Here is a 57613-nt window from a genome sequence, read left to right as displayed (position 1 = left end):
ACTAAAGTTGATATGCCCTGCACTTTGTGAAACAAAACTTTGTTCAGTTTTCAAAGATCTACTTGTTCGAATCAACTCATTTAGTATACCCAAGATTCAAAATTGTGTCAACCATTATTTTGAATCTTTATTCAGCCAAATGTTTATCAACTCGCTGAAATGAATTAATTCGGTCATCCAACAACAACCACCTTGAATAATTATGCGTTCAATGAGTGACGTCGTCTTTAACAACAGGTAAAATAATACCAGCAAATCAAGAGTCGGTCAAGCACTTATTTCAAAAAAGTCAATTTATTTGCGAACAAACTCACGAAGCGCCTCTTGTTCCCAACCGTGACGCCGATCCGCAATGGGTGTAAATCCCTCATGAACATTGCGGCTTGTCCAATAATGTTTGTGATGATTTTCCGGCTGATCGATCGTAACAGCTTTAGGTTCCTCAAGACACCGAAGTGATAAAGAAATCTTCCCTGTAAATTCATCAATATCCAAAATAACGACCGTTAACGCCTGGCCAACTGATAAGTATTGATGAATATCCTTGACGAAACCGTAGTGGCACTCCGAAATATGAATCAAACCCTGCGTATTGTCACCAAGATCAACAAATGCGCCGTACGGTTGAATCCCAGTAACTGTACCAGTGACCTGTTCTCCAATATGATACATAATTGTTCCCTCCTTAAAATAAACATTATTTATCCGCTAAAAAGCAGTTCTCAAAGCTAGAAATGTCGGTCTTGAATCAATTAGTAGCATTATACCACCATACCCGCACAATACACGCCGCCACTATCAGACAAAAAATGACCTGTCCAGTCGATTGCACTGAACCGGTCATTTAACGTCTTAAGTTGCGCTTGTTAGTCGTCAATGATTTCAACAGAAGTCAGTTTAACATCCGTCAATGGCTTGTCACTGCCATCCGTCTTGACCGTCGCAATTTCATCCACCACGTCCATGCCTTCAGCAACTTGGCCAAAAACAGTGTGGCGAAAATCAAGCCATGGTGTGCCGCCCTTTTGATAAGCAGTCACGATTTCATCAGGGAAATGTGCATCCTTCATCTGCTCACTTAATTGCTCAGACAAATGTTGATTTTGAACAATAAAGAACTGGCTCGAATTCGTATTCGGTCCAGCATTGGCCATTGAAAGGGCACCACGCAGGTTATAAACCTCTTTTGAAAATTCATCTTCAAAAGGCGCGCCCCATTTAGAGTCGCCACCCATGCCAGTTCCGGTAGGGTCGCCGCCCTGAATCATAAAGTCGTTAATGACCCGGTGAAAAACGCCGTCATCATAATAGTTATCATTTGCAAGCGACACAAAGTTTTCAACCGCCTTGGGTGCTTGTTCTGGAAACAATTGAATCTTAATATCACCTAGCGATGTGTGCATGACCGCTTTAGGGCCATTGACCGTATCGAGATGTAGTTGTGGAAAACTCACCAGCAAAACCTCCATTATCTTTCTGATACCTATTCTATTATCCATGTTTGAAATTAAAAAGCAACTTTCCTGCCGATTCGACCATAAACTTCATGCGTTTTTCCTAAGATTCCACAAACCACTGGTATTCTGCTGGGTTTTTGATACAATGACGACATCTATGAAACTATATTGGATATCTATGATTTGAAAGGACTAATTGCCTACATGACCTTTTTAACGACCCTCATTGATTTCGTACTCCACATTGATCAGCATATGATCGCGATTGTCAACACATTCGGCGGTTGGACGTACGGCATCCTGTTTTTGATTGTTTTGGTTGAAACCGGGGCGGTGATCCTGCCGTTCCTGCCTGGTGATTCCCTGTTGTTTGCCGCAGCTGCGCTTGCTGCAAACCCTGAATATCACTTGAGTATTTTAGTATTTATTGTCATCTTCTTGGCAGCTGCCATCGGTGGTGACTCACTGAACTTCTTCATTGGCCGACACCTTGGCGTTGCCCTGACAAAGAACCGATTCTTTAGTCGCGTATTCAGTCAGCAAAAGCTTAATGAAGCGCACGGCTTTTTCGATAAACATGGTGCGATGGCGATATTCTTAGCCCGCTTCATGCCGATTATCCGGACGCTGGCACCATTTGTTGCTGCGACCTCGAATTACGAGTATAAATCGTTTATCAAATACAACGTTGCTGCTGCCATCTGTTGGGTCGGCCTCTGTTCCGCGGGCGGTTTTTTCTTCGGGAACATCGGTTTTGTCAAAGATCATTTCTCACTGGTCGTCATCGGAATTATCATCGTTTCCATGATTCCAGCCTTCGTGGGCTTTCTTAAGGGACGCCGGTCGCCAGCGGGAGAAGAATAGCGCGCAACAATCCGCTTTGCTGCTTGGCAGACTAAGTCCTTAGTTATCAAACTTACATGATGGCATCATTAAAACAAAAAGGCAGTGCCGTATTCCAATCGGAACGCGGCACTGTCTTTTATTGTGTACTCATTTTCAATTGGTGCTTCCCGAAAACAATGCCAAAAATCATCACGCATTCAAACAATCCAAATGCCATAATAAAACATTGCGCAAAGAAGCTCTCCGGCAAAACGTTAATCACGGGATCAAACTGAGGGTCAAATAACCAGTCTGAATTTCGAAATAGGATTTTATGAAAAGCAATGAAGAAACCGTTAAAGTTGACCAGCATGATCAAGCCAAACAGCACCGGAATCACCGCAGCAATTTGAAACGTCCGAATGAACATCCAACTTTGCTGATGACGCACTAATCGCACCACAAAAATGACCGCTGGTATAATCGTGACCAGCAAAATAACATTATTTAATAAAAACAAATGCTTCACATCAATAAAATGCTGCAGGCCGTTTGGTGACGTCGGAAAATTCATCATATCAAGATGGTGGACCCACGGCAGTTCAAGATAGGCAAGCAGCTGATGATAGTTTGTCATGATTTTACCAACCGATAAGCCAACCTGGTGGGGAATCGTACTAAAATTCAGGTTTAACCGGTACAGCCAAAAACTGTTGATCGTTAAAAAAATAATCAGTGAAACCAACGCCAGATAAAACACCGTCCAGGCAAAAAAACGCCGCAATCGTAACATCTATATCAGCTCCCAGTCATCCAGCGAGTCAATCTCAAACGTTGGCTGCCTGTCTTCTTGTTCGACCTCTGCTCGTTTTGATAAGCCGCTGTATACCAGCAGTGTATCGATACCAAAATCGAGGCCGGCAGTAATATCAGTGCGGTAATTATCCCCGACCATCACGACTTGGTCTTTGCGCAATCCGCTGCGCTTCAACGCATTTGCCATGATGATTGATCGCGGCTTACCGATATAAACTGGCCGCTGCTGAGTTGCGTAGGCCACCATTTCGACAAATGAACCCGCACCCGGCAGCATCCCCAGTTCATTGGGAATATTGGAATCTGGATTTGTCCCAATAAAAATGGCCCCAGCTCGAATCGCTAAGATGGCCAGCGATAGCTTGTGATAAGTCACATCTGAATCAAGCCCGACAATGACAAAATCAGGGTCATGTTCGGTCAAATGAAACCCACGATCCAAAAAAGCTTGGATCAAACCGATTCACCAACGATGTAGACACTATCCTGTCCAGGCTTAGCAACTTGAGCGACATAGTCTGCGCTAGCAAGCCCCGCGGTGTACACGTTCTTTTCCGCAACGTGAATGTCGTGGTTATCGGCTAAGTTTTGGACAACATCAATGGGCAATTTTGTGGTGTTGTTGGTCACAAACATAAAATCGGTATCTGTATCTTGGAGGCGTTCAATAAAGCGCTTAGCGGCCGGAATTCGGCGTTTACCTGCGTATATTGTGCCATCCAGGTCAATAAAGTAACCGTCGTAGTGTTTTTTCATGAAACGCGTCAGTCCTTTTTCTCTCTTATGGTAAAGCGCCGGTGCTTACTATGACCCACCGTTTTGACGGTACCGTCACGTTTACTCAGCGGTGTTTGCTTCACTTCTTTGATCTGTTCAGTCACATAAGCCGTCTGGCGTTTAGGCTGGTGGTTTGACCGGTTGTTGCCGCTATTGCGACTGTTGCGGTGTTGGCCGTTTCCATTATTGCTGCCGTTATGGCCGTTATTGCTGCGACCGTGATTATTATTTTTATTGGCGTTATTTTGATGCCGCGTGTCACTTGATTGATTACGGGCATTCGCTTGGTGTTGCTCACCGTCTTGAGGCGTCGCATTGTTGCGGTGAGACCCATTGCGATGGCGACGACTATTTGACGGCCGCGGTTTGCGCTTCTTTGGTTCCACGACACGGACGTCCTGGTTCTTTAACACAAAATAGGGGCAGCCGATGTTACAGTTTTCGTCCAGATAATCCTGTAAAGCAGTGATCTTAGCCTCGGCAGGCACATTTCGTTCTTCGCCGTAAAAGCCGCGCAGCCGCAACTGGCCAAAACCCCAGTCGCCGACTAAGTAATCATACTTCGAAAAATAGGCATTAAACCGGTCGCTAAGTTCCATTTTATCAAAGGCGTCCCGGTAGTTCGTCAATAGTTCGTATGGGTGATCATTGATTTGGTAGTGCGTCTCATCTTCGCTAACGACCACGCCACCAGCTGGTCGGCTGGCCCGCGATTCATCGATTAGTTCTTGTAATGATTTTTTATCCATGAACATCCTCCTTTCCTAGTTGAAGTGGGTAACGTTTTGCAAGATAGTCGCTTAAGACGTTCCGTAATAGTTTACCATACATAATTTCGTTTTGCCCAACGATGCTGATGGTCGGGAAAAACGGAATAAAGAGGTAGTGATCAGGCATAGCAATGGTATAGTGCCGGACGGGCGACAACACTTCGCCGCGGAATAAAACTTGTTGATCGTGCTCATCGTAACTGATACCTGAATAGTTGATCGACCCAAAGACCTTGCCGCGAAACCCCATTCCTTTAATGGGAAAACGGCTGAGAAAAACACGGTTCTTCTCCATTTCCCGAATCAGCCGCCAGAGGTCATACCCATTGAGTGTGACGCGCATGGCGTGCATGGCATGGGGCAGCAAGTTATGAAAATCGTTAGCGGTAACCTCACCGGCAGGCAAATCAGTCATGAACAAGCCGCCATTGATGATAGCCGCATCCGTTTGTGCATAATCTTCCAACGCGGCCAGCCCCTCGCTGGTCAACCGTGAATGGCCTTCCCAACTATGATCCATGGCAACGGGCAATGTCGCAATCTTGCGTTGGCTAAGCAGGTGTTCCCCCTCAGCAATGTAGCCGTTGATCTCATCACGGTCCGTGGTTGCCCGTTGCAGCGTGTCCGTTTTAACAACTGAGGCTTCCTTCGCAACAATATGGTGGTTTTCTAGTTGCAATTGAATGGTACCGATGTACTGACCCCACTTACCAGCAGCTGCCAGCAGTGACTGATTCACGAGTTCACCGTGAACTAATAGATGGTGCGTATGCGCCCCGATAATGACGTTTACTTCCGGGTACCGTTTAGCAATCATCCGGTCAACATCAATACCCAAATGCGATAACAGGACCACATCGTCGTACTGACCAGCGTATTGTGCCAACAAGCGCGGCAGCATCCGTTCAACTGAAATCGGCTGCCAGCCAACCAGCGGGTACGTCAGCGTATATGGCGCTGTCAATCCCAGAACCAAGATACGGGTGTGTGCGGCGGTTTCGATAAGTTTTGCTGGAACGGCCCATTTAGGCTGTGTTTTGTTTGGCGCCGTCAGAAGATTGCCTAAAATAACGTCAAAATTTGCTTCATCGTAAAGGTGATTGAGCTGGTCTTTGGTGTTGCCAAGCCCCTCGTTATTGCCAATCGTCACACCGTCGTAGTGAATCGTATTCATCAGCCGAATGTTAGCCGTCCCATCGGTTGCCTCGGTCAGTGCGTGCTCGCGGTCCATGGCATCCCCAATATCAAAAGTCAGCACCGTGTGGCCGGCTGCCTGGTACCGCTCTTTTTCCTCACTAAGATAACGGCGAATTTGCGGCCAGTTTTCCAGGTGTGAATGCAAGTCGTTTGTGTGGAGAATCGTGATTTTTTCAACGATTTTCCCATCGTCCTGCTTACCGTCTTTTTTGAAAGTCATCGTATTTCCCCTTCACCATTTCTTCAACCTCAGCCATGGAAAACGGTGTCCCAAACGGCGGCTTTTCAGCCAAATAATCCGATTCTGGGGTGTCCACGCCGACGTTAATATTTTCTTTGATACCCACGGCATAGTGGTGAATGTGGCCGTGAAGATTGATGATCTGCTTCACGATGCCCATCATCATTGGATAGTGGGTCATGTAGTACTGTCGGTGATTGACCTTGATCAGCACGCCCACATCATGGAACGTGAATTTTGGCTTGCCGCCGTATTCATAATTATGGGCCGCCAAGTATTTAAAAAACGACCGGCTATCATGATTTCCCTTAATCAAAACCAAGTGGCCGTTTAATTCGTTCAACACCTTTAAAACGGCCTCGTGAGAAACCTTTTCTGGTCGCGTAAAGTAGAGCGCAATATCACCAAGATGATACACCGTATCCTCCGGTGTCACCCGCTTGTTCCAATTATCAATGATTGTCTGATTCATTTCAGCCACACTTGCAAAGGGCCGCGGGGCGAATTTAGAGTCGCCGAGTAGATCCTTGTGAAAAAAATGTGTGTCCGCCGTAAAGTAATCCTTCACGTAAACCCCTTCTTTGCTAATTTCATTTGAAGCCCAGTAGGCGTTGTTTTCCTTACTAGTTTAACATGCTGTATGAAGAGTGCCTAGTTTGAGCTGTCAGCCTGTCGTGCATAATGACTACACGATTGCTTGTCCCAACCGCCTAATTTCGCGCCAGAACAATTTAAGGAAACCGATTCAGGTAACCATATTTCGGGTAAATACACAAAACTTGCGGGATTAGTGTTTCAGTTTACCTCGCATAAACGGTGATATCCAGCCATATAAGAGACCCCACCTAAAACCAAATGGGTTTCAGATGGGGCCTCTTATATTTCGGGAACAAAAACGCCTTTTGTCTCACGCTCTAAATGAGTTGTTAGTTATTAAATTACGGTAATGATGCCAGTACACTCACAGCAAACGCGACCAAAACAACGTAATCATACAATTGAGTTAATCATAATTCCGGTCTAAGTCTTCTCGACTACTACTCCGGTCCTTAATGGTCTTAAACGCCCACAAACCGACCAGCCAGATAACCGATCCAATCAGTGCAATCAGCGTCTCGGACTTGAACAGGAGCACAACGCCGACCATGGCCAAGAAAATCAGCACAAAGTAGTCAGAATATGGTGCTAACGGCATCTTGAACGTTAACTGGTCTTCCTGATGGTTAGCCTTAACTTCGCGCCGATATTTCAAATGGGCTAAGACGATCGACCCCCAGATAAAGAGGAAGCAGGTCGTCGCTACGCTTGAGATCAACGTAAAGACCTTGCCAGGAATAAACATGTTCATAATGACAACAAGGGCAATAATAACAGCTGAGAACAACAGTGCGTTAACGGGCACCTGCGATTTAGAAAGTTTTCCAAATCGTTTTGCCATCGGTGATTTACCGTTGTAGGTCAAGGAAAATAACATCCGGCCGGTCGTGAACAGCGAGCTGTTGCAGGCTGAAGCTGCTGCGGTCAACACCACAAAATTGATGATGGCAGCCGCTGCTTTGATGCCGACAGCTGAAAACACTTGCACAAAGGGACTCGTAGATGGTGAAATGTAGTGCCACGGGTAAATACACATTAGTGCTAACAAAGAACCCAGGTAAAACAGAATAACCCGCATCGGAATTTCATTGATGGCTTTAGGAATGATCTTGGCGGGATCAGTTGTCTCTGAAGCCGTCATTCCGACCATTTCAATCCCGATAAACCCAAACAACACCATTTGAAACGAAAGGAAGAATCCCTTCCAGCCGTTCGCGAAGAATTTCCCCGCAAACAGATTGCTGACCGACGCGTGACCAACTGGTGTCTTAAAGTTGATCACGACCAGAACAACACCAGCAACGATCAGCGCAATAATCGCCACAATTTTAATGATGGCAAACCAGAATTCCGTTTCGCCAAACGCTTTAACGGTGATTGAATTAATCCCCAGAAGAATCAACAGAATCACCAAGCCTGTTACCCATTGCGGTAAATTAGGAAACCAAAATTTCATATATAACCCAGCTGCCGTTAAATCAGCCATGGCAATCGTCAACCAGCAGACCCAATACGTCCACCCAGCCACGAAGCCCCACCGCTCGCCGAGATATTTCGTGATAAATTTAATATAGGAGTGGGCACTCAAATCAGAAAGCAGTAACTCTCCCAGTGCCCGCATCAGTAAGAAACAGGCAATACCAGCAAGTAAGTACGCCAGTAAAATTGATGGTCCAGCCGAATGAATCGACTCGCCAGCCCCCAGGAACAACCCCGTTCCAATCGTCCCGCCCAGTGCAATCAGTTGCACGTGGCGGTTTTTCAACCCTCGTGAAAATTCAGTTGTTGATGTCTCTTTGTCTGCCATGCATCTCACTCCTTATGTGTCAATATTATACACGGCAAAATGAGCATCCTTTAATGCGCCGGACCGGAAACGGTGGAATAATCATCATCAGACACCCGCAAACCCTATCATAACAGCGTCTTTGAAAATGATGAGAGTTATTCAAGGTTAGGTGAAGAGGATTCACGCAGTACACGATACCAGTGTTGGTCGGCGGTGCGTGTTGCCTCGCTGACACATATCGCCGACTAAGCAATGACTTGATAACAACCAGATTCAGCCTTCAGTATTGGCTGGTGATACAAATGATATTTTTTGTATTTGCTCAATCACCTGACTATGCACATTTTTACAAAACACTTGTCATGTGTACCCGTTCCACCAAATATCTTCCCAACTCATCAAAAAGTAAAACACCACGGCATAGCACGTATATATTCTCTTTTTTAGCAAAGCGTTTCAGAAAAAAGGTCAAAAAAAGAGCCCAAGAAATATATCTCGGACTCGTCATCGAGTGACTTAAGCCACCCTACTATTTAGTTAATCGTTCAACATCACGAACAATCATTAATTCTTCGTTTGTTGGAATCAATAAAGTTTTAACCGTTGCGTCTGCTGTTGACAGATCACGTTCAACACCGCGAATGTTGTTCTTTTCTGGGTCAACGCCAATGCCGAAGTAAGACAGTTTGTCAGTCACTTCTTGGCGAATCGGAATATCGTTTTCCCCAACACCGGCAGTGAAGACAATGGCGTCAACACCGCCTAATTCAGCGATGTATTGACCAATGTATCTGACGATGCGGTTAATGTACATATCACGGGCTAAGTGCGCCTTAGGATTTTTATCCTGAACTTTTTCAAGGTCACGCATGTCAGCAGAGTATTCGGATACCCCAACCAAACCTGACTTCTTGTTCAAAATATCGATCATGTCATTAGGATCCTTGATGTTTAATTTTTCCATCAGGAAAGTCACTAATGAGGCATCAATATCACCAGAACGGGTAGCCATCATGATCCCTGCCAATGGGGTAAAGCCCATTGAAGTATCATATGATTTGCCGTCCTTGATGGCCGTGATCGACGCACCGGCACCAATGTGCAAAGTGATCAGCTTCAGGTCTTCAAGCGGCTTGTTCAACATTGCTGCAGCCCGGCCAGCAACGTAACGGTGGCTGGTCCCATGGGCGCCGTACTTCCGAGCACCAAACTTTTCGTAATATTCGTAAGGAATCCCGTACATGTAGTTCACTTGTGGCATTGAGGTATGGAATGAAGTATCAAAGACCGCAACGTTTGGCACGTTAGGCAAAATCTTTTGGAAGGTCCGGATACCCATTGCTTCAGCTGGGTTATGCAGTGGTGCATATTCAGAAAGGTCTTCGATCTTCTTTAAGGCATCAGCATCAACTAAAACGGAGTCGGTAAAGAATTCACCACCGGCAACGACCCGGTGACCAACACCAGTAATTTCATCGTAACTCGCGATGATCTTTAAGGACAGAAGTTGGTCCAACATGATGTGGATGGCTTCTTCATGATCCTTAACATCCTGGGTGTTTTCGTACTTTTTCCCGTCACCATACTTGATGGAAACGAGTGAATCGCCTAAACCGATTCGTTCGATTGCACCACTAGTGAGCACCTTTTCTGATGGTACCTCAAATAATTTGAACTTTAATGTTGAACTTCCTGCATTGACCGCAAGTGTCTTTCCCATGTCTGACAAGTCTCCTTTTTATTTACTTAGCGAGTAAGTCATTTAATTCCCAATCAACGATCTCAGCGATAAATTTTGAAAAACCGTCCTGATCCTTGAACGACGGAAATTCACCCAGCATGACCTTATTAGCCTGCTTGGCAGCTCCGCCGTGTCGCTGGAGTAACAAAACTGCTTTCTCTGATTCCTTCGCCGCGAACAGATTCTTCGGCAGGTTGAGAAAAGCTTGCAAGTAGGCGCTGTCTTGCAGCCACCCAAGCAGGTTCTTCGCCTCTGCCGATTGAAAGAGCTGACTTGGAACTAAAAAGATTCCAAATCCGCCGGGCTTCACCGATTGCATGGCTTGTTCCAGCAATAGATGATGTACGTATGAGTGACCTTCCTTTGCACGAGTCATAAAGTTGGTCACTTTTTGATCCAATGGATAATAACCAATTGGCAGGTCTGAGACAACCAGGTCAGCTGAGTTCACTAATAGGTCACCCAGTGCATCCTGATGCCGCAGTTCTACCGGTGCGTGTTGGAGCGTTACGTTAATGTCAGCCACCGCCAGCATTGAGTCGTCATTATCAATTCCAATCCCGGAAACCTCGTGTTTCGTGGCCTCGCTTAATTGGTTCATAAGGGTCGTCAATAGATTAGCAGTGCCGACAGCCGGATCCAGGACCACAAGTTTTTCTTGATGTTCGACTAACCGGATCACAATGTACCCCATGACCATGCCAATCGTATCAGGCGTTAATTGATGATTTGCCTGGATCTCGTCTTCCTTGATTGCCTTGAGCATCACCAGCTGAACTGCCTGGCGAATACTCTCAGTTGCCAGTTGGTCCAAATGTACGTCGTCATAAAGCGCTTGCAATTGCTCAACAGTCTGCCGAGCTGGTTTGCCGTCTTCCACTTGTACATTGCCCGCGATCAGGTTATCACCTGATTCGATAAAGGCGTCAACGTACGAAGTATCCAATGCCGAACGTAACAACTGAGCCGACTGATCAAGCACATTAAACAGCGCTTCGGTTTCTTTCAGAGCCAGTGTTGTCAACCTCCTCTGTTTTAAGGATTATCCACAGAATCTATCTTACAAATAATTGCTCACTAATTCAAGCAAACAATGTAAAATTAAGCCCAGCTTTACTAATGCGAGACGTCATTTATCGCTTGTGAATAATTGTGTATAAGGTCGTTGTAAGCGTGCTGCTGTTGGGCATGCCCCTGCACCTCGAGTAATAAGAGCACCATTAACAGGCTCAGGAAAACCACCGCAAATAAAGTCACAAAACCGTTTCGTTTCATTTTTTCTCTCCTACAATGGTCATGCCTTCGAATCGTTGCTTGATCGATGTGGTCAATTGAATGTTGAGGTAGTCTGATTTCTCAGTAAATTTACAGGAGGCGATGTTTTGCATGAGGGGAACGTAGCCACCTTGGAGTCCCGTCAACATGATTTCGTGCTTGTTCGGACGAAAGCGAATGATATAATCCTTGTCCTCCGTTTTACTGTGAACAAAAACTTCATCACCGTCAACGTGATCTAAATCAAATCTATACCGGCCACCCTCAATGATACCAAGGAACCCATACCAGTCCAACTGTTCACTATTACGTTGCTGTTGATTGTTATTGAGCCACTGATACCCCATCTGAACTGTTAAGAGCGCCAATGCAGTGACAAACAATGCAATCATTGTTTCTAATAAAGTAAACCCCCGTCGCGTCATGCGTGCTCACTTTTCTGACGACTCGGCTCGTCCGGAAGTCTAGCGATAATCGATTCACTGGTTTTACTGTCATTTTCCGGTTGCGACTGACTTTGACGAGATGCCTCTGGTTGGTTCGGACGCGCTTGTGATGCGCTGTTTTTGGGGTCGTTCAGCGATGAAGATGACTCAGATGTCTTAGTTTTCTTTGCTTTTTTCTCCTGATTCGTCGACTTTTTCTGTTTGGTATTAGGATCACTTGCTGGAATCAGTGTTTCATATTTTTGGCGCAGGTGATACACCTGAAGCTGTTTTTTATGAGACTGCTGCGACATCAGCTGATGCATGCCAACAAATGTTAAGACGCCTAACCCGATCAGCACAAGACCAATTAAGGCGTCACTTAAAACAAAACCCCGCCGTCTAGTATTTTTCAAGTCTGTATAACCCCCATCCCATTTGTACTGTCAGTTTTCTGTTACCATTCTTTAATTGGGAACGAAACAAAAGTGTCTGTGGATCGGCGTGACTGTCGGCGTAAATATGCACAATCAGCAGCGGATCTTTAGAATTTGGTTTCTGTGGTACATCCTGCGGCTTATTTTCTCCCTTTTTTGCTAAGCCAAGGAACGTTATTGTCTTGGGATACTTGATAACCTGGAATTTTTCACCCTCGCCCTTAAAAGTTCGAAAGACGACTTTGCGCGCATAAAAATCAATAAACGTGTGCCGGACACGGTATTTTGAAGCATACTCAGCCTCCTGCCAATTACTGTTAAACGTGTGCCAAAAAGTCTGTTCAACACGTGGAGACCTGCGGCTGACACCTTGACTTACAATCATCGTCAAAAGTAACATACTCGCCACGATGCCAATAACCACTACGGATTCAATTAAAGTAAAGGCGTTACGATGCTTTATCTGGAACGACATGATTTTTTTCAATGGTCATTGTTTCCTTAGCTTTGTTGTACTGTTTTTGTGTCAGATAATTTTTTTCAAACAATTCTTTTAGGGAAACATCGGTGTCGGGTTCCTTTTCATTTTGCTGATCTTCTAAATATAATTCAGCTTGGGTCTGGACCATCGTCTGCAAGGCTTCCGTGTGCACAGACGTTGCATGATCCTTTTGCTTCGTGATATTCGGGACAATAATCATAATCAGCAGGGCAATAATAAAAATAACGATCGACATTTCCAGTAAAGTAAACCCCTTACGATTGCCATGCGTTACCCTGCGTTTTTTCGGCCATTTATTCATCAATTAAATCCTCCAATCATTTGATACATCGGTAAAAACAAACTCACATAGGTACCCACGATCAGTGAACCAACCACCAAGAAGGCCAGCGGCTGTATGAGACTCATGAGTGATTCTAACCGGTGTTTTAAACGTTCATAATAGATTTCTGTCAGGGCACCTAATTCAGCACCCATTTCTTCCGTATTTTTACCAGTTTCAAGCAACAACCGTAATTCTTTAGGAACAAACCGATACTTCTCCAAGATTGGCCCAAGTTGCTGACCCTGTTTTAAATAACCGTCTAATTCATGCCCAAATTGATAAAGCAGACTTGTTTTTTTAGCATCTTGAACCGTGGTCAAAATGTCTTGTAAGCCAAGACCTCCCTGCACCATGATTGCAAGTAGGGACAACAAATAGTAGCCATAGTATGTTTGAACCACACCGCCTATGACCGGCATTCCAGCCAACGATTGAATTCGTTTGAGTGCCGGTAACTGTCGCACTTGCATCCAAATGACCAGGCCAAACAATCCGATCACGAGGCCGCTTAGTGCGATCCACACTCCATGACCACTAGGGGCCGGCGCATCCGTCAGCTCACGAATCTCCGGGAATACAAAGATTTTTAGCCCGGTGAAAACAAACGCTAAAATTATCATCAGCACAAACGGATACTGCAATAATCGTTTGATACGCTCTTTTCGTTGATGGGCCGTTGTCAGCAACCGGCTGATCTGGCTCAAACTGTGACTCAACTGACCATGCTTTTCAGCTAATTGCAACTGCGTGCTGATCTGTTCATCGATATAGGGATCAAAGGTTCCGCTGATTGACTTTCCCGCCTGCAGCTGGGCATTAATGACCTTCAGATCTGAAAGATGGTGTTTAAAAACCACCTCGCAAAATCGAAACGCATGCCGTACCGAAAAACCAACGTTGAGCAGGTCGCTTACCAGTTGAAACACTTCAGCCTGAAACTTTGCTGGCCAGGGTTTAACCTTCTTTGAAACGGTCGACGGTTGTTGCTGTGATTTGACCCGCTCGTTCGCAATCATCTAAATGCTGCCTCCATTCTGGGGTCATCCCCGTTTTTAGTTCCCATTCAGGTGACACTGGGCCACGTTTTAAATCTAGTAATGCTGTTGATCCTGCATCAACAGCAGGAAGTAGTCTTTGGTAGGCAACGCCCGTCACAGCCTGATGGATGGCAGCTTCCGGAATACCGAGCTGACGCAGGCGCGTGATGATTCCGTAGACGTTCAAAGCGTGGACCGTGCTGAAAACAAGATGACCGCTTAAAGCCGCATCAACGGCTGCCTGGGCCGTTTGCCGATCCCGAATCTCCCCGATGACCAACACATCTGGTCGGTGACGCAGTGCGACTTTGATCAGGGCGTCATAGGACATATCTGCTTCATTGTTGACCTGAAGCTGCAAAAACGAGGCTTCAGTTATCTCAACGGGATCTTCGATCGTTAACACAGACTGTTTCTCACTTAAAGAGCGAGCTAATTGAAAAATCGTGGTCGTTTTGCCAGATCCGGTCGGGCCCGCAAATAAGATCAATCCCCGCAGGCCGCACCACTCCTGTAATGTTTCCCATTGACCCGGCACTAGAAAATGAGTTTGTTGCTGACCAAGCGGAAACAATAATCGGACGACAAGGGACTCCTGCTGCAGAAAATTACCCACGCTCGACAACCGCAAATTAATATCGGTTCCATCGATTTGGACGGTCATTGCCCCGAGTTGGGGCCGACGATTTTCCGTAATCGCCATATCTGCGCGATACTTAAAGTGCGCGATGAGTTGGACACCAGTCTCCTGGGGTAAACTCTGAATTAGAATTAATCCTTCGATACCGTGTTCGTAAACAACGTAGGCATTTCCGCGCGGTAAAATGTAAAGATCGGAGCTTCCAGCAGTCACTGCGCCCTTTAGTAACTGCTGACCAAGTGCTTCAATCATGCTTATCACCTCCATACCCAATACCTACGCAAGATTGTTTGAAACCACAAAAAAAGTCACGAATTTTTCTCGTGGCTTTTTGATTATTTTATTGAACTTCTTTATGACAAGCTTTTAGCTGTCAATCTGGACACAAAAAAAGCACACCCATCAGGTATGCTTTTACGATCTAGTCGACACTTTCAGGTAACGTCGCAGCTTCGTAAACATCCGAAACATCATCGTTGTCTTCAAGCTCATCAATTAAACCTGTGTATTGAGAAATCTTTGCTTCTGGTACTTCAGTGGTGTTCTCTGGGAACATCCGCACTTCGGCAGTATCCAGATCGTACTTTTCTTGAAGTGCGTCACGAACGGCAGTCAAGCTCGAAGGATCTGAGTAGATTTCAAATTGGTCGTCGCTGGTCTTCATATCATCAGCACCAGCATCCAATGCATCCATCAAAACAGTATCTTCGTCGGCATCTAAGCCATCGCGTAAAATCACAACATAACCTTTACGATCAAACATATATGAAACGGAACCGGCTGCGCCAAGCGAACCGCCATGGTGTGTGAACGCAGAACGAACAGCAGCGGCTGTCCGGTTCTTGTTGTCAGTTAAAGCAGCAACCATGATGGCTGTCCCGCCAGGACCGTAGCCTTCATAAGTGATTTCTTCGAACTTCGCGCCGCCAAGGCCAGAAGCCTTGTCAATTGCACGTTGAACGTTGTCCTTAGGCATGTTAGCAGCCCTGGCCTTATCCATCACCAATCGAAGTTGAGGGTTGTTTGCTGGATCAGGATCACCTGCTTTAGCGGCTTGATACAAATCACGTGAGATTTTTTGGAAAATTTTTCCACGCTTAGCATCTTGGGCGTTTTTACGGCCTTGGATGTTATGCCATTTTGAATGTCCTGACATCGTTAACTCCTCTTTTCTTGTATTATTTATCGTTGTACAGACTACATTATATTAGCACGCAGAACGCGAGAGTTCAACACTTGTGACTAAATTTACGAGCCGGTAGTCCAGATCGTATACGTGGTGACAGCGACCCGTATTACCCTGCCGCGTGCAACAGCGTCATGACCAGAACAAACAATGCCGCCAAAACCTGCAGAAAATCGAATAAAAAGTGGGTCAAAATATTTTGCCAAATGTTTTTAGACCAGTAGTAAATCAAGCCGAACCAAGCACCTACGACCATGTACGGAATCATTTGTGTGACGTCCCCATTAAAGTTGTTCCAATGAAATAGTCCAAACAAGATAGAGGATAAAATCAGCATCAGCCAAGTGACAATGCCTCGGTTGCGCCACTGGTAGAACCACGCGTGACGAAACACGATTTCTTCCGTAAACGGCGCCATCAGAGTAGTTAGACTAGCTACCAGCGCCAAACCAGCAGTCTGCACACTCAGCACATCAAGCCCCCCTGCCGCCGAGGAAGTGTGAATGAAGAGATTAAGACCCATTCTCACAGCCGGTAATAACAAGTAAGTGATCACTACAGCGCCTATGTCCAAGAAAAAGCCCCGCCAAAAATGCAGTTTAAACGTTTGCCAGTCGCGTTTCAAGACGTCTTTAAATAGCCAAATCGCGGCCAAGAAGCCAAGAAAGAAAACCACGTCAACAATGATTACTTTTACCAATTTAGAATGGAACGGAATGCTCAAAAGTGTCCCAAAAATCAATTCTGCGATGGGAATTAATATGGCGTAAAACGCCATCTTCATGCTGGCAGATTCATTTGTTTTTCTGTTAAAATCCATTTTCTCCCGACTCCTCTGTGTCACATGCTGATGTGGTGTTGCTTTAGGCAGATCAGCATGTGTTTTAATGATTAGAACCCCTAAACCTAAGAAAACGATGGCATAAATAATGCCGGTCAACAAACTTGTGCCAGCTGCGTTACTCAGCGTGCCAAAAGCTAATTGATCAAAACTATCAATGATTGCATGACCGATTATCGGCAACCATAAGTTATTGCTGATTAAATACAGTGCGGCCAAAAAGAAACCTAACCCCACTGCTTGCATGATCTGGGCGATCGTGTCGAGCAAATTACCGCTTTGAAGCACGTTCACCGTGTGTGCCAGGCCAAAAACAATACCGCTCCACAGTGCGGTCCAGAATTCTGACATCCCAAAATGTGCACGTAAAGTGGTCACCAACAAACCGCGAAAAACATATTCTTCAAAAATGGCAACTACTACGCCCAGCACAAGTGCCCACACAATTGCACCCACTGTGAGGGTAAATTGGGGGTTCAGTGTTGCATCCCCGACGAGCACGATCAGCAGTGCGAGTCCCCAAAGCCAGTTTCGGTCAATCTTCGCCCACCAACTGACACGTGTTTTCAAATAGAACCGGTTAAGTGCCCAAAAAACACCAAAGGCAATTATTTCTGTAATCGCCGCTTCGCCGTTCGTCACATATCCGAGTGATGAATAATGAAAAACAATATGGCTAACAACGCTCGCAAATGAGAGCACAATCGGCACCAACACGAAAAGTCCGAGCAGAAACACTGATAAATGTTTTCTCAAAATCCTTCTCCTCCAAAGTTACCAAATCACCTTAATATGGGCATGGCGATGGGCTAGCCGCTGTTCACGAAACGCGTCCAAGGCTAGATAATAACCTGCCGATTCATCCCCATGTTGTGACCGATACGTCAACTCGTTTCGCGCAGCAACAGCTAACATACTGGTTGCAAAAGTGCTGGGCATTAATTTGTAATACAAATACAGGTTGCTATGTTGTACAAGATCCATGACCAATCTTCCCTCCTTGTTTAAAGCATCGTGTATATTACAAGTATATGACAAGTTACAAATTATTCCTAACGTTGCGATGGAAATTTAATAAATTAAAGCTATTTTGACCGTTGGCCTGGCAAGCTGATTCTGTGAATATTGAGATAACTGGAAAATCACGCTATTGTGTCGGTTTATTGATTGACGCTGGTTTTCTACTGACTGTTTTTTTGCGCGTAACCTGGGTCAGGGATGACTATTTTCGACAGCGATAAGTGATTTTTCAATCAGATCCTATCTTCGGTGAACTTGGCACCAAATGCGATTTTACTGACCATTCAGCCTGGACAGATTGGAGGCATCAAAGTTCATCAACTTAGTATGGGTATACGCAATATGAACCATTGAGCTACCTCATCTTTAGTGATTCCACTGGCCTTTAACCGCTGTGCGCCGCTCAGAACACAAAAAAAGCCACACTCCCCCATTAGCGAGTCTGACCTTCTTACAGTAGAAATAATTTAAATTAGTTAGTGGTGTCACGCTTCATTAACCCGTATGGCAACAAGACCGTCTTTTCCTCGGCTTCTTCGTTGTTCATAAACTTGGTTAACAGACGCATGGCAACCGCACCGATATCATACAGCGGTTGGGTGATCGATGACATCTTAGGCCGAACCATTTCAGTCAACTTAGTATCATTACTGGTAATAAGTTCAAAGTCGTTTGGTACGTTCAGACCGGCATCGGTAACACCGTTCATCACACCGGCAGCCAGTTCATCGTCACCGATGACCGCTGCTGTGGCGCCAACTGACTGCAATGCTGGTTGCAGTAATTGGCCAGCTTTATATGTGTAATCCGTTTCGAAGACTAGCTTGTCATCATAGCGAATGCCAGCCTTCTTCAAAGCTTGTTTATAGCCTTTTAGACGGAAATCACGGTTGATTGGATCGGCTAAGCTTCCTGAAATGAAAGCAACTTTCTGGTTGCCCCGGTCAATCAGGTTCTTAACGGCTTCTTCAACCGCAGCTGTGTAGTCAATGTTAACACTAGGCATTTGGCCCTTTTCATCAACACAACCGGCCAAAACGATTGGCGTCTTAGCCCGGTCAAATTCTTTCCGAAGTTCTTCACTGACAGCATTGCCCATGAAGACAATTCCGTCTACTTGCTTAGCCATTAAGGTGTTTAACACCTGAACTTCTTTTCGCCCGTTCTCATCAGAATTCGTTAAAATGATGTTGTACTTATACATCATTGCGATATCATCGATACCTCGAGCCAGTGCTGAGAAGTAAATGTTGGTCACGTCAGGGATAATCACCCCAACCGTGGTCGTCTTTTTGCTGGCCAAGCCACGAGCAACTGCGTTTGGCCGGTAATCCAGCCGTTCAATCACATCTAAAACTTTTTTACGAGTTGCTGGCTTAACGTTTGGATTCCCGTTAACCACCCGTGAAACCGTCGCCATTGAAACGTCGGCTTCACGGGCAACATCGTAAATTGTCACAGTCTGTTTATCCATTGCGATAGCCCTTTCTTTATTGATATTATTCGTTTTCATAGATTTTCAACAACTTATCCAATATAACAGATATGTTTTCAGAAATCAATTTGAAAACGTTTTCATCTTGATGATACTCTATTCAGCCCCACTTTTCAAGATGAGCAATGCTATAATGAAGTATTCTTACAAGAGGTGATTACATTGTCTAAACTACAAGAGATCCAAAGATGGACTGCCGAAAACCACGCGGATTTTGCTTACATTAGTAACCCCAAAACTATTCAGTATTTAACCAGCTTTTACAGTGACCCAATTGAACGGGTATTGGCATTGATTGTGTTCCCTGATCAAGACCCCTTTATCTTCGCGCCAGCACTGGAAGTTGAGGCCATTAAGGATACTGGATTCAAATATCCGGTCTACGGGTACCTTGATCATGAAAATCCATGGAAGATGATTAAGACAGATGTTCAAAAGCGGGTCGCAAACCCGCAGAACGTCGCACTTGAAAAGAATCAATTAACCGTCGACCGCCTTGAATTTCTACGAGAAATTTTCCCGAAAGCGACTTTCAATCTGGATATCACCGATTTTGTGACCCAACTGCGTTTAATCAAATCCGATGAGGAGATCAAAGAACTTGAAATTGCCGGCAAGTGGGCTGATTTCGCCTTTGAAAAAGGATTCGCCGCTGTTAAAGCCGGTGTTTCCGAAGGCCAAGTCGCTGCTGAACTGCAGTACGCACTTATGCAAAAAGGCATTATGGAGATGAGCTTTGCAACGCTGATCCAGGCTGGTGCGCACGCCGCTGAACCCCATGGTGCAACGAATGCAACAAAAATTGAAAATAATGAACTCGTTTTATTCGATCTGGGAACTGTTTGGAACGGCTACATTTCTGATGCCTCACGAACAGTTGCTATCGGCAAACCAACTGAAAAACAGCTTGATATTTACAAGGTTTGTTTGGAAGCACAATTAACAGCGCAGGCTGCTGCTAAACCAGGTATCACCGCTGCTTCGCTGGACAAAATTGCCCGTGATATCATTTCAAAGGCCGGTTACGGCGAGTACTTCATTCACCGGCTTGGACATGGCATGGGCATGAGCGAGCACGAATTCCCATCTATTATGGAGGGCAACGACATGATTCTCAAACCCGGCATGTGTTTCTCAATCGAACCCGGTATTTACATTCCAAATGTTGCTGGCGTCCGAATTGAAGACTGTGTTCACATTACTGAAAACGGCTGTCTGCCATTTACCCACACTTCAAAAGAATTAACTTATGTGGGCTAAACCAACAATTATTAGTGACAAAAAAGCGACTGAGAAAACTTATCTCAGTCGCTTTTTGTTGTATTAGATTAATTAATACTCAACAGGCTCACTGGTACCATCTGGTAAAATAGTTTCAGTCGGTTTTTCACCCTCGCTAGCGCCGCTCACGTCAGCACCGCCAAACGTTTCTTCACTATTCAAAACGATGTCATCCGAGTCGTCATCAGCTGAGGTCGAAACATCAGCCAATTCTGAACGCAAATCGGGATCTTCGTCATCGCTGCGTTTGCCGAATGCTGAAGCCGCTTGCTTCAATTTATCAGTATCGATTTGACCGGCAACGTCTTTTACCTTATCAGAAACGTGTTGGGATTGGTCCTCAAACGTATCCTTAAAATCATCCCACGCATCGCTTGCATAGAACGCATAGTCAACGGCGCGGTCCTTAAGGTCGTCCAGTTTATCCTGAACGTCATCCTTCAATTGCGATTGCTGATCCTTTGACAGATGGTGATAAGCCAAATGGGCGATGGCGCCACCTGCTAAGAGTCCTAATAATAAACCTGTCTTTTTAGCCATTTTTAAAACTCCCTTCTAGTCTTCGTCTTTAGAACGACGATGTTTGGTGTAGAAATTAAAAGCCGCTTCGCCGGTACGTACTAGAATGTTCGTTGAAGCTGTCTTTTTTGCTGATTTAGAGACCTTACTGGTCAGGTTTCGGGTGGCATCATTCAAATCGGAAACGCTGGTACCGAGATCGGCGGCCGCCTGAAAGACGGGATCCACCGTTGCCACCTTTTTGTTCACATCTTCTAATAACGTATTGGCATTGGCCATAATATCCTCTGCCTGTTTTGACACCACGTCCACGTCATCCGTCAATGTTTGAATACTGCGATTCACTTCTTTTAAAGTGGTCAACATTTTGGATAAAAACATGCCAATGAAAAGCACGAGGATCAAAAATGCAACTGCCGCGATCATCCCGGCAACTTGTCCTCCAGTCATCGCATATCGCCCCTTCCTAAGTAAAAACCTTATTGCATTAAGAATAGCATTGACAACCGGTGGAAGCAATAAAAAGTGACAGAGAGTAAAGCAAGGCGCCTAAGGGGGCGGAGCAGAACGGACTCTGAGTCGAAAGGTCCGGTTCTGACTTTTTTGCTCAGAGTCCGTTCTGTAGCAGCCCCTTGCCTTGCGAAACTTGTTTCGACTACATGACCAAGAACAGTGCTTCCAGAACCACCCATGTCAATCGGAAAGTAAAATTCCGCCCCCCGACTTTCTTACCGGAAGTCGAGCCTACTATAATCTCCGGCTCACAAGTGATCTCCTCGTTCATTCACCGACAGAAAAATCAGTGCAGTAGCCCCCAGCCTTTGGTAAACTAGGAGGTGACTTAAATAAGGGAGCAACGACCATGATACTTAAACAATCCACCATTTCATCACTCATGAACCATTTCATTAAACACATTGACTGGCAATCGATTGCTGAGCAAATCGCGTTAACGATTTTCCAACTCGTTTTAGTAACAGTCGGTCTTTTGGTTGTTAACTGGCTGGGTAAAAAGATTATCAAGCATTTATTCAACCGTTACAAAGCCACAAAATTGAATACCATTTCTGTGAATCGGATCAACACCATTTATACTCTGGTGCTCAACATCTTTCAGTACACCATTCTCTTTTTCTGGATCTACGCCCTGTTGTCGTTTCTTGGGGTTCCCGTTGGCACGCTGATTGCCGGTGCCGGAATCTTCAGTTTAGCTTTAGGACTTGGTGCGCAGGGATTCGTCTCAGACATCGTCACTGGTGCCTTCATCCTGATGGAGGAGCAAATCAACGTTGGCGATTCAGTTAAAATTGGGACGGTGGAAGGTACCGTATCCGCTATCGGTATTCGGACCACCCAGGTGATCAGTGCGGATGGAACACTCAATTTCATCCCTAACCGTAACATTTCCATCGTCAGCAACAAATCTCGCCACGAAATGCGAGCATTAGTACAAATCCCAATCTTCCCAGATTCACCGATCGACAAAATCAATGCCATTATTGAAACGACCAACCAAACGGTAGTCAAATCACTCAACGGCATCACGCAAGAACCCACTAACATGGGTGCGACACCACTTGCTGATGGCAAGCTTGTCATTCAAGTGGTGACCTTTACCCAACCCGGCGATCAGTTCACCGTTCAGCGAGAATTGTTAGCCGCCTACCTGAAGGCCATTTCCGATGCTGATATTGTTATTCCAACCGTGTATCATGATGATGCGACACCGAATGCTTAACGACCAATAAAAAAAAGATTGTGCGTTGTCATTTGACAATCAGCACAATCTTTTTTTCTACCGTTCCTTTTGTTTTGTGGCCGCATCAGGTCGTTTAACCGTTTCAAAACAGTCATCAAAATTATGCGCCAGATAGTTTACACGTTTTAATAACTCTCGTCGAGTAATGATTCCGGTAAACGTGCGGTCGTCCGAAACAACCGGCACGAAGGAATCATCGACCAAAAGATGCATCACTTCATCCAAATCATCCGGATCTTCCACCACTCGAAAGTCCGTCTGCATTACATCTTTGACCTTCATCCGCCGGAGATTTTCAGGCGCAATGTGGTCCGTATCAAGCATTTTTTCCGTAATCATGGATAACGACAAAAGACCGCAAAGGTGCTGGTTCTTATCCAAAACGGGGATTTTCGAGTAGCCGATCTTGGTCAGAACGAGAAACGCGTGTTCACAATCATTGTTCACCATCACATTAGCGACGATGTTCGCGGGAATGATCCATTGACCATGCGCCTGCATCAGCATGGTTTGAATCGGTTGGTCAATCATTTACTATTACCTCATTTGTTATTAACGTTCGAAATTTGTTTGCAATTCTGGCAAGCGGTCCAAGTGTCGATCATAGAAGTCGACCTGGACTGCGGTAGGTGTCGAGGTCACAATGGCAAATGTGCCGCCAATGGATGCGTATTCGCCGCGTGGCAATGAAATGCTGCCCGGATTAACATAAACGCAGCCCTCCTCAGATTCAGCACCCAACTGATGCGTATGGCCAAAGAAAGCCAATGTTGCTCCGACCTCCTGAGCCTTCAAACTGAGGTGCGTCAACCCCATACTGACACCGTACAGGTCACCGTGGGTCATAAATACCGTTTCGTTACCAACTGTCTGTACAACGTCGTCTGGAAACACGCCCCGTGGATCATTGTTGCCTTCAACAACAGCAACGTTGTTAAAAACCGGGTTCGTCTGGTCGGTTTCCGAATCCCCGCAGTGAAAAATCGCATCTACCTGGTCACGAAAGCCATCAAATACCGTTTTTAAAATAGCTTGATCACCATGGTTATCGCTGATCACTAAGATTTTCACGGTCTACGCCTCCCACCATTCGTCGAACCTGGTCATCAAATTACGTAATGCTCTGCCCCGGTGACTGATGGCGTTCTTTTCGTCATCGGAAAGTTCTGCCATTGATTTTTGCTTATCAGCAAGCCAGAATAACGGATCATAGCCAAAGCCGTTTTCGCCTCGCGGTGCAGTTAGAATTGAGCCCTGAACCTCACCGTCAGCAACTAATTTATCGCCGTTTGGCTTCAACAAGACCAGTGTCGTATGAAAGGCCGCCTGTCGGTTCTCGGCCGGTACACCGGCTAAATTTGTCAGCAATTTATGATTATTGGCAGCGTCATCGTGGTCACTAGCATAGCGGGCTGAATGAATACCCGGATCGCCGTTTAACGCGACGACCTCCAAGCCGGAATCATCCGCCAAAACGGGCTGATTCGTCCGTTGACTGATGGTTTCTGCTTTGATTGTCGCATTCTCTTCAAACGTCGTCCCATTTTCATTAATGTCACCAATGTCAGGAAAATCAGCTAAGGTTTTGATCGTAATGCCCTTTGGTTCAAACATTTCACGAAACTCTCGCGCTTTACCTGGATTACGCGTTGCAATAATCAATTGGTCATGCTTCATCTAAAGAACCCTCCATTTGAGTTGGTAATGTGTACTGTTGAATATCAGTTAAAGAAACGTGACGCACATCTAAATCATCGCGCTGCAACCACTGACCCGCAACCTTCTTAAAGTGAGCCGCACCGCCAGTGGTATAAAACTGCGCGGTGGGCACATTGTCCGTTGGCGCAGACAGGTGTTTAGCCGTCAACACCTGTTTGACGATGGCCACCGATTCAGCACCCGGATCAACCAAGTGTACCGTGGGTCCAACAGCGGCTTGAATCGCTGTTTTTTAAATTGGAAAATGGGTACAGCCTAAAATCAGCGTGTCCATTGATTGCATTTTAAACGGCCGCAGCTGTCGTTTGACCTTTGCCGTCGTGCTTGGCAAACCAGCAGCCCCGCGTTCAACTAACGTCACAAACTGAGGACACGCTAACCCGCGGGCGGTGACCCCCGGCCGCAACCGTGTCAGTGTTTGCTGATACGCGTGGCTTTTAATTGTCCCCTCCGTCGCGATGACGCCAATGTGCCCGCTTTTAGACACAGCAACGGCTTTTTGACTGCCTGCCTCAATCACGCCGACAACTGGAATCGAAAGCCGTTCCTGCAGCATTGGCAAGGCAGCGACTGTGGCTGTGTTACAGGCAATCACGAGCAGTTCAATATCCTTTGCAACAAGAAAAGCCGCCGTTTGCGAAACAAATCGCCGCACTTCAGACATTGGCCGCGGTCCATATGGTACCCGCGCCTGGTCACCAATAAAAATAAACGATTCGTTTGGGAGCTGTTTAAATGCCTCTTTAACAACGGTTAAACCCCCAACACCGGAATCTAAAAAGCCAATTGCTTGAGATGTCATTTAACTAATCCCCTTTTTTAGTAATCTTGAGTCTTAATTATCGACCATTTTGAGATTGGTTGCAAGAATTCAGCCAAGTTTCAGAATAATTCTTAAGTTCTTCCAATAATTAGAAATAATCTTGCATTTAGACTTAATTTCATTGTAATCTTAACGTAATAAGAAAGTAGGTTGGCTCACTATGGATACACAGATTTATACGCAATACCTAACTGACCCCAATAACGCGGGACTTTTCGGTCAGGCTCTTTTACGCGATGTCATCTTAACTGATATTTTAGGTCCTGATGCGTCAAATATCGCTTACTGGGAAGGAAAACAGTTGGCACGCCGCTTCAAAATTGGCAGTGCAAATGAACTTGCCATCTTTTTTTCTCAAGCGCAATTTGGCACTTTGACTTTGACTAAACAAACGGCTACCCAGTGGCAATTTCAACTAACTGGCGACCCGGTCAACATGCGGATCGCCAGCAACCCGAAAGCCGCATTTACATTAGAAGCGGGCTTCCTCGCTGAATCGGTAGAACAAATGATTGGCGTCGTTGCTGAGACCGAAGTCACACCGGTCACAAAAACACACAAGTCCATCGCGGTCAATATGACCGTTCATCTTGACCCCAAGGATCCAACCTCGGACCCGCAAGAATTGATCCCTATGAAACTCATCTTACCGGAACGGGAACCCGACCCAGAAACTTCAGACGTGGCAGACAAAAATTAGGACGTCATGTGACTGATTTCTACAAGGTTGGCTAAGCTTCATGTCAGCCAACAGCACCCAATCATTCCTGCGAAAATAGGATTTCGTGAGGAACATATCAATACTCAAAATAAAAGCGATCGCCGCTAACAATTTTGGCTCTTAATTGTTAGCGGCGACCGCTTTTTCGGTGACGGCATCAGCATCAAATGAAGTCGTTTTTCCTAATTCAAAAATGCCCAACCGTAAGACTGGTACTATTGGATTAAAAGTTCAGCACGATTGATAGTCTGAACACCGCTCAACGGTTATTGCAGATCATTGTAAGTTTGCTAACCAAACGTTGTGCAACACGCCAGCAATCCATTATAAAACACAAAAAAATCCTGACCCAGTTCGAGTCAGGAATTTTAACGAACAGAATTAAGCCTCAACATACTGTGTCAACAGTTGTTTGAGTTGGTCTTTTGTGTGGTAACCGACGATGGAGTCGACTACTTGGCCGTCCTTTTTAACAAGTAACGTTGGAATACTCATGATACCAAACTTTTGAGGTGTGTCTGGATTAGCATCCACGTCCATCTTGTTGAAAGTGACGTCAGCCATTTCATCAGAAAGTTGTTCAACGACTGGTGATTGCATCCGACAAGGACCACACCAAGTTGCCCAAAAATCAGTTAATGTTACACCATTAGATGTATCTGCTTCAAATGTTTTATCAGTTGTTTCTACAACAGCCATAAATCGACGCCTCCTGTTTAATTACTAAATGTAAGTTTACCAGAATCTCATAAAAGCACAAGCATTCTGCTTAATCATTAACAAATTTATAATTTGACAATGGTCGACCCATCGCCCCCTGCGTTGGCTGGTGAGAAGCCAAACGACTTGACCCGCCGGTTAGACTTCAAGTAGTCAATGACCCCCTGGCGCAGTGCACCGGTACCCTTACCGTGAATGATCGTCACAGAAGGATAACCTGCCAGCAAAGCCGAATCAATGTAGCGGTCCACTTCAGCCATGGCCTCTTCATACCGGTGGCCCCGCAGGTCAAGCGTTGGTGTCATGCCGTCAGAACGTGTCCGTCTGATAGTGGCCTTCGGTGCTTTTTCCTTTGTGGTTTCCGGAGCTGCCTTTTCAAGGTCCCGGTCGTCGATCTTCATCTTCAAAATACCCATCTGAACTTCGTAACTATGGGCGTCCAATTTATCCATGATCACACCGCGCTGACCGTATGATTTGACCATGACCTCGTCGCCCTTCTTCAACTGATGCTTGCGTTTTTCACGGTTAAGCACTCGGTTTTGGGTCAGTGTTTCGTCCTGATGGAGCGCATTAAGACTACCCTGAGCGCCAATCAACTGATCCTCTTTAATGACCGTCTTACCGGCAGTCATCTGTTTCTTACGAATGTCCTTGATGATCTTATCAGCCTGTTTTTTAGTCTCATCAACGACTTCATTAGCGTGGCGTTTGGCATCTTCCATCAGTTGCGCTTTTTGTTTCTGATAAGTGTCAAACTGCTTTTGCAAGTCAGCGTACAACGCTTCGTTTTCGTGCAGTTTTTCAGCTGCAGCCGCAGCGTCAACGTTGGCCTGCCGAGTCTGCTCGGTCAGCGAGGCAATCATCTGATTGAGATCCTGAGAATCTTGATCGGTCAAGCCACGCGCTTCGTCGATAATCGACTGATCCAGACCCAACCGTTGTGCAATGTCCAGGGCGTTACTGCGCCCAGGAATCCCAATCAGCAGGTGATAGGTCGGTTTCAGTGTTTCCTGATCAAACTCCATGCTGGCGTTGATGGTTTCTGGCCGATTATACCCGTAAGCTTTCAGTTCCGGATAGTGGGTCGTGGCAATCACTTCACTGCCAATGGTGCCGATATTATCTAAAATAGCCATAGCAAGGGCTGCCCCTTCTTGCGGGTCGGTCCCGGCACCGACTTCATCCAACAGAATCAGACTTTGGTCGCTGGCCGCTTTTAAAATCGTCGCAATATTATCCATATGAGACGAGAAGGTCGACAGGTTTTGTTCAATGGATTGCTCATCACCGATATCAGCAAAAACTTCATCAAACAATCCAACCTGACTGTTTTCATTCGCCGGAATAAACAAACCGGACTGAGCCATCAACTGGGTCAGTCCCAGTGTCTTCAAAGTGATTGTTTTCCCACCAGTGTTTGGACCAGTGACCACAATAGCTTTGTAGTCGCCGCCAATTTCAATATCATTGGCAACCACTTTTTTCTGATCGATCAACGGGTGCCTTGCCTGGCGCAAGTTGACGTGGTTATCACTCGACAACAATGGCTCTGTCGCTTTAATAGCGTGTGCGTAACGAGCCTTTGCGTTAATGAAGTCCAAGTGACCAAGGACGGTTGCATTGGCCGCAATATCGTCTTGATAAGGCCGTAACAGGTTGGACAGTTCCAATAGAATACGCCGTTCTTCTTGTCGTTCTGCGATTTGTGCTTCCCGCAAACGATTGTTTTCAGAAACGACCGCCTCGGGTTCAATATAGAGGGTTAATCCACTAGCGGACTGGTCGTGCACGATACCGCCGAAGTGGTTCTTGTATTCCGCTTTGACTGGTAATACATACCGGTCATCCCGGATCGTCACAAGTGTTTCGCTTAAATACTTTGCCTGTTTACCGCGGGTGTACCCGTTCATCTGTGAACGAACACTGCCTTCGATCTGCGTAATGCGACGACGAATGCGTTTCAATTCTGATGAAGCCTCATCCGTCAGCCGGCCGTCTTCCGTGACCGACATGTTCAGCCGCCGAGTGACGTCTGGCAAGTGGACTAATTCCGCCACAATGTCATACAGACGCCGCAGTTCAAGTGCCTTATCCTGTAACCCGTCAAAAAAATCAACAACTCGGCTGACCGTTTTTAAAATCTGACCGATCTGCGCCAATTCGGTGCCGCTCAGGGTACCTTCAATTGCTAAACGTTTGACGTGCGGCGTCACGTCAGCCATCTTCGGCAACGGGATTCCGCCTTCCAATCGTAAAACATCGGCGCCGTCTTTTGTTTCATCGATGGCGCGTTGAACCGTGTCCGAATCAGCAGCCGGCATCAGATGGTTTAATTCAGTCTCCCCTGAGGCTGACACCAAGTGCGCGCGTAACTGTTGTTTGATCTGGTCAAACGCCATCGTTTTAAATATTTTTTCGTTCATTTTTTGTTTCTCCCAAATGCTGTTGGTCACCCTGACATAGTGTTGTTGTCGGTTAAACCGATGTCATGGGACTTAGTTATCTGCAGGTGTTTGTGATTGTTTAAGCTGGTCCAATTCGGCTGCCTTATCCAGTTGGTCAGAGATGGCATTAAAAGCCAGTAACGTGGCAGCTTCCTGCTTGGTCATTGACGGTGCCAGTTTTTTTAACTGGTCAAGCTGCTGATTCATGAGTTCAGTTACTGCTTGCATGTGTGCCTCAGTCTTATTGCCGACAATCGTATACGATTGGCCATCGATCACCGCTTTGAACCGTCGCTTATTACCAGTATCGTTTTGTTCACCCACAACCATCACTTCCCTTATTCATAATCATAAATTAATTTAGCCGCTGACCCCTTCTCGGACCAGCGGCTAAATCATGTTGCTCAGTGTCGATTAATCGTTTGTTGCACAACACAGGTAACCGCCAATCGGCAGGCTACTTTGGATCTGGAACGCCCCAGTCTTGGTCGGAAGCATCAGTACCGCCACCATCAAGGAAGGTATTGAGCATGGATTCAACCATGTCCCATTCGTCGTCAGATTCGATTGGCAGCAGGTCGCCGCCTTGTGGGTCAGCTGGATCATCGGAATCAGCTAATTGATAAGCCTGAATGTCAACTTCCTCATCGTCGGTCTTACCGGATGGGTAAAGTAAAATATAGGACTTGCCAAAATCAGCTGAGGTAAACGTAAAGAGCACGTTATATAACTCTTCGTTACCATCTTCGTCGACGATTGTAATTTGTTGTTCTTTGTTTTCACTCATGTTATCGGCCTCACTTTTCTTGTGTTAACGGACCCTTGCGATCCAAATAATTTTGCAAAATCAAATCGGCTGCCAGTTTATCGATGACTTTCTTGCGTTTCTTTCGGGAAACGTCTGCTTGCTCTACCAGCATCCGTTCCGCCTCAACGGTTGTAAGGCGTTCATCTTGAAAATCATAGGGTAGCCCAAAGGTGGCCTTCAAGAGGTCACCATAATTTTTGGCTGCTTCCGCACGGGGTCCGAGGGAATTGTTCATATTCTTGGGTAACCCGACCACGAAACCCGTCACATCATACTGTGCAACGATTTCCTTGACCCGGTCGATTCCAAACTCTTTCTCATCTTCGTTGATTGGAATAATCTCAATTCCTTGAGCCGTCCATCCCAACATATCACTCATTGCCACACCGACAGTTCTCGATCCGACATCTAATCCCATTAATCGCATTTATTTAGTCAACGTCCCATTCTCATTGAGGTAGAAGCGAACCAACTCTTCGATAATTTCGTCGCGTTCATGCTTACGAATCAAGTTTCGGGCGTCGTTAAAACGCGGGATATAAGCCGGATCACCAGAAAGCAGGTAACCCACGATCTGGTTGATCGGGTTGTACCCCTTCTCCTCAAGTGCTTGATACACTGTGACAAGTGTATCGTGAACATCCTTTGGCTTTTTGTCACCAAAATCAAAATACATGGTTTTGTCTAACGTACTCATGATCACACCTCCACCATTACTCTTTGCTCTAATTCTACCGGAATACGAGATTAACAACAATCGGGTTTGCCCGATGTAACTAATTCGTAACAAATAGAACCCCAATTCGGGCAGCTTATTTTGATCACACGAGTAACCAAAATATGACAAACTGCTCGCTTATTCTCAAACCGACGCACCAACTTATCAAAGGTCAAGTGTCGTCAACAACCCAACGGTCCTGAATGACACTGTCGTCTTTTTAATCGTTGTCACGTACTCTTCAGTTTACCACGTTATGCCAAATTTGACAGCCATTTAGCAGCTTCGCTCATCGCATCGTTTAAACCTGCAGGCTTCTTCCCACCAGCTTGGGCGAGGTTAGGCCGACCGCCGCCGCCACCGTTGATCTTAGGCGAAATAGCTTTAATTAAGTCGCCCGCCTTAATGCCGGCCTTCATGGCGTCATCACTAGCTGCCACGATCAGGTTGGCCTTTTCACCCACCTGAGCGCCGAGCACGAGGACATCGGACAACTTCTTTTGCCGCCAGGTATCAGCGAGTTGACGCAACTGATCCATGGATGAAACTTGCACAACACCAGTAATCAATTGTTTACCATTAATTTCCTGAACGTTGTCAAAAATTTTATCGGCTTGTTGACCCGCTAATTTGGCTTCTACAGCGGCCTTTTCGTTAGTCAACGCCTTGATTTGTTCTTGTAACTGCGCAACCTTGGCAGGGACTTCTTCGACTTGCGGCGTCTTCAAGACTGTTGCGGTCGTCGTCAGCAGATCATCATGACCCTTCAGGTACTTGTAGGCATCGCCGGCAGTCACGGCTTCAATTCTCCGAGTCCCCGCGCCGATCCCAGTTTCGGAAACGATTTTGAACAGTCCTAATTCGTTCGTGTTTTTAACGTGCGTCCCGCCACAGAATTCAATGGAGAAGTCGCCGATGGAAACGACCCGGACTTTGTCGCCATATTTGTCGCTAAACAGCGCAATGGCCCCCATCTTCTTACCAGTAGCCTGGTCAGTTTCGACCGTGGTGACCGGAATTTCCTCGAAGATTTTTTCGTTGACGATGGCTTCAACCTTAGCCAAATCATCTTCTGTAACCTGACCAAAGTGGGTGAAATCGAACCGCAGATAGTTGGGTTCGACCAGTGACCCAGCCTGTTGGGTGTGCCCGCCAAAGACATTCCGTAATGCTTGATCCAACAAATGAGTTGCCGTATGGTTCTTTTCAACCTTGCTGTGGAACGCAGCGTCGACCTTTAATTCAAAAGTGTCGCCTACGTGCATCGGTTGCTGCAGTTTCAAGGTGTGCAAGTTCTGCCCATTTGGCGCGTGTTGCACGTCCGCAACAGTTGCTGCCACGCTGCCGTCAGCGGCTAAAACATCACCCTGATCAGCGATTTGGCCACCCATTTCAGCGTAGAACGGTGTCTTATCAAAAACAACTTGAACGGTGCCCGTTTCAGCGCCGTCGACCAATGCCCCGTCAGCGACAATGTCGGTCACCTTAGCGGCCTTCACGTCCAACTGCGTGTAGCCGACGTATTCACTGGCACTTTTAACGTTGATCAGCAAATCTGATTGAACCCCCATGGATTCATTCTTACTGCGGGCGTTACGTGCCCGATCCTGTTGCTTTTTCATCTCGGCTTTAAAGCCGTCTTCATCAACGGTAATGCCTTCGTCAAGCGTATATTCACGCGTTAATTCTACTGGGAACCCATACGTATCGTACAGTTTGAAGGCGTCAGCACCATCAATTTCTTTGGCACCACTCTTCTTGGTCTTGGCAACCAGGTCGTTTAACAGTGCTAAGCCATCAGTCAAGGTTTCGTTAAACCGATCTTCTTCCGACTTAACGACCTTGGCGATGTAGTCGGCTTGTTCCAAAACTTCTGGGTAGTAGGATTTCATGACTTCGCCGACAACTGGTACCAGCTTGTATAAGAAAGCGCCGTTGATGCCGAGCTTCCGGCCGTTAACAACAGCCCGCCGGATAAGGCGCCGGATAACGTAGCCACGGCCGTCATTTGATGGTAACGCGCCGTCACCGATGGCAAATGTGATTGCCCGTGAGTGGTCGGCAATCACCTTAAATGAGATGTCGAGCTTTGGATCAGCGTTGTATTTTTTACCGTCACTAAAGTCTTCAGTGGCGTTGATCATTGGTAAAAATAAGTCGGTTTCAAAGTTGGTCTTCGCGTTTTGGAACACGGAAACGACCCGTTCGAGACCCATCCCAGTATCAATGTTTTTCCGTGGCAACGGCTTATATGAGCCATCGGGTTCATGGTTGAACTGTGAGAACACGATGTTCCAAACTTCCAAGTAGCGTTCGTTCTCACCACCAGGATAATTTTCAGGGTCATCGTCAGCGAGGTTGTTAAACGATTCGCCACGGTCGTAGAAGATTTCTGAATCGGGACCTGAAGGCCCTTCACCGATATCCCAGAAGTTATCTTCTGCTTCGATAATGTGGTCCGGCTGAACACCGGCTTCCTGCCAGAATTGTTTTGCATCGTCATCCTGAGGATAAACAGTCATGTACAACAATTCTGGGTCCCAACCAAACCAGTCGTCTGAGGTTAAAAGCTCCCAGGCCCACGTGATGGCTTCTTTTTTAAAGTAGTCCCCAACTGAAAAGTTCCCAAGCATTTCAAACAGCGTGTGGTGACGAGCTGTCCGGCCTACGTTTTCAATATCATTTGTCCGAATACTCTTTTGTGAACTCGTTAAACGCGGGTTCTTCGGCACAACTGACCCATTGAAATATTTTTTCATGGTGGCAACCCCAGAGTTGATCCAGAGAAGTGTCGGGTCATCTACTGGTACGAGGGAAGCACTTGGTTCAATGGTGTGGCCCTTACTCTTAAAAAAGTCCAGATACATTTGACGGATCTGGCTGCTGCTTAACTGCTTCATAGTTCGTTTTTCTCCTTTAAAAAATAATAAAGCACCGCTGTAAGTAAAGACGCCATGGACGCGGTACCACTTTACTTGCAACGATGCTGATCGTTTACCTCTTAGGCTCAAATGCGCTTGAGCAACGTTATTCAACTGAGCAACAAGGGAGCACTCTGACTGGGAATCGTTTTTCGCAGCTGCCAAAACGTTTCTGAAAGACCGGCCTCAAAGCATGTCCTTGTTGTTAACACGAAATTTAGTATAAGTGTTCACGCCGTGATTGTCAATGCGGGGGATACGTTAGTGTCAACGTTTGTCAGTCAACACTTTTCCGGTATCTACGCACAGAAAAATTTGCGCGATTTGGTTTGACGGTTCTGTGGATGGACAATCAAACCACAAGACGATAAATGAAGTCAAGAACATGCGGCTTGCCGAACCGATAAGTGATCATAATGGTCTGGCTAGGCCTCATCCGCCACGCCGACATTTTTATTTACACACCAAAAATCCTAAGCCGGGCGTACTCGACTCAGGATTTTTTGGCAATTTATTTATAACGCTCTGAAGAAGCCTTCTTGCGTTTCTTCGCCTGACGCTGTTTCTGTCGAATTTCAATGCGGTGTTCCTGTTGCTGCTCACGGTTGATTGCTTTCTTGATACGCTGCTTGTAGCCGGGTTTGACCTTCTTCTTGGCCTTGTGGATGGCACCGGCCATGCTGCCGGAAATCTTCACCGGCTTCTTACCGCGCTTCTTTCGGCGGTTACGGTCGAATGAATCCACAATTTCACCGTTTTTAAGTTCCTTAGGTTTAAATTCGATGCCCATATCTTCTAGGGCTTCAATCTGGTCTTCATCGTCTGGTGAGTACAGGGTGATAGCAGTCCCCTGCATCCCCTTCCGACCAGTCCGGCCGACCCGGTGAATGAAGTAATCCAAATCTTCAGGAATACCGTCGTTGATCACGTGTGACACGCCATCGATATCGATACCACGCGCTGCCAGATCAGTGGCAACCACGAATTGAAAGTCCAGATTCTGCACTTCACGCATGACCCGTTTTCGCTCACGGGCCGGCAGATCACCATGGATCACGGCCACTTTAAGCCCCTGACTCTTCAGAAAGTTTGCGATCTCAACCACGCGTTTCTTCGTGTTGGCGAAAACCAACGCTAAGTATGGTTCGCCAAGCGTCAATAATTTATAAATCAGGTCATTTTTCGAACGGCCCTTCGTTGACAACAGCCAGTTATCAATGGTTGGACTGATCACAGACTTCACTGGGATCTCTTCAACAACTGGATTGTCCATGTACTTGCGCAGGAATGGGCGCAATTTGTCAGGAATGGTTGCTGAGAACACCATCATTTGAAGTTTTTCAGGCATCCGACCGGCAATTTTATCCACCTGTTCCAAGAACCCAAGATCAAGCGTCATGTCGGCTTCATCGACCACGAACTGCGTTGCCGTGTGAATGTCGAGTGCATTGCTTTGAATCAAGTCAAGGACACGACCAGGTGTCCCGATAACGATTTCGGGTTGTTCCCGCTGTAACTTATCGATTTGGCGTTTTTTATCAGTCCCGCCAACGTAATTCCCAACCTTAATGGCCGCTGGACTATGTTTGGCTAACTGTTTTGCATCACCGTAAATCTGGTAGGCCAGTTCGCGGCTTGGTGTCGTGATAACGGCCTGAACTTCATGCTTTGCTGGGTCGATCTTATCGAAAATCGGCAGTAAGAACGCGTGGGTTTTCCCACTCCCGGTCTGAGATTGGCCAACGACGCTCTTGCCTTCTTTGATGACCGGAATCAGTTTTTCCTGAACCGGCATCGGCGTCTTAAAATTTAATTCCGTTAGGGCTTCCATTAAAAATGGCTTGAGACCGAAGTCCTTAAAGGATTCACTCATGTTTTTCTCCTTTGTACGCGGTGGTGATTTCGTCTAGTTCCTTGATCACCTGTTTAATCTCATCATCATCATGGGCCACCGCACCACTAGCTAGTGCGTGCCCGCCGCCGCCATGGTTTTTAGCCAGATCATTAATGGACGGTCCCTTTGACCGTAACCGGATCCGGAAGGTGTGATCCTTGGACTCAACAAAGATGGCCCAAGCCACGACCTCATTTAGGCGGCCTGGTAATGGTACCACAGCACTGGTGCTTTCGTCACCTAAATTAAATGGTTTTACGACTTCATCCGACAATTTAATGTACGCAGCGCCAGACGGAAGGATTGTTAAACTCTGATAAACGAATGCGGATAATCGCGCCAACGGTAGTGAAATGGCGTCTTCCTGCTGGTTAATGTCACTCGCAGAGAAGTTAAAGGTCATCAAATCGCTTGCTACCCGCATGGTGTGCGGCGACGTCGCCGGGTACATAAAACGACCCGTATCACCCACGATGCCGGCATAGAGTAATCGGGCAGCATCGTCCGGACAGGTCAGTTCACTTTCAAAGGCTTTGTAAAAATCAAACACGAGCTCTGAGGTACTTGATGCTGCGGGGGTCACCCACTGCACATCGCCAAACGCATCATCGTTTGGATGGTGGTCAATTTTAACCATCTTGTCGCCCTTGGTGTAGCGTGAATCGTCAACTCGGGGCTGATTAGCCGTATCCACCACGATCACGAGTGCGTGGTTGTAAACATCGTCTTCGATCACATCGGTCGTCCCCAGCCAGTTAAAGCCTGGATATTGTTTGCCAACGCAGTAAACCTTCTTGGTAGGAAAACTGGCCTTCAAAATACCAGCCAAGCCCATTTGAGAGCCGATAGCATCAGGATCCGGCCGTTGGTGCCTGTGAATAATAATCTTATCATGTTGTTTAATTAAATCTAAAATTGCTGTTTGCGTGTCGCGTAGTGTCATAGTTGTCACCTTTCCGTCGGTTATCGTACAGTATCGCCCTTTAGTATACCGTTTTGTGGCCGGTTATTCAAAATCACGATGGTCGTTAAACAGCGGTAATTTCATATTCTCAAACGCCTGCGGAGCCAGACCGGTCAGCGTAATCCCCAGCAACCGAATCCCATCGTCCGGTGCCGGCATTTGGGCCATCAGCTGCTGAGCTAATTGTAAAAACGGCTCGCCAGTCGTCTCAATGAAATCCGTTTGCGTGACACGTTTCGTCAGCGTCTTAAAGTCCCCGTAACGCACCTTCAAAACCAGCGTCCGGCCGTGGGTCTGCTTCTTGCGGACTTCACCGGCAACCATGTCAGCCAGTTTCGTCAGCTGCGTTGTGACCTCACCCTGAGACGTCAAAAACGGCCAGTACGTGCGCTCTTTACCAAGTGACTTACGATCACGCTGGTATTCGACAGGACGATTGTCAACACCGCGGACCCGCTGATAAAGCACCTCGCCAAAGCGGCCAAATTGATTGATGAGATCCATTTCGTGCCACTTTAACAGGTCTGCGCCGTTATTGATGTTGAGGTCATGCATCTTTGGCACCGTCTTCTTACCGACGCCGCGAAACCGTTCGATAGGCAGTTTGGCCAAAAAATCGGGCGCGTCTGCCGCGTGAATCACGGTCACGCCAATCGGCTTGCGATAGTCAGAAGCCTCCTTGGCCAAAAACTTGCTGTAGGAAATACCGACCGAACACGTCAAGTGGGTTTCCTGCCAAATTTGACGCTGCATTTTTGCCGCTAAAATGACCGGATCTTTAATGTGCTGTTTATTTTCAGTTATATCAAGATAGGCTTCATCAAAAGCCACCGTCTCAATAATATCGGTATACTGATGAAAAATTTCGTGAATGTGGTCGGATATTTCCCGATAGTGGGGAAAGTTAGGCGGAATAAACGTTGCCTTCGGACAGAGTTTCAGTGCTTGTTGGGCGGGCATTGCAGAATGAACGCCGTACTGCCGAGCCACGTAATTTGCGGTAGTTACAACGCCACGCCCGCCTGTTGTCCGCGGATCACGGGTGATTATCAACGGTACTTTTTTGTAAGCCGGGGTGTCGCGCTCTTCAATGGAGGCGTAAAAAGCATCCATGTCCACGTGTATAATGTGTCGATGATCGTCAATTTGCGTAGGATTATCCATGGTTGACGCCCCCTTAGTATCAGTATTAGTGCATCAGTACATTATATATGAACGCGTGTTTGGTGGCAAGTTGCAGAGAGTGTAGCAAGGCGCCTAGGGGGCGGAGCAAAACGGACTCTGAGCCAAAAAGTCTGGGCCTGACTTTTTGAATCAGAGTCCGTTCTGCAGTAGCCCCCTGCCTTGCGAAACTCGTTTCGGCGATGCTGCCAAGAAAGTCAGTACCAAGCACCACTAAGCCAAATAAACCAACGATGCCCGTTCCTGACTTTCCCGCCCAGTCTCCGTTCTGCAGTATCCGACCAGCTCCGCTTATCAACGTACGAACGTACAATCATCGCCCTAAACGCACCAGCAACAAAAAAATCCCCCACCGCTGGGAGATTCCAAACAAAACATTCTGTTACTTATCAGCATCTTGATCTGCTGCATCGTCTGAGTCGGCTGGCTTAGCATCCGTCTCAGTTGAAGCAGCATCATCAGTAGCGGCTGCATCTTCAGCTGGCTTTGCTTCTTTTGTTTCGGCCTCTGCTGGTGCTGCGGCAACTTCTGAACTGGCTGCACGTTGAGAAACTGAACCGATGGCGTTTAAGTCAAAGACTAAGAAAATACCATCGCAGTCAAGGGTTACGGTCTTGGCTTCGTTATTGATCTCATCAACAACACCATGAAGCCGGCCAATCGTAACAACGTGGTCGCCCTTTTTAAGCTGGGATAACGTATCCCGATGCTTTTGTTGTTGCTTACGCTGCGGACGGATCATTAAGAAGTACATAGCCACGATCATGACCAAGATCAAAATGATGCCGGAATAACTACTAGCGGAACTTGTTGCTAAAACTGTCAATTGTTTCACCCACCTTTTCGTCTACTCTATAATTTAACAAAAAAATGTAAGTTCGTCCATGGTATCTATGAAAACGCTAGAAATTTTTGGGGTTTGGGACGTTATATCCGTACGCTTCAAAGAAGTTTTCTTTAAAGTCCAACAAATTATCGTCCATGATGGCCTGACGAACCTGCTTCATCAAATGCAGTAAGAAATACAAATTGTGGTAACTGGTCAACCGTAAACCAAAGCTTTCATCCGCCTTAAACAAATGACGAATATAAGCCCGCGAGTAGTTGCGGCAAGCGTAGCAGTCGCAGTTGTCATCGATCGGACCAAAATCACGTTCATACTTGGCGTTCTTGACGGTGACCCGACCGTGACTGGTCATGCAGGTCCCCCGCCGTGCGATCCGCGTCGGCAATACGCAGTCAAACATATCAATACCGCGCATAACCCCGTCGATCAGCGAATCAGGCGATCCGACACCCATCAGATACCGCGGTTTGTTGGTCGGCAGCATCGGTGTTGTGAAAGATAACACCTGATTCATTTCCGCCTTGGATTCCCCGACTGATAATCCACCAATCGAATACCCTGGAAAATCCATGCTGACCAGATCATTAGCGGATTGCCGCCGAAGGTCTTCATAACCAGCCCCTTGAACGATGCCAAACAACCCTTGCCAATCCGGGTTGCTGTGCGCCTTAAGTCCCCGTTCGGCCCAACGGGAAGTACGCTCAACCGAGTGTTTGATGTAGTCGTAGCTCTCAAAGAAGGGTGGGCATTCATCCAAACTCATCATAATATCCGGCCCTAGGTCGTTTTCGATCTGCATGGCCTTTTCTGGAGATAAGAAGAGCTTATCACCGTTCGAAGGATTTCTAAAATGAACCCCTTCCTCGGTAATGTTACGATTGTCGGCAAGTGAAAATACTTGGAACCCGCCGGAATCGGTCAGGATCGGTTTCTGCCAGTTCATAAACTTGTGCAGACCGCCCGCTTCCTTGACCAAGTCTTCGCCCGGTTGCAGCCAAAGATGATAGGTGTTCGCTAAAATAACACCAGCCCCCATCTCGTCAAGCTCCTCAGGAGCTAACGATTTGACCGTTGCCTGCGTGCCCACCGGCATAAACATCGGGGTCGGAAAGGTCCCGTGCGGCGTGATCAGTTCGCCCAGCCGGGCACCCGTGTGCTTTTCAGTTTTTATTAAGCGATACTTAATCGCTGGTTCCATAAAGATGTGAGCCTCCGTTCTTAAAAATCATTCCTACACTGTAGCATGAATCTGCGGATGGGGCAAGGAAGTTAGGGACGACGCGCGTTTCAACCTAACAAATACACCACCTCAAAACAAAAATGGTGGTCAATAAAAAACATCAGGCAAGCCGGCACAATGCTGGCCGTTCTCCCCTGATGCTTCAATGATTATGATTAAGCGGTTAGATAGGCTGGAAAGTCATCAGCAATGACCTCAACCAACGTGCTGCAGGTCCACCCCGAGTTGTTTCAAACGGCGCAGGCGCAGCGTTGAGCGCCCCATTACCGCTGCCTACTTAATGAACATCGCGTCCCCAAAACTAAAGAAACGGTATTTTTCTTCAATGGCGTGCTGATAGGCATTCAAGATGTTATCACGACCGGTAAAGGCAGCGACCAGCATGACCAGCGTTGACTTTGGCAAATGGAAGTTCGTGATGAACGCATCAACTACTTTCCACTGGTAGCCAGGGAAAATGAAAATATCCGTCCAACCAGAATCTGCCTTGATTTCGCCATTAAACTTTGAACCAATGGTCTCAAGCGTTCTGATCGATGTGGTTCCAGTGGCAACAATGCGGCCGCCGTTTGCTCGAACCTCGTTCAGTGTTTTTGCCGATTCTTCTGATAGCCGATAGAATTCCGAATGCATCTTGTGATCATCAATATTCTTTTCATCAACTGGCCGGAACGTGCCTAAGCCGACGTGCAAGGTCAAATAAACGAGTTTAACGCCCTTGTCCTGAACCTTTTGCAGAAGTGCCTTTGTCCAGTGCAAACCAGCTGTTGGCGCAGCCGCCGAGCCGGATTCGCGCGCGTAAACGGTTTGATAACGTTCCAGATCGTCCAATTTTTCTTTGATATACGGTGGCAGTGGTGTCTCGCCTAATTTCTCCAGAACTTCCATAAAGATACCGTCGTAGTGGAATTCAATCATCCGGCCGCCGTGTTCCAATTCCTTCGTCACAGTTGCGGTTAACTGACCATCGCCAAACGTCACCGTGGTACCAACCTTGATGCGTTTAGCAGGCTTCATGAGCGTTTCCCATTCGTCGCCCTTCGTGTTATGCAGCAGTAAAACTTCAACGTGGCCGCCGGTTTCCGGTTTTACACCGTAGATTCTTGCCGGCATCACACGCGAATCATTCATCACAACGGCATCCCCAGCATGCAGCTGGTCAATGATGTCGTAAAAGTGCTTATCTTCAAGCGCACCAGTCGTGTGATCCATCACCAATAAACGGGATGCATCCCGCTTTTCAATGGGTGTCTGGGCAATGAGTTCATGGGGTAAATCATAGTCAAAATCGTCAGTTGTCAGTGTCATGGTCGTCTTCCTTTCAAGGGTGAATCACTGTTAGTCGTTTCGAGGTTCTGGAATACCAAGGTGCTCGTAGGCCTGTGATGTCACCATTCGTCCGCGGGCAGTCCGTTTAATGAAACCGCGTTGCAGCAGGAATGGCTCGTACATTTCAGCCACTGTTTCCGTTTCTTCACCAATGTTGGCGGCCAAAGTATTCAGCCCAACCGGCCCGCCATCGTAATAGGTGATCATCGTTTTAAGTAGTTTAATATCGGTGCGGTCAAGGCCCTGATCATCGACTTGGAGCATGGTCAAAGCCTTTTGAACAATACTCAGGTCAATCCCATCATGGTCAGTGGAAACCTCCGCAAAGTCGCGGATCCGCTTGAGCAGCCGGTTGGCAATTCGCGGTGTACCGCGTGAGCGCCGGGCAATTTCATGCGCCCCTTGTTCATCGATCGGTGAATGCAAAATGCCAGCAGAGCGGATCACAATTTGCTCAAGATCAGCCACATCATAGTATGCCATGTGGCCAACGATACCGAAACGATCCCGCAACGGTGCTGATAAGAGGCCCGCCCGTGTTGTCGCACCAATCAGGGTGAACGGCGGCAACGGAAAGTGAACGGGATGGGCTGTCGGTCCTTGACCGACCACAATGTCGACAAAGAAATCTTCCATTGCGGAATAAAGCATTTCCTCGACAATTTTCGGCAACCGATGAATTTCATCAATGAACAAAACATCGCCCGGTTGCAGTTCGTTGAGCAGCGCCACGAGGTCACCCGTCTTTTCGATGGCGGGGCCGCTGGTGGTCTTGAGGCCAACCTGCATTTCACTGGCGATGATCATTGCCAGTGTTGTTTTCCCTAAACCAGGTGGGCCGTATAACAGCACATGGTCCAAAGCCTCTTCACGTTGTTTAGCCGCTTGGATATAGACTTTGAGTTCGTCCTTTAAAGCGGACTGCCCAATGTACTGGTCCAGCGAATTTGGCCGCAACGACCGTTCAACGGCGGATTCTTCATCCCCCTGCGGCTGACCTGAAACGAGCCGTTCGTCATCATCGTTCAAATTGTCACCTCCCCTATGCGTTTGTGAGTAATTTCAAACCGGCGCTGAGATAGTCATCAGTTGTCTTTCCCGGTTCCTGATTGAGTGTTTTTTCAATTTTTGCCACGTCCCGGTCACGGTAGCCAAGAGCGGTCAGCGCCGCGATGGCATCTGCCAACTGCGGGTTAGTCGAAGTTGGCGCATCGGCCACCGTCTCCGTTGTAAATAAGCCAACCTCGCCCAAGTCTTCTAACTTATCTTTTAAATCAAGCACAATTTGTTGTGCCGTTTTTTTCCCAACACCTGGAAAATGCGTCAAGAATTTGACATCATTATCCTGAATGGCGCGAATAATAGCCGCCTGGTCACCGTTTGCCAGAATGGCTAATGCACTCTTGGCACCAATGCCTGACACCGCCAGTAATTTTTCAAAAAGTCGTTTCTCGTCAAGCGACCCAAACCCATACAGCACCTGAGCCGTATCGCTGATAGTCTGGTGAACGTAAACGCGCACCAGTTTGTCGCCGACCTCATACTGATAGGGATTCGCTGCCCGAACCAGGTAGCCAACACCGTGTACGTCAACCACGATATACGCTGGTTGAACATCTGTGATTCGTCCTTCTAAATACTGAAACATGGTGTGCCTGTCCCCCATTTCTCATCCGTTTAAAAACGTATGTTTGCCTAAAAAGTGTACCATGAAAAAGGGTTCTGAATCAAGCGTGGGCGCACACCGGTTAATACACGATACTGACGGAAAACCCAGGTTATCTAACTTGCTATGAATAAACATATGAATCTGCGTTCATTCGGGCTACCGAAGCAATTTGTCGTGGATGTAGGAAGCTTGGAAGCTGGCTGGTTACAGTCTCAATAGCTGGTAATTGTGGGAAAACCCTGGTCTAAATTTTTACTGGCTTTTTTGTCTAGCATGTCGTTAAAGATGACGTACAATTGCGGTGGCCGTCCATGTAACCATCAAGCCTTCCCCCAACCATCGCCAAACAAAAAAGACTGGGCACTGCGCTCAGTCTTTTGGTTGTGTTTTTTTATTTTGTTTTCTAACTGCCTCATCTTCAATGTGCTGATGTTCGTGCGGCTTGAGCTTGTCAGGTTTGACGGCTAACGCGCCGATTCCGGAAAAGATTCCGAAGTAGTACGTCAAGATCCGCCACAGCAGCATGGCTAAGACTAGTTTGCTGGAACTCGTAATGTAGCTCCTAAACAGCACTTCAAAACTATATTCTGCCCCACCTTCGCCACCTGGAATCGGAAAGATGGAAATGACCATAACGATAAGAATGTGCAGACAGGTAATCATCACGGCGTTGACGTGGGAATAGCCCAGTGACAGCATAATAAAGTACGGCACAAGGTAGTAAAACATGAGTTGAAAGAAGGTTATGATGACCACTTCAACTAACAGCTTGCGCTCCCTTAGCAGCCTAACACTTTCATCGTAGAAGAGATCCACTTTATCATCCAAATTTGTCGCCATGCTCACAACACGTTCTGGTTTCATAAAAAACTTCAACGGCCAGGTAATGACCTTGATCAATTTTTTTGTGAACCGCGGCCAGAACATAATCAGTAACAACCCGACGATAACTGAGAAATGAATGAGGAATCCAAACACCACAAACAACGACAGGTAACTCATTTTGGCCACCATATAGTGAAAGCCGACAATCAGCGCAATCAAGAAATTGATCACGATCATGGCCTGAAAGACCACGAATTTCATGAGCAGGATCGAACTTGCTCGGCCGCCGTCGATACCCGATTGCAGCATTGCCACCAACTGGGCCGGCTGACCACCGGATGAAAACGGTGTAATGCCGTTGAAAAGCTGTTCAATCAGAGGGATTCGCAACGCACTCTTGTAGGAATATTTTCCAAGACGTTTTTCGACCAGAATTTTGACAACCAGGCCCTCCAGCCCAAAATAAGCGCACATGCACCCGATTGCCACGGCCAGCCACCACAGATTAATGGTGGTAAAGTCGTGAATCAAAATACTGATCTTGATGTCGCGTAACGAATACCCGAAGACGGCTAGGCCCAAAATAATCATCAGGACCAACACCAGTTTATTGCGTCTCGACATAGTTTCTATCCTCTTTTACGTAAGTGTGCTTGGTCCTGATAAAATTTGACCCAAATTTTAACCAACCGATCCTCAGAATAGTAATCGGCGGCATCCTTTGCCTTGTTTTGCAGGTCTTGTAATTCGGCGGGGTCGTCCCGTAGTTTATGCAGGTCACGATCCATTTCGTCAACATCGTCCGCGCCAAGGTAGTCGCCCAGTAAAATTGAATCGTACAGATCCAGGTTTCGGACTAGCACTGGTGTGTGGGCACTGAACGCTTCCAGCACCGACATCGGAAACAATTCATTATAGGATGGCAGCAGGAAAACATCCGCCATATTGTAGTAATCAACTAATCGATTGCGGTCAACAATTCCAGGAAAACTCAGGTTGGCTGGCGGATCGTCGACGACCTTTTTCAGCTCCGCGTACCCGTCAGTGATCCGGCCAAAAGAGAAGCCACCAGTCCAGATAAATTGCATATCAGGATTGCGTTTCGCTAATTCAATAAAGTCCGGTACCCCTTTACGCACCTGAACCTGACCGGAACCCAAAACGGTGAATTTATGGGGATAATGGTAAGCATCACGCAGGTCGGCCCGTTTTTTGTCAGTTACCGGATAAAAGGTACTTTTGCTGACGAAGTTGGGGATGTAAGTGATTTTATCGGCCGCGATGCCATACGCCATCAACTTTTCCTTAAAACTGGGATTCACGACCACTAGTTGATCCATTCGCTTATAAAAGGCAATCACGTAGCGGTAAAAAATACCCTTAAACAACCGCGGTAATTTCAAACTGCCCTCCAAGGTCTCCGGTAAAAAATGAACAAAGCCGATTTTACGACCCCGATTCGGCATAAACGTGGACAAATAGTACTGGGGGTTAACCGTATGGTAGTGGCTGATATCCGCCCGGCCATACTTGTTGACCTCGATTTTCAACTCATCATTTGCCTGTGTTTGCAACAGGCGCAACAACTCAACATAGACGCTCCCAACGCCCTGTCCAGCCACCTTATCCGCCGTTGAAAACATGGTTACTCTTAACATTTAGCACACCTCATCATAATCTGTAGTTGTTTTCATGCAACAACCAGTGACGTGACAACCCCAACTGAGAACTGGTAACCACAAAAGGGCAAAAACCCATCATGAATTTCTGCCCTTCACAGTTTTTTACTTAATTACTGATACCAGCCGAATCTTCATGCACTTGTTCGTAGGCCAATTGACAGTCCTGATAAAAGGCAACGACCTGTTCGCCAAACGCATCCGAGGACGATTCGTGCAGTGTGTGCTTAAGCGTTTTTTGATCTGTGATGACCGGATCTTTTAAGAAATGAACCATGTCGTCCACCATTTCATCGAAACTTGAAAAAGTACTTCCAAGTGTCTCGCCTGAAAGCAGCTCGTCCGTGTACGGGCTGTGTTTAACAACAATTTTTGTGCCCGCAGCGAGCGATTCGATATAGGTCAGCCCCTGTGATTCTGAGTCAGAAGCCGAAGCAAACAAATCAGCTGTCTGATAGAAAGCGGCAACCTTATCGTTATTAATTTCACCAGTAAAGATGACGTGGTCGCCTAAGTTCAGCGCCTTGGCCTGTTTTTCAAGGTCTGCCCGTGCGGGGCCGTCACCGACAATCATCAATTTGGCCTTTGGTAATTCAGCAACCACCTTTGGCATCCCGTCAATGACTTCCTTGATGTTTTTCTCGTAAGCCAGACGGCTCAATGAGAGAATCAGCGGTGCATCAGCGTCAATCCCATATTGGCCACGAATATCGACATCACTCGGTTGTGAATACTGGTCTAAAACAATCCCGGTTGGAATGACACGAATCGGCGTTTTGACACCGTACCCGGTCAGTTTATCAATGACCCGGTCACTGGGAGCAACAACACCATCTAGGTGCGCACAAAAAGCCAGCGTCATTTGTTTCACGTGGACCGGTTTAAGAATCTTGCCGTTAGCCACGTAATGCAAGTAATCCTCATACATGGTGTGGTAGGTATGCAGACACGGAATCTTGAGGTTCCGCGCAACAAACTTACCGATCCACCCCATCGAAAATTCCGTTTGGGTATGAATAATATCTAAATCAAGTTCCTTAGCAATCTGATAGGCATGAAATAACCCTCGAAATGCGATTCGGCGGTCCGTAAATGAAACGAATGGCACACTCGGAAACCGGAAAATGTTGCGTTCGTACACGTCACGTTCAATATGGGGATCCGTAGTCGTAAAAATGTAGACCCGGTGGCCCTGTTTTTCCAATTCATGTTTCAAAATCTTAATGGATGTGGCAACACCACTTACCTGAGGGAAGTAGGTATCCGTAAATAATCCAATGTTCACACTTATCCCCCCCAACAAAATAATTTCAACGTTTGTCACACAGCAATCAATGGGCGCCTGATTCAGCAACCCTAACAAACGGGCATTTTTTACCCAAGTTATCAGCTCTAATGATACTCCCTCTCTGCACTTATACCAAGCCGAAAGGCCGGCATTTAGGAAATCAGCAGGGAAATTTAACAAAATCAGTGAAGGTTAGTTACTTCAGTAATTAACTATATAGCATTTTTAATTTCAACGCAACCGGCAATCCCATGTTTAACTGTCCGCTATTTCAAAGATACCCTATCCTACCGATTTCGTTAACACCTGTCAACTTGTCATTTATGGGTAAAACACTGGTGGTCACCGGCCTCTAAGCTGGGACTGCGAGAAGGTAACTTTTCGCGGTAACTCAATACTATACGTCATATAATATGATTTCATATACATCTTACGAAACACAACCGTTCTTGTCAAGGAAAAGCGTACTTTCAACCGTTGCGTTAGGTCGCATTAACCAGGTGTCGAGACCAGCATTATTCGTCAGTTCGGCGATGCTCACCATTGGCGAGTATCCCGCCAAAAAAATATAAGCGCCCCTAACCGAAAATTCCAATTTGGATTTTCAGGTTAGGAGTGCTTATTTTATCTGACAGGCAACGGTCAACTGTCGCACGTTCAGGCTAGATAACCAGGCCGCACTAAGATGACATTTTTATTGTCTGCAGGCAGTTTTAACACCGCTTCTCAGATGTATCTTGTGTATTTTAAAAAACAAAATCGTCAACAAGCTGGATAACCTCATCGTTAGTGCTGGCATGGATGGCCTTATCAGCCAAAGTTGCCATCCGAGTCGAATCCAGTCGGTGAAAGAGTGAACGGGTCTTCAAAATGCTGGTGGCACTCATCGAAAATTCATCGAGGCCCATCCCGACTAGAATCGGCACAGCAATCTGATCACCCGCCATTTCCCCGCACATCGCAGCAAGTTTGCCCTCGTGATGACAAGCATCAATAACGTGTTTGATCAGGCGCAAAATGGCCGGATTATACGGTTGATACAGGTAAGACACACGTTCATTGGTTCGGTCCGCTGCCATGGAATACCCAATCAGGTCGTTGGTTCCAATACTCATAAAGTCAACTTCCTTGGCAAACTGATCAGCCAAAATGGCCGCTGCTGGCACTTCAACCATAATGCCCAGTTGCGGATCACCGACTGGCGTACCGCTATCAATGAGCGCCTGGCGTTCTTCCTGATAAATCTTTTTAGCTGACCGAAATTCAGCCAAGGTCGCAATCATTGGAAACATGATGCCCAATTGGCCAAAGTGAGAAGCCCGCAATAATGCGCGTAACTGCGTCCGAAAAATGTCCGTTCGATTCAAGCTTATACGAATCGCCCTGTAGCCCATAAAGGGATTCATTTCCTTTGGCAATTTGAGATAGGGCAGTCCTTTGTCGCCGCCGATGTCCATGGTTCGCACCACAACGGGCTTGTCAGGCATGCCCTGAACGACTTTTTTATACGCTGCAAACTGGTCATCTTCCGTTGGCCAATCCTGAGCATTCATGTATAAAAATTCGCTTCGAAACAGCCCGATACCTTCAGCACCGTTTTCGGTCACGGCAGCAAGATCTTCCGGCGTTCCGATGTTAGCGGCCAGAATGTGATGCACACCATCCTTAGTCAAACTAGGTTTGTTCTGAAGCTTTTGCCACTCAATTTTTTGCGTTTTATAGGTCGTCGCAAGGTCGTGGTACTGCTGACGCTCTTCAGTGGTTGGCTGCAAAATGGCTCGGCCGTGGAGCCCATCTAAAATGAGCGGCTGCCCATCCGAAATAAGTTCCGTTGCCCGTTTGGTGCCCACAACCGCTGGGATTTCCAACGTTCGCGACATGATTGCTGAGTGCGACGTCCGACCACCAACATCGGTGATAAACCCCTTCACAAAGTGCCGATCCAGTTGCGCGGTATCACTCGGTGTCAGGTCATGTGCAACAACTATCACCTGGTGGTCGATCAGCGCAGGATTGGGTAATTCAACTCCCAAAAGGTGCGCTAAAACGCGCTTCGTCACGTCCCGAATATCGGTGGAACGCTCACGCATATACAGGTTATCCTGCATGTTTTCAAACAGTTTAACGTACGAATCCGTGACAACGGTCAGCGCCTCCTCGGCACTCACCCGCTGGTCACGGATTTGTTTAACGATCTGCCGAATCATTTCTGGGTCTGACAGAATGGTGAGGTGCGCGTCGAAAGCGGCGGCTTCATCCTCACCCATTGTTTGAATAGCATGTTCTTTGATCTGCGCAAGGTCCTTTTTTGAGGCCACGAGCGCAGCGGATAACCTGGTTGCCTGGGCATTAACATCAGTGATCTTTACTTTCTTAAATGAAAGGTCCGGATCCACTAGCCGATACGACTCGGCAATCGCCACACCATCACTGGCGGCGATTCCGTTAAGTACCCGACTTGGCATTAGTCAGACAGGCCTTCCTCTTTCATGGTCTTAGCAACGTCTTCCATGGCGTCCTTTTCATCGTCGCCATCTGCAGCAATGGTAACGTCAGTGTTAGCACCAACACCAAGTGACATCACGCCCATGATTGACTTCAAGTTAACTGACTTGCCCTCATATTCAAGCGTAATGTCAGCGTTATACTTGCTGGCAGCCTGAACTAATAAAGTTGCTGGACGAGCATGAATCCCTGTTTCTGCGGTAATGTGAAAGTTGCGTTTTTCCATAGTTATCGATCTCCTTTTACGAGCACAATATTTTTTCTTTTAGGGCGGCCTTCCCACCAGATGCAAAGAACCCCGCTTCTTCGAAATGATTAGAAAACTTGCCTTTATCCTAAGAATATCAATTTATTCACTAAAATACAAGCGAATGTAAGCAAATAGTGACCGCTTACATTGCTGTTTTTATGAAGTTTGGTCATGATCATAGTGATAGGTAAGAATCCCAAGTTTATCTGCCTTGCCCACGATTCGCTTTCGAAATTCGAATTTCGTGAAGGCTGGGTAAAAATCCATAAACTCGTCTGGTTTAACAACAAACTCGTCTAGTTCGCCGTCTTTCAGCTGTTCCATCATCTTTGTGTAGTCCTTATCCAAGCTAGTCAGCCCCCTTTTTTCTGAAAGGCACGCCCTTTATCGTACGCTGTTTACGGTCAACTGTCCATTCCAGTAGAAGCTTTTTTCGTTAATTAATGAATGTGTCTGAACAAAATGGTGCCAATACAACCGGTCGGGATGGCACGCGTCGGCATGATTTTCTTTGACTTGCGGGCCGGCCAATAATGGGGTGCCCGTTTTCACTTGGACGAGTCGGCAATCATCAATTAAGTTCTAAGGCAGGAACACTTTCATAATCTATAAATCAGCTGACCGGTCACTGATACTTAAAACGATGAAGTGCCATCAAATGCTGCCCAGCGAAAGCCAAATTAGTCTCATCACTAGTCTGTGGTACGTCAGATTGGCCAGTTAAGGCTGTCGCATTGCCAGTTTATTTTTTACCCTTCAATCTCTGTACACCATGCCTATTATGAGGTTGCGTAGTGCACATGGCTTGCATATTCTGCGTAAATGTTATACAACTTACACTGTAATTAGCACTGAAATGAACGAGTGCTAATTTCCGAAGCAAACTGCTTGCTTCAAGCTAAAGTTAGGGTATAATTAAATCAATGGTCAATATTGGTCAGACATTGCAAAAGTGTTTGGCCGGTTGGCTTGACTACTTTATATAGAAAGGAGTCAATATATGCTCTGTCAAAACTGCCATCAACGCGAAGCAACAATTCATTTGTACTTGAACGTTAATGGCCAACGGCAACAAGTTGATCTCTGTCAGAACTGTTATCAGCTTTTGAAAGATCAACAACCAAAAAATCCAAATTCCGAAAACGGAGGTACGCAAATGGCACAAGATCCATTTGGGTTCGGTAACTTAGACGACATCTTCCGCGCAATGCAGGACGGTGGTATCCCAAACAACGGTCAGCAAGGGTTTCAACAACAAGTTCCGCCTACACAGCCTCAGGGCCCAACAGGTGGTAACGGCAATGGTCGCAGCAACAAGCAAGGCGGCCTTCTAGGTCAATACGGCTTAGACCTTACTGAACTGGCAAGTCAGGGCAAAATCGACCCCGTCATTGGTCGCGATAAAGAAATTGCACGGGTCATTGAGATCCTTAACCGGCGAACCAAGAACAACCCTGTTCTCATCGGTGAAGCCGGGGTCGGTAAAACGGCCGTGGTCGAAGGCTTGGCACAAAAGATCGTCTCTGGCGACGTTCCCCAAAAACTATTAAATAAGAAAATTATCCGGTTAGATGTTGTTTCCCTCGTACAAGGCACTGGGATCCGTGGGCAATTTGAACAACGGATGCAGCAACTGATGCAGGAAGTACAACAAGATCCAAACGTCATCTTGTTTATTGACGAAATTCACGAAATCGTGGGTGCCGGCAATGCTGAAGGCGGTATGGATGCTGGTAACGTTTTGAAACCGGCCCTTGCCCGTGGTGAGTTCCAACTTGTTGGGGCCACTACCCTGAACGAATACCGGGACATTGAAAAGGATCAGGCGTTAGCACGTCGGCTTCAACCCGTAACGGTCAATGAACCGTCACCCGAAGAGGCTGTTGAAATTCTTAAGGGCATTCAAAAGAAGTACGAGGACTACCACCACGTTCAATATTCCGAAGGCGCTCTGGAGGCCGCTGTTAAGTTATCCGATCGTTACATTCAAGACCGGTTCTTACCAGATAAGGCCATCGACCTGCTTGATGAATCAGGCTCAAAGAAGAACCTAACCATTAATGTGGCTGATCCAAAGACGATCCAAGAAAAAATCGATACTGCTGAAAGTCAAAAACAAGCAGCTCTAAAGCAGGAAGACTACGAAAAAGCTGCCTACTATCGTGACCAGGTCAACAAGTTAGAAAAGACGAAGGACAGTGCTTCCGCCTCCCCTGACGAAACGCCAAAGGTCACTGAAGAAGACATGCAGCAAATCGTTGAGGAGAAGACTGGTATTCCTGTTGGCGAATTAGCCAATAAGGAACAGACGCAGTTGAAGGATCTCGGCCCATCATTGAAGAAGCACGTCATCGGCCAAGACGAGGCCGTTGACAAGGTCACCCGGGCCATCCGGCGTAACCGGATCGGGTTAAACGGAACTGGCCGGCCAATCGGGTCATTCCTCTTCGTTGGTCCAACTGGTGTTGGGAAAACCGAATTAGCTAAGCAGCTGGCGCGCGAACTCTTTGGTTCTAAGGACGCCATGATCCGGTTTGACATGTCTGAGTACATGGAGCCGCATTCAGTGTCTAAGCTGATCGGGTCACCTCCTGGCTATGTTGGCTATGAAGAAGCCGGTCAACTGACGGAACAGGTTCGGCGTCATCCGTACAGTATTATTCTGTTGGATGAAGTTGAAAAAGCACACCCAGACGTAATGCACATGTTCCTTCAGATCTTGGACGATGGCCGTTTGACTGATTCACAAGGTCGGACAGTGTCGTTTAAGGATACCATCATCATCATGACCTCTAATGCGGGGACTGGTGATGTTGAAGCCAGCGTTGGTTTCGGCGCCGAAGCAAGTGGCAAGACCCACTCTGTTTTGGATAAACTGACCAACTACTTCAAGCCTGAATTCTTAAACCGGTTTGATGACATCGTTGAATTCAACGCGCTCACTAAGGAAAACTTGATGAAGATCGTTGATTTGATGATCGATGACGTCAACGCAATGTTAGCCACTCAAGGCTTGCACGTTCACGTAACCGAACCAGTCGAGAACAAGTTAGTTGATCTTGGGTACGATCCTTCAATGGGTGCTCGGCCATTACGGCGGGTCATTCAAGAACAGATCGAAGACCGGATTGCTGATTACTACCTCGACCACAGCGACGTAAAGAACCTCGTTGCTACAATGAACCATGACAAGATCGCTTTGGGCGCTGAAAACAGCACTACTACTGCTGCAAGCACCGAAAATGATACGGAAACAAAATAGATTGATTGAGAGCTGAGCAACCGGATTGGTTGCTCAGCTCTTTTTGTGATGTGCACCTTTAAGCCGCTCGTTGCGGCCGCTCCCCTTTGCAACGCGTTACATTTCCCTAAATTCCCGTTAATTTGTATAAAATCCGCTTCATCATGCGGTATACTAATATTAAACGCGGGAGGAGGGGTTGCATGGCAATTTTTGATCGACTATGGCACTGGATCACAGGGCAGGGACAAGCAACGCCGAAACACGCAGCAAATGTGCGCAGCCAGCACCATACAACGCATATTTCACCGACTGGCGATCCCACCAAGATTCCAGTGACGAAAACGAAATCAAAACCGATCTCAAATGATTCTGAAACCGCTACCCAAAATGACACCCCAGATGTGCCACCGTTGCCGAGTACAACAATGGATGCCGTGTTAGTCGTCCTCTACGTTGATGAAGATGGCACTTCCCTCGCCGATCCTGAATGGCTCAATGGGCAACTTGGTGACCCCATTCGGCTGCAGTTTAAAAATTTTGACGACAAAATTCTCATTAATATTAAGGGCTTCATTACAAGCTATACCAGCCCGTACCACATTATGACCTTGGAGTTCATGCAGAAACTTGGTCACCCTGTGATTCTTTATCCAGTTGATTACGATACTGGCCAACTTCTGCAGACCCCTTCGGTCGTTACTGGTCAAATCAACGCACCGTTCGCGCTAAAACAGCCCGCAATCGACCATTACCATCTCATCAAAGCCAGCCGGCCGTTGAATGGTCATTTCACAACGGCACCGCAAATGATTATCGTCATGTTGCGGCGCAATACCTGGCAGTCGGTTCAACGAATCAACTACTATTTGGAACTTAATCAAACGACTACCGTTTATGACGCTCCCAATGGCCAGAGCCAACCCTATCATTTCCCCGACCATTCCGTATGGCGGGCGTTTATCAAGGTCACGCTCACAGATGGCAAAACTTGGTACAATTTGGGTGGACCGCAATGGATTCTTAACGACAAAATTGTGGTGACTGACCACCCCGCTGCCTCCGCACTTGAAAGCGAAGACGCCCTGAAACAGCCGACCTTTGACCCCCTAACTAAGTCCGGGCAGATCGACTTTATCGCTGACCATTCTGTCAATCTCTTTAATGCACCAAACGGGCGAATCACCGGCCAGATCCCTGATGGGACCTTGGTGACTATTACTGGCAAATTAGTGGACGATGCAAACATCCCTTGGTATCAACTTAATCATAAACAAGTGATTCAGGCACAGTACGTTAAAATAATGAATATTCAACTTGCCTAAATGGCAAGCAAAAAAGCAGCCGCGCAATAGATAGCGGTTGCTTTTTTTCGTTGCTGCGGTAATCAATCCGCAATTTCTTCCAGTTGAATCCGGTCTGGTTGCCGTTTCCCCTGAATGCGTTTGTTGATTTCCAAAATGAGGCTTGGAATGAAGACTGCAACCAACACAATGCCCCAGTTCAGCATCGGCATTGCCGTCAGCCCAAAGACTATCTGCAACGCCGGTGTCAGTGCGATGGTAAACACGATCACCGCCGCAATTAGCACACCAATATTGATTTCTCGGTTAGCTTTAATACTGGTCCAGGTCAGCGGTGACCGGCGTTTGATCGGGTAAATATCAATCATAGATCCAATAGCAAGCACCATGAACAGCATTGTGGTCCCCATCAGTGGTTCGTTGGCCGTCAAGCCGAACCGCCCCAGACCGTAAATGCCAAGTGTTAGGAGCACAAAAGTGGTTGCCCGCAAGGCTACCCGTTGTCCCAGACCATCCGCAAAGATGCTGACAGACCGGCCAATCGGTGGTCGTTGCATGTTGAATGGTTCAGCTGGTTCCCGACTGAGGTAAAAACCTGGGATCCCGTCGGCAAGCACGTTAATGATCAAAAGCTGTTCCGCAATCAGCGGCGCACCCCAGCCAACCGTTACGGCAAAGATCATCAAGAAAATTTGCGCAAAATTGACCCCAATCAAAAATTCAACGGCCTTCAAAATGTTTTGGTAAACGGCTCGGCCAGTAGCGACCGCTGCAACGATCGTTTCAAAATTATCATCCGTCAGAATCATGTCACTGGCGTTCTTTGAGACTTCAGTCCCGGTAATTCCCATGGCGACGCCGACATCCGCCGCCTTCAACGCTGGCGCGTCATTGACCCCGTCGCCAGTCATGGCCACCGTTGCGCCCTTATTTTGCCAAGCGGTCACGATTCGTATCTTGTCCTCCGGTGAGACCCGGGCGTACACACTAATGTGGTCGATTCGTTCAGTCAATTCAGCATCGCTCAGTTGTCGTAACGCAGCACCGGTAATGACGTCATCCTCAGGGTGCAAAATACCAATTTGTTTTGCGATTGCTTTCGCTGTTTCCAAATGATCCCCTGTAATCATGACGGTTCTGATACCTGCTTCAGCTGCCTGTTGCACAGCCGCAATCGCGGTCTCCCGCGGCGGATCGATCATCCCAATTAAGCCAAAGAAGATCAGGTCTTCTTGTAACGCTTCAATGGCCTCGGTGGGGCGTTCGTCAAAGTAGCGATACCCGACTGCCAGTACCCGCAAGGCATTGTGAGCAAACTCGTCATGAACTTTTTCCATGGTCTTGCGTTGCGTCTCAGACAACTGAATCGGCAAGTGGTCAACGGCTCCTTTCACAATCAGGAGGTAGCGGCCATCTGGAGTTTCGTGTAGAGTTGCCATTGTTTTTTTAGTCGAATTAAACGGGTCTTCGCTGATCCGTGGAAATTCAGTTTCAAATTTTGTTCGGCTGTGGTCAAATTTTTCTAACCACCGCACGATAGCCAATTCCGTCGAGTCACCGACTTCGATCATTTCATCTTTGACCAGTTGCCGAGTAGCGTTGGTGGCCAATCCCATCAACCGCATTAACTCAACGTTTTGCTCCGTGAGATGCATTTTAGCAACGCTGGTGGCCTGCGGGGCGCCCGCCGTCCAAAACCGCGTCACTGTCATCTGGTTCTGGGTCAGCGTCCCGGTTTTATCAGAAGCAATCACGTTCACGCCGCCAATCGTTTCAACGGCGTCTACCCGTCGCATGATGGCATGTTGCTTCGCCATCACGTTCACGCCGTGAGAGAGGCTGATGGTCACAATGATCGGTAACGTTTCGGGTACGGCGGCCACTGCGAGTGACACGCCGATCATGAGCGCATCCGTCATGGGTTCGCCTTGATAGAACACCCCTAACGCAAAAATGATCACACCACCAACAATTGCCACGGCAGTCAAACGCGCCGATAATTGATTCAACCGTTTTTGTAACGGCGTCATCCGTGTTTTAGTCCGGTTCAGCATGCCGGCAATGGTCCCCAGTTCGGTTGCCATCCCTGTCCCGGTCACCACCATGGTTCCGGACCCTTGGGCGACCCCAGTACCAGAAAACACTTCATTGTCACGGTCTCCCAGTTCTTCTGCTTGCGGCATTGGCTGATCTGTCTTCTTAACGGGCTCACTTTCACCCGTTAAGATTGCTTCATCGATTCGCAGGTCAGTGGCCGTAACCAACCGGCCGTCAGCAGGAATCTGGTTACCGCCAGTCAGCAGCACAATGTCGCCAGGTACCAAATCCGCCGCGTCAACCACCTGTGAGTGGCCATCACGGATAACCGTGACTTCGTGAACGTTTAATTTTTTCAGCGCAGCCAGTGATTTTTCGGCACTGTGCTCCTGATACATCCCAATTGCCACGTTAATAATCAAAATACTGCCGATAACGACGGTCTTTGTCCAGCCGCCGTCAGCGGTCAGTGCCAGGTAGGTTGAAAGCAAAACGGCAAATAACAGTACCAAGGAGGCCACATCTGAGAGGTGCCGCCACACCTTTTGGAAAATCGAAGGCGGCTTTTCCTCCTGAAGCACATTGCGGCCATCGCGTTGCCGTTCCGCAACCTGTGCGGCGGTCAACCCGAGGGTCAGATCCGTCTTCAATTGAGTTGCGAGTTGCGTTTTAGTAAGTTCAGCGTTATGAATTGTCATCGCGAGCAGTCCTTTCTTGAATTTGCTGCAGGGATTTGAATCAACAGCGGGATTTAGGCGTAAAACTAAGTCCTAGTCTTCGTTTATATTTTATCGAAAATGTCGGCTTTGTACAATAGAATTTAATCAAATACTTATGATTAAAATAATATTTTTGTGTGAATATTTTGTGAACAGCGCGTGGATCAAGGCGGTTAAAGGGCATAGCGTGTACAACTCTGGCAAAAATTTCCAGGTTTGGCATTTTGGTCAGAGTTGTATACGCAGTAACCCCCTGCCTTGCGGAACGCGTTTCAGCAACGATGCCAACAACCACGCGGTCCTTAATCGCCAGCAACGCGTCAACAAGCATCTTTCTGTTCGGCACCATTGCAATGTCACCCGCACATGTATAAACACCCCATTTCCCAGGATGTGCGCAGAAAGCCCTCAAAACAGCCTAGACAATCACACTGCTTCACTGCAAAAAAGCCAATCAGTGGTATTTGTACACTGATTGGCTTTTTTAGACTTAACTTAGTCGGATTATATTAACAATGATATTGGCAATCGAGATCTTGTGCCGTGGCGTGGCGCGCCTGCAGAAATAACTTAGGGCACAAAAGCCGACCGAGGCTTATAACTTTGACGCGCCCCTCCTCTCTTGCCGAAACGTGTTCAGCAAGGCAGGGGGCTCCTGCAGAAGTGACTCTGGGCACAAAAGCAACGAGTGCTTCTAACTTTGACGCGCCCCTCCTCTCTTGCCGAAACGTGTTCAGCAAGGCAGGGGGCTCCTGCAGAAGTGACTCTGGGCACAAAAGTCGACCGAGGCTTATAACTTTGACGCGCCCCC

At 46.9% G+C, this 57613-nt stretch carries 54 protein-coding genes and 1 pseudogene; 6 read left to right on the top strand and 49 right to left on the bottom strand.

Translation table 11 applies throughout. The features are described from left to right. Window positions 1–294 precede the first annotated feature (294 nt). Window positions 295–675, bottom strand: coding sequence for a CvfD/Ygs/GSP13 family RNA-binding post-transcriptional regulator (locus FC82_RS12465; RefSeq protein WP_412778488.1), 381 nt, complete (start codon window positions 673–675; stop codon window positions 295–297). Window positions 676–866: 191 nt separating this feature from the next. After that, window positions 867–1457 carry a peptidylprolyl isomerase gene (locus FC82_RS12460; protein WP_153021033.1) on the bottom strand — a complete coding sequence of 197 codons (591 nt, stop codon included), beginning with the start codon at window positions 1455–1457 and terminating at the stop codon, window positions 867–869. 204 nt (window positions 1458–1661) lie between these two features. Between FC82_RS12460 and FC82_RS12455 the strand changes: the two genes are divergently transcribed. Further along, window positions 1662–2321: a VTT domain-containing protein gene (locus FC82_RS12455; protein WP_056997176.1), complete on the top strand. Its 660-nt coding sequence runs from the start codon at window positions 1662–1664 to the stop codon at window positions 2319–2321. A gap of 118 nt (window positions 2322–2439) precedes the next feature. On the opposite strand, the gene FC82_RS12450 is transcribed toward FC82_RS12455, so the two are convergent. The 18 genes and pseudogenes from FC82_RS12450 to ccpA form a co-directional block, all read right to left on the bottom strand. Next, a complete protein-coding gene (locus FC82_RS12450; protein ID WP_056997175.1) occupies window positions 2440–3075 on the bottom strand; it encodes a TIGR01906 family membrane protein in 636 nt (211 codons plus the stop codon). Continuing rightward, a pseudogene (locus FC82_RS12445) lies at window positions 3076–3854 on the bottom strand (TIGR01457 family HAD-type hydrolase). A gap of 8 nt (window positions 3855–3862) precedes the next feature. Next, window positions 3863–4624, bottom strand: coding sequence for a YutD family protein (locus tag FC82_RS12440; RefSeq protein ID WP_054761070.1), 762 nt, complete (start codon window positions 4622–4624; stop codon window positions 3863–3865). Further along, window positions 4617–6062, bottom strand: a complete 1446-nt coding sequence (locus FC82_RS12435; RefSeq protein ID WP_056997174.1) for a bifunctional metallophosphatase/5'-nucleotidase — start codon at window positions 6060–6062, stop codon at window positions 4617–4619. The genes FC82_RS12440 and FC82_RS12435 overlap by 8 nt, the downstream gene beginning before the upstream one ends. Continuing rightward, window positions 6040–6651 (bottom strand): metallophosphoesterase family protein, encoded by a 612-nt coding sequence (locus FC82_RS12430; protein WP_054761073.1) that lies wholly within the window; start codon window positions 6649–6651, stop codon window positions 6040–6042. The genes FC82_RS12435 and FC82_RS12430 overlap by 23 nt, the downstream gene beginning before the upstream one ends. Before the next feature lie 435 nt (window positions 6652–7086). Beyond that, a complete protein-coding gene (locus FC82_RS12425; protein ID WP_056997173.1) occupies window positions 7087–8487 on the bottom strand; it encodes an amino acid permease in 1401 nt (466 codons plus the stop codon). 511 nt (window positions 8488–8998) lie between these two features. Continuing rightward, window positions 8999–10189, bottom strand: coding sequence for an acetate/propionate family kinase (locus tag FC82_RS12420; RefSeq protein WP_054761075.1), 1191 nt, complete (start codon window positions 10187–10189; stop codon window positions 8999–9001). A gap of 22 nt (window positions 10190–10211) precedes the next feature. Continuing rightward, window positions 10212–11234 carry a class I SAM-dependent methyltransferase gene (locus tag FC82_RS12415; RefSeq protein ID WP_235809236.1) on the bottom strand — a complete coding sequence of 341 codons (1023 nt, stop codon included), beginning with the start codon at window positions 11232–11234 and terminating at the stop codon, window positions 10212–10214. Between the two features lie 247 nt (window positions 11235–11481). Next, on the bottom strand, window positions 11482–11910 hold the full coding sequence (locus tag FC82_RS12410; protein WP_056997172.1) for a ComGF family competence protein: 429 nt from the start codon (window positions 11908–11910) through the stop codon (window positions 11482–11484). Beyond that, entirely contained in the window at window positions 11907–12326 is a 420-nt protein-coding gene (locus tag FC82_RS12405) for a type IV pilus modification PilV family protein (RefSeq protein WP_056997171.1), read from the bottom strand. The genes FC82_RS12410 and FC82_RS12405 overlap by 4 nt, the downstream gene beginning before the upstream one ends. Continuing rightward, the gene (locus tag FC82_RS12400) at window positions 12313–12822 is read right to left on the bottom strand and encodes a type II secretion system protein (protein WP_162260952.1); all 510 of its coding nucleotides are present in this window, start codon (window positions 12820–12822) and stop codon (window positions 12313–12315) included. The genes FC82_RS12405 and FC82_RS12400 overlap by 14 nt, the downstream gene beginning before the upstream one ends. Continuing rightward, a complete protein-coding gene (gene comGC / locus FC82_RS12395; RefSeq protein ID WP_056997169.1) occupies window positions 12797–13150 on the bottom strand; it encodes a competence type IV pilus major pilin ComGC in 354 nt (117 codons plus the stop codon). Before comGC ends, FC82_RS12400 begins: the two co-directional genes overlap by 26 nt. Beyond that, on the bottom strand, window positions 13150–14190 hold the full coding sequence (locus FC82_RS12390) for a type II secretion system F family protein (RefSeq protein WP_054761082.1): 1041 nt from the start codon (window positions 14188–14190) through the stop codon (window positions 13150–13152). The genes comGC and FC82_RS12390 overlap by 1 nt, the downstream gene beginning before the upstream one ends. Next, window positions 14129–15103, bottom strand: a complete 975-nt coding sequence (comGA, locus tag FC82_RS12385; protein WP_056997168.1) for a competence type IV pilus ATPase ComGA — start codon at window positions 15101–15103, stop codon at window positions 14129–14131. Before comGA ends, FC82_RS12390 begins: the two co-directional genes overlap by 62 nt. 169 nt (window positions 15104–15272) lie before the next feature. Beyond that, on the bottom strand, window positions 15273–16007 hold the full coding sequence (locus FC82_RS12380; RefSeq protein WP_056997167.1) for a YebC/PmpR family DNA-binding transcriptional regulator: 735 nt from the start codon (window positions 16005–16007) through the stop codon (window positions 15273–15275). Window positions 16008–16146: 139 nt separating this feature from the next. Beyond that, entirely contained in the window at window positions 16147–17634 is a 1488-nt protein-coding gene (locus FC82_RS16560) for a CPBP family intramembrane glutamic endopeptidase (RefSeq protein WP_082620355.1), read from the bottom strand. 18 nt (window positions 17635–17652) lie between these two features. Then, window positions 17653–17862 (bottom strand): hypothetical protein, encoded by a 210-nt coding sequence (locus FC82_RS12370; protein ID WP_056997166.1) that lies wholly within the window; start codon window positions 17860–17862, stop codon window positions 17653–17655. A gap of 508 nt (window positions 17863–18370) precedes the next feature. After that, complete coding sequence (ccpA, locus tag FC82_RS12365; protein WP_056997165.1) at window positions 18371–19372, bottom strand: catabolite control protein A; 1002 nt, start codon at window positions 19370–19372, stop codon at window positions 18371–18373. Between the two features lie 183 nt (window positions 19373–19555). Between ccpA and FC82_RS12360 the strand changes: the two genes are divergently transcribed. Next, window positions 19556–20653 (top strand): M24 family metallopeptidase, encoded by a 1098-nt coding sequence (locus tag FC82_RS12360; RefSeq protein WP_056997164.1) that lies wholly within the window; start codon window positions 19556–19558, stop codon window positions 20651–20653. A gap of 72 nt (window positions 20654–20725) precedes the next feature. On the opposite strand, the gene FC82_RS12355 is transcribed toward FC82_RS12360, so the two are convergent. Both FC82_RS12355 and FC82_RS12350 read right to left on the bottom strand, forming a co-directional pair. Beyond that, window positions 20726–21214, bottom strand: a complete 489-nt coding sequence (locus tag FC82_RS12355; protein ID WP_054761086.1) for a YtxH domain-containing protein — start codon at window positions 21212–21214, stop codon at window positions 20726–20728. A 15-nt stretch (window positions 21215–21229) separates the two neighbouring features. Continuing rightward, window positions 21230–21643, bottom strand: a complete 414-nt coding sequence (locus tag FC82_RS12350; RefSeq protein WP_056997163.1) for a DUF948 domain-containing protein — start codon at window positions 21641–21643, stop codon at window positions 21230–21232. Window positions 21644–22055: 412 nt separating this feature from the next. Here FC82_RS12350 and FC82_RS12345 point away from each other — a divergent pair, with 412 nt between their 5' ends. Continuing rightward, window positions 22056–22931, top strand: a complete 876-nt coding sequence (locus FC82_RS12345; protein WP_054761088.1) for a mechanosensitive ion channel family protein — start codon at window positions 22056–22058, stop codon at window positions 22929–22931. Window positions 22932–22988: 57 nt separating this feature from the next. On the opposite strand, the gene cbpB is transcribed toward FC82_RS12345, so the two are convergent. Genes cbpB through murI form a run of 5 tightly spaced genes read right to left on the bottom strand, consistent with a single transcriptional unit; the run spans window position 22989 to window position 25473 of the window. Further along, window positions 22989–23483 (bottom strand): cyclic-di-AMP-binding protein CbpB, encoded by a 495-nt coding sequence (gene cbpB, locus FC82_RS12340; RefSeq protein WP_056997162.1) that lies wholly within the window; start codon window positions 23481–23483, stop codon window positions 22989–22991. A gap of 21 nt (window positions 23484–23504) precedes the next feature. Next, window positions 23505–24023 (bottom strand): metallophosphoesterase, encoded by a 519-nt coding sequence (locus tag FC82_RS12335; protein ID WP_054761090.1) that lies wholly within the window; start codon window positions 24021–24023, stop codon window positions 23505–23507. 3 nt (window positions 24024–24026) lie between these two features. Further along, window positions 24027–24629 (bottom strand): XTP/dITP diphosphatase, encoded by a 603-nt coding sequence (locus FC82_RS12330; RefSeq protein ID WP_056997161.1) that lies wholly within the window; start codon window positions 24627–24629, stop codon window positions 24027–24029. Then, window positions 24619–24864 carry an aspartate/glutamate racemase family protein gene (locus FC82_RS17410; RefSeq protein ID WP_328585554.1) on the bottom strand — a complete coding sequence of 82 codons (246 nt, stop codon included), beginning with the start codon at window positions 24862–24864 and terminating at the stop codon, window positions 24619–24621. The genes FC82_RS12330 and FC82_RS17410 overlap by 11 nt, the downstream gene beginning before the upstream one ends. A 39-nt stretch (window positions 24865–24903) precedes the next feature. Beyond that, window positions 24904–25473 (bottom strand): glutamate racemase, encoded by a 570-nt coding sequence (gene murI / locus FC82_RS12325; protein WP_328585553.1) that lies wholly within the window; start codon window positions 25471–25473, stop codon window positions 24904–24906. A gap of 181 nt (window positions 25474–25654) precedes the next feature. On the opposite strand from murI, the gene FC82_RS12320 reads away from it, so the two are divergent. Continuing rightward, the gene (locus tag FC82_RS12320) at window positions 25655–26194 is read left to right on the top strand and encodes a YslB family protein (protein ID WP_056997160.1); all 540 of its coding nucleotides are present in this window, start codon (window positions 25655–25657) and stop codon (window positions 26192–26194) included. Window positions 26195–26596: 402 nt separating this feature from the next. Here FC82_RS12320 and trxA read toward each other — a convergent pair whose 3' ends face one another. The 21 genes from trxA to FC82_RS12210 form a co-directional block, all read right to left on the bottom strand. Then, window positions 26597–26914 (bottom strand): thioredoxin, encoded by a 318-nt coding sequence (gene trxA / locus FC82_RS12315; protein WP_054761095.1) that lies wholly within the window; start codon window positions 26912–26914, stop codon window positions 26597–26599. Between the two features lie 86 nt (window positions 26915–27000). Then, on the bottom strand, window positions 27001–29361 hold the full coding sequence (locus tag FC82_RS12310; protein ID WP_056997159.1) for an endonuclease MutS2: 2361 nt from the start codon (window positions 29359–29361) through the stop codon (window positions 27001–27003). Window positions 29362–29433: 72 nt separating this feature from the next. Continuing rightward, window positions 29434–29706 (bottom strand): cell division protein ZapA, encoded by a 273-nt coding sequence (zapA, locus tag FC82_RS12305; RefSeq protein WP_235809235.1) that lies wholly within the window; start codon window positions 29704–29706, stop codon window positions 29434–29436. 133 nt (window positions 29707–29839) lie between these two features. After that, a complete protein-coding gene (locus FC82_RS12300) occupies window positions 29840–30169 on the bottom strand; it encodes a DUF1292 domain-containing protein (protein WP_054761098.1) in 330 nt (109 codons plus the stop codon). A 10-nt stretch (window positions 30170–30179) separates the two neighbouring features. Next, window positions 30180–30617, bottom strand: a complete 438-nt coding sequence (gene ruvX / locus FC82_RS12295) for a Holliday junction resolvase RuvX (protein ID WP_054761100.1) — start codon at window positions 30615–30617, stop codon at window positions 30180–30182. Next, entirely contained in the window at window positions 30618–30887 is a 270-nt protein-coding gene (locus tag FC82_RS12290) for an IreB family regulatory phosphoprotein (protein WP_054710080.1), read from the bottom strand. It lies immediately after the preceding gene. Between the two features lie 275 nt (window positions 30888–31162). Next, a complete protein-coding gene (gene alaS, locus FC82_RS12285; protein WP_056997158.1) occupies window positions 31163–33808 on the bottom strand; it encodes an alanine--tRNA ligase in 2646 nt (881 codons plus the stop codon). Between the two features lie 532 nt (window positions 33809–34340). Beyond that, window positions 34341–35702: a DEAD/DEAH box helicase gene (locus FC82_RS12280; protein WP_054761102.1), complete on the bottom strand. Its 1362-nt coding sequence runs from the start codon at window positions 35700–35702 to the stop codon at window positions 34341–34343. Continuing rightward, entirely contained in the window at window positions 35695–36666 is a 972-nt protein-coding gene (locus FC82_RS12275) for a DHH family phosphoesterase (protein WP_056997157.1), read from the bottom strand. The genes FC82_RS12280 and FC82_RS12275 overlap by 8 nt, the downstream gene beginning before the upstream one ends. Window positions 36667–36729: 63 nt before the next feature. After that, window positions 36730–37851, bottom strand: a complete 1122-nt coding sequence (dinB, locus tag FC82_RS12270) for a DNA polymerase IV (protein ID WP_056997156.1) — start codon at window positions 37849–37851, stop codon at window positions 36730–36732. Window positions 37852–38251: 400 nt separating this feature from the next. After that, window positions 38252–38635, bottom strand: coding sequence for a preprotein translocase subunit YajC (gene yajC, locus FC82_RS12260; protein ID WP_175279798.1), 384 nt, complete (start codon window positions 38633–38635; stop codon window positions 38252–38254). A gap of 136 nt (window positions 38636–38771) precedes the next feature. After that, window positions 38772–39914 carry a tRNA guanosine(34) transglycosylase Tgt gene (tgt, locus tag FC82_RS12255; RefSeq protein ID WP_054761107.1) on the bottom strand — a complete coding sequence of 381 codons (1143 nt, stop codon included), beginning with the start codon at window positions 39912–39914 and terminating at the stop codon, window positions 38772–38774. Between the two features lie 315 nt (window positions 39915–40229). Continuing rightward, window positions 40230–41264, bottom strand: a complete 1035-nt coding sequence (gene queA, locus FC82_RS12250; protein ID WP_054761108.1) for a tRNA preQ1(34) S-adenosylmethionine ribosyltransferase-isomerase QueA — start codon at window positions 41262–41264, stop codon at window positions 40230–40232. A gap of 30 nt (window positions 41265–41294) precedes the next feature. Next, a complete protein-coding gene (gene ruvB / locus FC82_RS12245; protein ID WP_054761110.1) occupies window positions 41295–42314 on the bottom strand; it encodes a Holliday junction branch migration DNA helicase RuvB in 1020 nt (339 codons plus the stop codon). Between the two features lie 13 nt (window positions 42315–42327). Then, window positions 42328–42933, bottom strand: coding sequence for a Holliday junction branch migration protein RuvA (ruvA, locus tag FC82_RS12240; protein WP_054761111.1), 606 nt, complete (start codon window positions 42931–42933; stop codon window positions 42328–42330). Between the two features lie 390 nt (window positions 42934–43323). Next, on the bottom strand, window positions 43324–44403 hold the full coding sequence (locus FC82_RS12235; RefSeq protein ID WP_056997155.1) for a lysylphosphatidylglycerol synthase transmembrane domain-containing protein: 1080 nt from the start codon (window positions 44401–44403) through the stop codon (window positions 43324–43326). A gap of 5 nt (window positions 44404–44408) precedes the next feature. After that, window positions 44409–45437 carry a glycosyltransferase family 4 protein gene (locus FC82_RS12230; RefSeq protein ID WP_056997154.1) on the bottom strand — a complete coding sequence of 343 codons (1029 nt, stop codon included), beginning with the start codon at window positions 45435–45437 and terminating at the stop codon, window positions 44409–44411. A 130-nt stretch (window positions 45438–45567) separates the two neighbouring features. Further along, the gene (locus tag FC82_RS12225; protein ID WP_056997153.1) at window positions 45568–46743 is read right to left on the bottom strand and encodes a glycosyltransferase family 4 protein; all 1176 of its coding nucleotides are present in this window, start codon (window positions 46741–46743) and stop codon (window positions 45568–45570) included. 749 nt (window positions 46744–47492) lie between these two features. After that, the gene (ptsP, locus tag FC82_RS12220) at window positions 47493–49211 is read right to left on the bottom strand and encodes a phosphoenolpyruvate--protein phosphotransferase (protein WP_056997152.1); all 1719 of its coding nucleotides are present in this window, start codon (window positions 49209–49211) and stop codon (window positions 47493–47495) included. Then, window positions 49211–49477: a phosphocarrier protein HPr gene (locus FC82_RS12215; RefSeq protein ID WP_054761113.1), complete on the bottom strand. Its 267-nt coding sequence runs from the start codon at window positions 49475–49477 to the stop codon at window positions 49211–49213. Before FC82_RS12215 ends, ptsP begins: the two co-directional genes overlap by 1 nt. 180 nt (window positions 49478–49657) lie before the next feature. After that, window positions 49658–49849, bottom strand: a complete 192-nt coding sequence (locus FC82_RS12210) for a hypothetical protein (RefSeq protein WP_054761115.1) — start codon at window positions 49847–49849, stop codon at window positions 49658–49660. Window positions 49850–50501: 652 nt separating this feature from the next. Here FC82_RS12210 and FC82_RS12205 point away from each other — a divergent pair. Together FC82_RS12205 and FC82_RS12200 are read left to right on the top strand one after the other, a co-directional pair. Continuing rightward, window positions 50502–52763 carry an ATP-dependent Clp protease ATP-binding subunit gene (locus FC82_RS12205; protein ID WP_056997151.1) on the top strand — a complete coding sequence of 754 codons (2262 nt, stop codon included), beginning with the start codon at window positions 50502–50504 and terminating at the stop codon, window positions 52761–52763. Window positions 52764–52945: 182 nt separating this feature from the next. After that, window positions 52946–54067 (top strand): MucBP domain-containing protein, encoded by a 1122-nt coding sequence (locus FC82_RS12200; RefSeq protein ID WP_056997150.1) that lies wholly within the window; start codon window positions 52946–52948, stop codon window positions 54065–54067. Window positions 54068–54129: 62 nt separating this feature from the next. On the opposite strand, the gene FC82_RS12195 is transcribed toward FC82_RS12200, so the two are convergent. Beyond that, on the bottom strand, window positions 54130–56790 hold the full coding sequence (locus tag FC82_RS12195; RefSeq protein ID WP_412778477.1) for a cation-translocating P-type ATPase: 2661 nt from the start codon (window positions 56788–56790) through the stop codon (window positions 54130–54132). Window positions 56791–57613: the final 823 nt, after the last annotated feature.

It is taken from the genome of Secundilactobacillus collinoides DSM 20515 = JCM 1123 (genome assembly GCF_001435975.1).
Lineage (GTDB): Bacteria > Bacillota > Bacilli > Lactobacillales > Lactobacillaceae > Secundilactobacillus > Secundilactobacillus collinoides.
This window is presented reverse-complemented; position numbering and strand designations above follow the sequence as displayed.

Excerpts from the sequence above, each read along its gene's own strand:
- FC82_RS12455 (WP_056997176.1), top strand. The coding sequence starts at position 1,662 with ATGACCTTTTTAACGACCCTCATTGATTTCGTACTCCACATTGATCAG.
- FC82_RS12450 (WP_056997175.1), bottom strand. The coding sequence starts at position 3,075 with ATGTTACGATTGCGGCGTTTTTTTGCCTGGACGGTGTTTTATCTGGCG.
- FC82_RS12440 (WP_054761070.1), bottom strand. The coding sequence starts at position 4,624 with ATGGATAAAAAATCATTACAAGAACTAATCGATGAATCGCGGGCCAGC.
- FC82_RS12435 (WP_056997174.1), bottom strand. The coding sequence starts at position 6,062 with ATGACTTTCAAAAAAGACGGTAAGCAGGACGATGGGAAAATCGTTGAA.
- FC82_RS12425 (WP_056997173.1), bottom strand. The coding sequence starts at position 8,487 with ATGGCAGACAAAGAGACATCAACAACTGAATTTTCACGAGGGTTGAAA.
- FC82_RS12420 (WP_054761075.1), bottom strand. The coding sequence starts at position 10,189 with ATGGGAAAGACACTTGCGGTCAATGCAGGAAGTTCAACATTAAAGTTC.
- FC82_RS12410 (WP_056997172.1), bottom strand. The coding sequence starts at position 11,910 with ATGACGCGACGGGGGTTTACTTTATTAGAAACAATGATTGCATTGTTT.
- FC82_RS12400 (WP_162260952.1), bottom strand. The coding sequence starts at position 12,822 with ATGTCGTTCCAGATAAAGCATCGTAACGCCTTTACTTTAATTGAATCC.
- comGC (WP_056997169.1), bottom strand. The coding sequence starts at position 13,150 with ATGAATAAATGGCCGAAAAAACGCAGGGTAACGCATGGCAATCGTAAG.
- FC82_RS12390 (WP_054761082.1), bottom strand. The coding sequence starts at position 14,190 with ATGATTGCGAACGAGCGGGTCAAATCACAGCAACAACCGTCGACCGTT.
- comGA (WP_056997168.1), bottom strand. The coding sequence starts at position 15,103 with ATGATTGAAGCACTTGGTCAGCAGTTACTAAAGGGCGCAGTGACTGCT.
- FC82_RS12380 (WP_056997167.1), bottom strand. The coding sequence starts at position 16,007 with ATGTCAGGACATTCAAAATGGCATAACATCCAAGGCCGTAAAAACGCC.
- FC82_RS12370 (WP_056997166.1), bottom strand. The coding sequence starts at position 17,862 with ATGGATCTTGTACAACATAGCAACCTGTATTTGTATTACAAATTAATG.
- ccpA (WP_056997165.1), bottom strand. The coding sequence starts at position 19,372 with ATGGATAAACAGACTGTGACAATTTACGATGTTGCCCGTGAAGCCGAC.
- FC82_RS12355 (WP_054761086.1), bottom strand. The coding sequence starts at position 21,214 with ATGGCTAAAAAGACAGGTTTATTATTAGGACTCTTAGCAGGTGGCGCC.
- FC82_RS12350 (WP_056997163.1), bottom strand. The coding sequence starts at position 21,643 with ATGACTGGAGGACAAGTTGCCGGGATGATCGCGGCAGTTGCATTTTTG.
- FC82_RS12345 (WP_054761088.1), top strand. The coding sequence starts at position 22,056 with ATGATACTTAAACAATCCACCATTTCATCACTCATGAACCATTTCATT.
- cbpB (WP_056997162.1), bottom strand. The coding sequence starts at position 23,483 with ATGATTGACCAACCGATTCAAACCATGCTGATGCAGGCGCATGGTCAA.
- FC82_RS12330 (WP_056997161.1), bottom strand. The coding sequence starts at position 24,629 with ATGAAGCATGACCAATTGATTATTGCAACGCGTAATCCAGGTAAAGCG.
- murI (WP_328585553.1), bottom strand. The coding sequence starts at position 25,473 with ATGACATCTCAAGCAATTGGCTTTTTAGATTCCGGTGTTGGGGGTTTA.
- FC82_RS12320 (WP_056997160.1), top strand. The coding sequence starts at position 25,655 with ATGGATACACAGATTTATACGCAATACCTAACTGACCCCAATAACGCG.
- trxA (WP_054761095.1), bottom strand. The coding sequence starts at position 26,914 with ATGGCTGTTGTAGAAACAACTGATAAAACATTTGAAGCAGATACATCT.
- FC82_RS12310 (WP_056997159.1), bottom strand. The coding sequence starts at position 29,361 with ATGAACGAAAAAATATTTAAAACGATGGCGTTTGACCAGATCAAACAA.
- FC82_RS12300 (WP_054761098.1), bottom strand. The coding sequence starts at position 30,169 with ATGAGTGAAAACAAAGAACAACAAATTACAATCGTCGACGAAGATGGT.
- ruvX (WP_054761100.1), bottom strand. The coding sequence starts at position 30,617 with ATGCGATTAATGGGATTAGATGTCGGATCGAGAACTGTCGGTGTGGCA.
- FC82_RS12290 (WP_054710080.1), bottom strand. The coding sequence starts at position 30,887 with ATGAGTACGTTAGACAAAACCATGTATTTTGATTTTGGTGACAAAAAG.
- alaS (WP_056997158.1), bottom strand. The coding sequence starts at position 33,808 with ATGAAGCAGTTAAGCAGCAGCCAGATCCGTCAAATGTATCTGGACTTT.
- FC82_RS12280 (WP_054761102.1), bottom strand. The coding sequence starts at position 35,702 with ATGAGTGAATCCTTTAAGGACTTCGGTCTCAAGCCATTTTTAATGGAA.
- FC82_RS12275 (WP_056997157.1), bottom strand. The coding sequence starts at position 36,666 with ATGACACTACGCGACACGCAAACAGCAATTTTAGATTTAATTAAACAA.
- dinB (WP_056997156.1), bottom strand. The coding sequence starts at position 37,851 with ATGGATAATCCTACGCAAATTGACGATCATCGACACATTATACACGTG.
- yajC (WP_175279798.1), bottom strand. The coding sequence starts at position 38,635 with ATGATCGTGGCTATGTACTTCTTAATGATCCGTCCGCAGCGTAAGCAA.
- tgt (WP_054761107.1), bottom strand. The coding sequence starts at position 39,914 with ATGGAACCAGCGATTAAGTATCGCTTAATAAAAACTGAAAAGCACACG.
- queA (WP_054761108.1), bottom strand. The coding sequence starts at position 41,264 with ATGACACTGACAACTGACGATTTTGACTATGATTTACCCCATGAACTC.
- ruvA (WP_054761111.1), bottom strand. The coding sequence starts at position 42,933 with ATGTTTCAGTATTTAGAAGGACGAATCACAGATGTTCAACCAGCGTAT.
- FC82_RS12235 (WP_056997155.1), bottom strand. The coding sequence starts at position 44,403 with ATGTCGAGACGCAATAAACTGGTGTTGGTCCTGATGATTATTTTGGGC.
- FC82_RS12230 (WP_056997154.1), bottom strand. The coding sequence starts at position 45,437 with ATGTTAAGAGTAACCATGTTTTCAACGGCGGATAAGGTGGCTGGACAG.
- ptsP (WP_056997152.1), bottom strand. The coding sequence starts at position 49,211 with ATGCCAAGTCGGGTACTTAACGGAATCGCCGCCAGTGATGGTGTGGCG.
- FC82_RS12215 (WP_054761113.1), bottom strand. The coding sequence starts at position 49,477 with ATGGAAAAACGCAACTTTCACATTACCGCAGAAACAGGGATTCATGCT.
- FC82_RS12205 (WP_056997151.1), top strand. The coding sequence starts at position 50,502 with ATGCTCTGTCAAAACTGCCATCAACGCGAAGCAACAATTCATTTGTAC.
- FC82_RS12200 (WP_056997150.1), top strand. The coding sequence starts at position 52,946 with ATGGCAATTTTTGATCGACTATGGCACTGGATCACAGGGCAGGGACAA.